Source organism: Pseudomonas sp. MEJ108, from assembly GCF_030208985.1.
In the GTDB taxonomy this organism is placed as follows: domain Bacteria; phylum Pseudomonadota; class Gammaproteobacteria; order Pseudomonadales; family Pseudomonadaceae; genus Aquipseudomonas; species Aquipseudomonas fragariae.
In genome coordinates this window covers 57,672-113,305 of the sequence record NZ_JARVSW010000025.1, presented here as the reverse complement: position 1 = coordinate 113,305, position 55,634 = coordinate 57,672, and the positions used below count along the sequence as shown (strand labels likewise).

General features: G+C 59.9%; 58 protein-coding genes and 1 pseudogene. 31 read left to right on the top strand and 28 right to left on the bottom strand.

Features of this window, described 5'->3' with window-relative positions; translation table 11 throughout:
• Positions 1-124: 124 nt before the first annotated feature.
• A complete protein-coding gene (locus QRN50_RS13525) occupies positions 125-1,021 on the bottom strand; it encodes a PA4780 family RIO1-like protein kinase (protein ID WP_003318655.1) in 897 nt (298 codons plus the stop codon).
• 244 nt (positions 1,022-1,265) lie between these two features.
• Entirely contained in the window at positions 1,266-2,069 is an 804-nt protein-coding gene (locus QRN50_RS13520; RefSeq protein WP_011266540.1) for an AraC family transcriptional regulator, read from the bottom strand.
• An 85-nt stretch (positions 2,070-2,154) separates the two neighbouring features.
• On the opposite strand from QRN50_RS13520, the gene QRN50_RS13515 reads away from it, so the two are divergent.
• Positions 2,155-3,183 (top strand): bile acid:sodium symporter family protein, encoded by a 1,029-nt coding sequence (locus tag QRN50_RS13515; RefSeq protein ID WP_011266539.1) that lies wholly within the window; start codon positions 2,155-2,157, stop codon positions 3,181-3,183.
• 7 nt (positions 3,184-3,190) lie between these two features.
• Here the strand turns inward: QRN50_RS13515 and QRN50_RS13510 are convergent, their stop codons facing one another.
• From QRN50_RS13510 to QRN50_RS13500, 3 genes are all read right to left on the bottom strand, one after another.
• Positions 3,191-4,588, bottom strand: a complete 1,398-nt coding sequence (locus QRN50_RS13510; RefSeq protein WP_096127000.1) for a DUF726 domain-containing protein — start codon at positions 4,586-4,588, stop codon at positions 3,191-3,193.
• Positions 4,589-4,620: 32 nt separating this feature from the next.
• A complete protein-coding gene (locus QRN50_RS13505) occupies positions 4,621-4,899 on the bottom strand; it encodes a hypothetical protein (RefSeq protein WP_011266537.1) in 279 nt (92 codons plus the stop codon).
• A gap of 185 nt (positions 4,900-5,084) precedes the next feature.
• Positions 5,085-6,362 carry an acetyl-CoA C-acetyltransferase gene (locus QRN50_RS13500; protein WP_024641337.1) on the bottom strand — a complete coding sequence of 426 codons (1,278 nt, stop codon included), beginning with the start codon at positions 6,360-6,362 and terminating at the stop codon, positions 5,085-5,087.
• Between the two features lie 108 nt (positions 6,363-6,470).
• On the opposite strand from QRN50_RS13500, the gene QRN50_RS13495 reads away from it, so the two are divergent.
• From QRN50_RS13495 to QRN50_RS13470, 6 genes are all read left to right on the top strand, one after another.
• Positions 6,471-7,826 carry a 3-oxoacyl-ACP reductase gene (locus tag QRN50_RS13495; RefSeq protein WP_096126999.1) on the top strand — a complete coding sequence of 452 codons (1,356 nt, stop codon included), beginning with the start codon at positions 6,471-6,473 and terminating at the stop codon, positions 7,824-7,826.
• Positions 7,827-7,856: 30 nt separating this feature from the next.
• Positions 7,857-8,714 (top strand): MaoC family dehydratase, encoded by an 858-nt coding sequence (locus QRN50_RS13490; protein ID WP_024650722.1) that lies wholly within the window; start codon positions 7,857-7,859, stop codon positions 8,712-8,714.
• A gap of 121 nt (positions 8,715-8,835) precedes the next feature.
• A complete protein-coding gene (locus QRN50_RS13485) occupies positions 8,836-9,141 on the top strand; it encodes a MazG-like family protein (RefSeq protein WP_004407969.1) in 306 nt (101 codons plus the stop codon).
• Complete coding sequence (locus QRN50_RS13480) at positions 9,138-9,887, top strand: methyltransferase domain-containing protein (RefSeq protein ID WP_004407968.1); 750 nt, start codon at positions 9,138-9,140, stop codon at positions 9,885-9,887. The genes QRN50_RS13485 and QRN50_RS13480 overlap by 4 nt, the downstream gene beginning before the upstream one ends.
• 19 nt (positions 9,888-9,906) lie before the next feature.
• Complete coding sequence (locus QRN50_RS13475) at positions 9,907-10,545, top strand: DUF4136 domain-containing protein (protein WP_096126998.1); 639 nt, start codon at positions 9,907-9,909, stop codon at positions 10,543-10,545.
• Positions 10,546-10,563: 18 nt separating this feature from the next.
• Positions 10,564-11,130, top strand: a complete 567-nt coding sequence (locus tag QRN50_RS13470) for a DUF4136 domain-containing protein (protein ID WP_096126997.1) — start codon at positions 10,564-10,566, stop codon at positions 11,128-11,130.
• A gap of 84 nt (positions 11,131-11,214) precedes the next feature.
• Here QRN50_RS13470 and QRN50_RS13465 read toward each other — a convergent pair whose 3' ends face one another.
• The 3 genes from QRN50_RS13465 to QRN50_RS13455 are packed head-to-tail and all read right to left on the bottom strand — an operon-like array spanning position 11,215 to position 12,895.
• Entirely contained in the window at positions 11,215-11,805 is a 591-nt protein-coding gene (locus tag QRN50_RS13465; RefSeq protein ID WP_004407958.1) for an LON peptidase substrate-binding domain-containing protein, read from the bottom strand.
• Positions 11,806-11,819: 14 nt separating this feature from the next.
• Entirely contained in the window at positions 11,820-12,536 is a 717-nt protein-coding gene (locus QRN50_RS13460) for an LrgB family protein (RefSeq protein ID WP_096126996.1), read from the bottom strand.
• Complete coding sequence (locus QRN50_RS13455; RefSeq protein ID WP_004407954.1) at positions 12,533-12,895, bottom strand: CidA/LrgA family protein; 363 nt, start codon at positions 12,893-12,895, stop codon at positions 12,533-12,535. Before QRN50_RS13455 ends, QRN50_RS13460 begins: the two co-directional genes overlap by 4 nt.
• A 203-nt stretch (positions 12,896-13,098) precedes the next feature.
• Between QRN50_RS13455 and QRN50_RS13450 the strand changes: the two genes are divergently transcribed.
• The 3 genes from QRN50_RS13450 (at position 13,099) to QRN50_RS13440 (ending at position 16,089) form a co-directional block, all read left to right on the top strand.
• Positions 13,099-13,554: a MaoC family dehydratase gene (locus tag QRN50_RS13450; RefSeq protein WP_011266530.1), complete on the top strand. Its 456-nt coding sequence runs from the start codon at positions 13,099-13,101 to the stop codon at positions 13,552-13,554.
• A gap of 140 nt (positions 13,555-13,694) precedes the next feature.
• Positions 13,695-15,422: a C13 family peptidase gene (locus QRN50_RS13445; RefSeq protein WP_096126995.1), complete on the top strand. Its 1,728-nt coding sequence runs from the start codon at positions 13,695-13,697 to the stop codon at positions 15,420-15,422.
• Between the two features lie 25 nt (positions 15,423-15,447).
• Positions 15,448-16,089: an NAD(P)H-binding protein gene (locus QRN50_RS13440; RefSeq protein WP_011266528.1), complete on the top strand. Its 642-nt coding sequence runs from the start codon at positions 15,448-15,450 to the stop codon at positions 16,087-16,089.
• A 260-nt stretch (positions 16,090-16,349) separates the two neighbouring features.
• Here the strand turns inward: QRN50_RS13440 and QRN50_RS13435 are convergent, their stop codons facing one another.
• From QRN50_RS13435 to mpl, 3 genes are read right to left on the bottom strand one after another with little or no spacing between them, the layout of a single operon-like run.
• Entirely contained in the window at positions 16,350-16,634 is a 285-nt protein-coding gene (locus QRN50_RS13435) for a YceK/YidQ family lipoprotein (RefSeq protein ID WP_024638259.1), read from the bottom strand.
• Complete coding sequence (gene ubiX / locus QRN50_RS13430) at positions 16,627-17,256, bottom strand: flavin prenyltransferase UbiX (RefSeq protein ID WP_003393457.1); 630 nt, start codon at positions 17,254-17,256, stop codon at positions 16,627-16,629. The genes QRN50_RS13435 and ubiX overlap by 8 nt, the downstream gene beginning before the upstream one ends.
• A complete protein-coding gene (gene mpl / locus QRN50_RS13425; protein ID WP_096126994.1) occupies positions 17,253-18,602 on the bottom strand; it encodes a UDP-N-acetylmuramate:L-alanyl-gamma-D-glutamyl-meso-diaminopimelate ligase in 1,350 nt (449 codons plus the stop codon). The genes ubiX and mpl overlap by 4 nt, the downstream gene beginning before the upstream one ends.
• 225 nt (positions 18,603-18,827) lie before the next feature.
• Here mpl and exaC point away from each other — a divergent pair, with 225 nt between their 5' ends.
• From exaC to darG, 10 genes are all read left to right on the top strand, one after another.
• Entirely contained in the window at positions 18,828-20,348 is a 1,521-nt protein-coding gene (gene exaC, locus QRN50_RS13420; protein WP_024638261.1) for an acetaldehyde dehydrogenase ExaC, read from the top strand.
• Positions 20,349-20,779: 431 nt separating this feature from the next.
• Complete coding sequence (locus QRN50_RS13415) at positions 20,780-22,174, top strand: ethanolamine ammonia-lyase subunit EutB (RefSeq protein WP_004407936.1); 1,395 nt, start codon at positions 20,780-20,782, stop codon at positions 22,172-22,174.
• A complete protein-coding gene (gene eutC / locus QRN50_RS13410; RefSeq protein ID WP_096126993.1) occupies positions 22,171-23,034 on the top strand; it encodes an ethanolamine ammonia-lyase subunit EutC in 864 nt (287 codons plus the stop codon). The genes QRN50_RS13415 and eutC overlap by 4 nt, the downstream gene beginning before the upstream one ends.
• 241 nt (positions 23,035-23,275) lie before the next feature.
• Positions 23,276-23,923 carry a DedA family protein gene (locus QRN50_RS13405; RefSeq protein WP_004407930.1) on the top strand — a complete coding sequence of 216 codons (648 nt, stop codon included), beginning with the start codon at positions 23,276-23,278 and terminating at the stop codon, positions 23,921-23,923.
• Positions 23,924-23,926: 3 nt separating this feature from the next.
• Positions 23,927-24,736, top strand: coding sequence for a M90 family metallopeptidase (locus QRN50_RS13400; RefSeq protein ID WP_058822290.1), 810 nt, complete (start codon positions 23,927-23,929; stop codon positions 24,734-24,736).
• 110 nt (positions 24,737-24,846) lie between these two features.
• Positions 24,847-25,374 carry an inorganic diphosphatase gene (gene ppa, locus QRN50_RS13395; RefSeq protein WP_003317259.1) on the top strand — a complete coding sequence of 176 codons (528 nt, stop codon included), beginning with the start codon at positions 24,847-24,849 and terminating at the stop codon, positions 25,372-25,374.
• Between the two features lie 352 nt (positions 25,375-25,726).
• Positions 25,727-26,458 (top strand): LexA family transcriptional regulator, encoded by a 732-nt coding sequence (locus QRN50_RS13390; protein WP_004409537.1) that lies wholly within the window; start codon positions 25,727-25,729, stop codon positions 26,456-26,458.
• A 293-nt stretch (positions 26,459-26,751) separates the two neighbouring features.
• Positions 26,752-27,141, top strand: coding sequence for a DarT ssDNA thymidine ADP-ribosyltransferase family protein (locus QRN50_RS13385; protein ID WP_058822291.1), 390 nt, complete (start codon positions 26,752-26,754; stop codon positions 27,139-27,141).
• Positions 27,138-27,782: a type II toxin-antitoxin system toxin DNA ADP-ribosyl transferase DarT gene (darT, locus tag QRN50_RS13380; RefSeq protein ID WP_024641059.1), complete on the top strand. Its 645-nt coding sequence runs from the start codon at positions 27,138-27,140 to the stop codon at positions 27,780-27,782. Before QRN50_RS13385 ends, darT begins: the two co-directional genes overlap by 4 nt.
• Positions 27,779-28,867, top strand: coding sequence for a type II toxin-antitoxin system antitoxin DNA ADP-ribosyl glycohydrolase DarG (gene darG / locus QRN50_RS13375; protein ID WP_024641058.1), 1,089 nt, complete (start codon positions 27,779-27,781; stop codon positions 28,865-28,867). The genes darT and darG overlap by 4 nt, the downstream gene beginning before the upstream one ends.
• Positions 28,868-29,159: 292 nt before the next feature.
• Here the strand turns inward: darG and QRN50_RS13370 are convergent, their stop codons facing one another.
• Positions 29,160-29,522 (bottom strand): hypothetical protein, encoded by a 363-nt coding sequence (locus QRN50_RS13370; RefSeq protein ID WP_024641057.1) that lies wholly within the window; start codon positions 29,520-29,522, stop codon positions 29,160-29,162.
• A 121-nt stretch (positions 29,523-29,643) separates the two neighbouring features.
• Between QRN50_RS13370 and QRN50_RS13365 the strand changes: the two genes are divergently transcribed.
• Positions 29,644-29,889, top strand: coding sequence for a helix-turn-helix domain-containing protein (locus tag QRN50_RS13365; RefSeq protein ID WP_004407900.1), 246 nt, complete (start codon positions 29,644-29,646; stop codon positions 29,887-29,889).
• A 31-nt stretch (positions 29,890-29,920) separates the two neighbouring features.
• Here the strand turns inward: QRN50_RS13365 and QRN50_RS13360 are convergent, their stop codons facing one another.
• From QRN50_RS13360 to QRN50_RS13315, 10 genes are all read right to left on the bottom strand, one after another.
• Positions 29,921-30,964 (bottom strand): WavE lipopolysaccharide synthesis family protein, encoded by a 1,044-nt coding sequence (locus QRN50_RS13360; RefSeq protein WP_096126992.1) that lies wholly within the window; start codon positions 30,962-30,964, stop codon positions 29,921-29,923.
• 54 nt (positions 30,965-31,018) lie between these two features.
• Complete coding sequence (locus tag QRN50_RS13355; protein ID WP_011266517.1) at positions 31,019-31,624, bottom strand: hypothetical protein; 606 nt, start codon at positions 31,622-31,624, stop codon at positions 31,019-31,021.
• On the bottom strand, positions 31,621-33,396 hold the full coding sequence (locus QRN50_RS13350; RefSeq protein WP_024640892.1) for a hypothetical protein: 1,776 nt from the start codon (positions 33,394-33,396) through the stop codon (positions 31,621-31,623). The genes QRN50_RS13355 and QRN50_RS13350 overlap by 4 nt, the downstream gene beginning before the upstream one ends.
• A gap of 2 nt (positions 33,397-33,398) precedes the next feature.
• On the bottom strand, positions 33,399-33,719 hold the full coding sequence (locus QRN50_RS13345; RefSeq protein ID WP_024640891.1) for a hypothetical protein: 321 nt from the start codon (positions 33,717-33,719) through the stop codon (positions 33,399-33,401).
• Complete coding sequence (locus tag QRN50_RS13340; protein ID WP_024638276.1) at positions 33,716-34,447, bottom strand: glycosyltransferase family 2 protein; 732 nt, start codon at positions 34,445-34,447, stop codon at positions 33,716-33,718. The genes QRN50_RS13345 and QRN50_RS13340 overlap by 4 nt, the downstream gene beginning before the upstream one ends.
• Positions 34,444-35,082, bottom strand: a complete 639-nt coding sequence (locus QRN50_RS13335) for an HAD family hydrolase (RefSeq protein WP_024638277.1) — start codon at positions 35,080-35,082, stop codon at positions 34,444-34,446. Before QRN50_RS13335 ends, QRN50_RS13340 begins: the two co-directional genes overlap by 4 nt.
• 7 nt (positions 35,083-35,089) lie before the next feature.
• Positions 35,090-35,704: a PI-PLC domain-containing protein gene (locus QRN50_RS13330; protein ID WP_004407884.1), complete on the bottom strand. Its 615-nt coding sequence runs from the start codon at positions 35,702-35,704 to the stop codon at positions 35,090-35,092.
• 1 nt (position 35,705) lies between these two features.
• Positions 35,706-36,467 carry a glycosyltransferase family 2 protein gene (locus QRN50_RS13325; protein ID WP_032657105.1) on the bottom strand — a complete coding sequence of 254 codons (762 nt, stop codon included), beginning with the start codon at positions 36,465-36,467 and terminating at the stop codon, positions 35,706-35,708.
• 66 nt (positions 36,468-36,533) lie between these two features.
• Positions 36,534-37,238 carry an ABC transporter ATP-binding protein gene (locus QRN50_RS13320; protein ID WP_096126991.1) on the bottom strand — a complete coding sequence of 235 codons (705 nt, stop codon included), beginning with the start codon at positions 37,236-37,238 and terminating at the stop codon, positions 36,534-36,536.
• Positions 37,235-38,011 carry an ABC transporter permease gene (locus tag QRN50_RS13315; RefSeq protein WP_024638280.1) on the bottom strand — a complete coding sequence of 259 codons (777 nt, stop codon included), beginning with the start codon at positions 38,009-38,011 and terminating at the stop codon, positions 37,235-37,237. Before QRN50_RS13315 ends, QRN50_RS13320 begins: the two co-directional genes overlap by 4 nt.
• A gap of 306 nt (positions 38,012-38,317) precedes the next feature.
• Here QRN50_RS13315 and yghU point away from each other — a divergent pair, with 306 nt between their 5' ends.
• From yghU to QRN50_RS13280, 7 genes and pseudogenes are all read left to right on the top strand, one after another.
• Positions 38,318-39,160: a glutathione-dependent disulfide-bond oxidoreductase gene (yghU, locus tag QRN50_RS13310; RefSeq protein WP_096126990.1), complete on the top strand. Its 843-nt coding sequence runs from the start codon at positions 38,318-38,320 to the stop codon at positions 39,158-39,160.
• Positions 39,075-39,503: pseudogene (locus QRN50_RS13305) on the top strand (DUF1016 N-terminal domain-containing protein); the annotation flags it as partial. The gene yghU and the pseudogene QRN50_RS13305, both read left to right, overlap by 86 nt.
• A gap of 115 nt (positions 39,504-39,618) precedes the next feature.
• A complete protein-coding gene (gene metC, locus QRN50_RS13300; RefSeq protein WP_096126989.1) occupies positions 39,619-40,803 on the top strand; it encodes a cystathionine beta-lyase in 1,185 nt (394 codons plus the stop codon).
• An 84-nt stretch (positions 40,804-40,887) separates the two neighbouring features.
• Positions 40,888-41,133, top strand: a complete 246-nt coding sequence (locus QRN50_RS13295) for an exodeoxyribonuclease VII small subunit (protein WP_002551852.1) — start codon at positions 40,888-40,890, stop codon at positions 41,131-41,133.
• A complete protein-coding gene (locus tag QRN50_RS13290) occupies positions 41,130-42,017 on the top strand; it encodes a polyprenyl synthetase family protein (RefSeq protein ID WP_096126988.1) in 888 nt (295 codons plus the stop codon). Before QRN50_RS13295 ends, QRN50_RS13290 begins: the two co-directional genes overlap by 4 nt.
• A gap of 161 nt (positions 42,018-42,178) precedes the next feature.
• Positions 42,179-44,071, top strand: a complete 1,893-nt coding sequence (gene dxs, locus QRN50_RS13285; protein ID WP_024638285.1) for a 1-deoxy-D-xylulose-5-phosphate synthase — start codon at positions 42,179-42,181, stop codon at positions 44,069-44,071.
• Positions 44,072-44,143: 72 nt separating this feature from the next.
• Positions 44,144-45,358: an AGE family epimerase/isomerase gene (locus QRN50_RS13280; protein ID WP_024638286.1), complete on the top strand. Its 1,215-nt coding sequence runs from the start codon at positions 44,144-44,146 to the stop codon at positions 45,356-45,358.
• 35 nt (positions 45,359-45,393) lie between these two features.
• On the opposite strand, the gene QRN50_RS13275 is transcribed toward QRN50_RS13280, so the two are convergent.
• The 6 genes from QRN50_RS13275 to QRN50_RS13250 form a co-directional block, all read right to left on the bottom strand.
• Positions 45,394-46,158 carry an SDR family oxidoreductase gene (locus QRN50_RS13275; RefSeq protein ID WP_004407873.1) on the bottom strand — a complete coding sequence of 255 codons (765 nt, stop codon included), beginning with the start codon at positions 46,156-46,158 and terminating at the stop codon, positions 45,394-45,396.
• Positions 46,159-46,878: 720 nt separating this feature from the next.
• Complete coding sequence (locus QRN50_RS13270) at positions 46,879-47,595, bottom strand: ABC transporter ATP-binding protein (RefSeq protein ID WP_004407872.1); 717 nt, start codon at positions 47,593-47,595, stop codon at positions 46,879-46,881.
• Positions 47,592-48,467 (bottom strand): ABC transporter ATP-binding protein, encoded by an 876-nt coding sequence (locus QRN50_RS13265; protein ID WP_096126987.1) that lies wholly within the window; start codon positions 48,465-48,467, stop codon positions 47,592-47,594. Before QRN50_RS13265 ends, QRN50_RS13270 begins: the two co-directional genes overlap by 4 nt.
• Complete coding sequence (gene livM, locus QRN50_RS13260) at positions 48,464-49,777, bottom strand: high-affinity branched-chain amino acid ABC transporter permease LivM (protein ID WP_057458435.1); 1,314 nt, start codon at positions 49,775-49,777, stop codon at positions 48,464-48,466. The genes QRN50_RS13265 and livM overlap by 4 nt, the downstream gene beginning before the upstream one ends.
• Positions 49,778-49,779: 2 nt before the next feature.
• Positions 49,780-50,694 (bottom strand): ABC transporter permease subunit, encoded by a 915-nt coding sequence (locus QRN50_RS13255; protein ID WP_096126986.1) that lies wholly within the window; start codon positions 50,692-50,694, stop codon positions 49,780-49,782.
• 161 nt (positions 50,695-50,855) lie between these two features.
• Complete coding sequence (locus QRN50_RS13250; protein WP_096126985.1) at positions 50,856-51,992, bottom strand: branched-chain amino acid ABC transporter substrate-binding protein; 1,137 nt, start codon at positions 51,990-51,992, stop codon at positions 50,856-50,858.
• Positions 51,993-52,491: 499 nt separating this feature from the next.
• Here QRN50_RS13250 and QRN50_RS13245 point away from each other — a divergent pair, with 499 nt between their 5' ends.
• The 3 genes from QRN50_RS13245 to nadE all read left to right on the top strand — a co-directional run bounded on the left by QRN50_RS13245 (position 52,492) and on the right by nadE (position 55,574).
• Complete coding sequence (locus tag QRN50_RS13245; RefSeq protein WP_004407856.1) at positions 52,492-53,397, top strand: LysR substrate-binding domain-containing protein; 906 nt, start codon at positions 52,492-52,494, stop codon at positions 53,395-53,397.
• Between the two features lie 99 nt (positions 53,398-53,496).
• Entirely contained in the window at positions 53,497-54,720 is a 1,224-nt protein-coding gene (gene pncB / locus QRN50_RS13240; protein WP_057450409.1) for a nicotinate phosphoribosyltransferase, read from the top strand.
• Between the two features lie 26 nt (positions 54,721-54,746).
• A complete protein-coding gene (gene nadE, locus QRN50_RS13235) occupies positions 54,747-55,574 on the top strand; it encodes an NAD(+) synthase (protein WP_003317217.1) in 828 nt (275 codons plus the stop codon).
• Positions 55,575-55,634: the final 60 nt, after the last annotated feature.

Genomic DNA, 55,634 nt, shown 5'->3' with positions numbered 1-55,634 from the left:
CGAAAACAGTGCGCCTGATACATCGTCTTCGCGAGCAAGCTCGCTCCCACAAGGGGCTTACTGCATCACTCGACGGAGCGCCTGCCACACGCACTCCCTGTGGGAGCTTGCTCGCGAAAGGGCCTTACTGCATCCACGGCGGCGGTGGCTCTTCGGTGGATTTGCTCGGTGGCGCGTCGTCTGCCGCGCGAGCTGCCTGGCGGCGGGCTTCGTCGAGGCGGGCGGCTTCGATTTCGCGCAGTACGCCGCCCACATCGGCTTCGTCCTCAGGCTCATCGAATTCACCGGTCAGCACCGTGGCGGGCGACAAGGTGCCTGCCTCGTAGTACGACCACATTTCCTTGGCGTACTTGGTCTTTCTGAGCTCCGGCGCGAATCTGCCGAAGTACAGCGCCATGTTGCCGACGTCGCGCTCCAGCATGCTGAACGCGTGGTTATTGCCCGCGGCATCGACCGCTTGCGGCAAGTCGATGATGACCGGGCCGGACGGCGCCAGCAGCACGTTGAACTCGGACAGGTCACCGTGCACCAGACCGGCACACAGCATCAGCACGATCTGCTCGATCAGGAATGCGTGATACTCGCGCGCCTGATCCGGCTCCAGCACGACGTCGTTCAGACGCGGCGCTGCATCGCCATACTCGTCAGCTACCAGTTCCATGAGCAGCACGCCTTCCAGGAAGTCGTACGGCTTGGGCACCCGGACACCTGCGCCGGCCAGACGAAACAGCGCAGCCACTTCGGCATTCTGCCAAGCGTCTTCGGTTTCCTTGCGCCCGAACTTCGAGCCCTTGGCCATGGCGCGGGCCTGACGGCTGTTGCGTACCTTGCGACCTTCCTGATATTCGGCCGCCTGACGGAAACTGCGTTTGTTAGCCTCCTTGTAAACCTTGGCACACCGCAGCTCATTGCCGCAACGCACCACATAAACAGCTGCCTCTTTACCACTCATGAGCGGGCGCAGCACCTCGTCGACCAGACCGTCTTCGATCAGGGGTTCAATGCGTTTAGGAGTTTTCATCAGCTTTTATTGTGGGTCCTTTGTTGCCAGATACGCGATTGTTGCCGTTATACGGCAATCCTCCGCCAGCGAGTAGGGGTAACCCCCTGTGGATTGAAAGGTTTTTTAAGAAAAAACCACGCAATCCCCCGGTTTAAAGCACCTTTCGTGCCGTACAGCCGGTGAAAGATATTCCGGGACAAAACATGTAAAAGCAGAAAAAACAGCGTTAGATGCACTCGTTAGTGCACAAGGCATCCACGCCTTACTTGAACAAGTCACCGGGGGTATGGCCGAACAACCCCTTGAACGCTGCGATGAACGCTGACGTCGAGTCATAACCGCAGGCCAGCGCGGTCCGCGTCACACTGGCGCCCTCTTCCAGTGCAGACAGCGAAGACAGCAGCCGTGCCCGCTGCCGCCAGCCACGAAAGCTCAATCCGGTTTCGCGCTGAAACAGGCGCATCAGGGTCTTCTCGGAGGTCCCGAGGCGGGCGGCCCAGTCGTGCAGGGTGATCAAGCGCCCCGGCTCTTCGATCAACTCATTGCACAGCCCCAGCAAACGCGGATGACGTGGCAACGGCAGTGAAAAACCCACTTCGGGCAGTTGCGCCAGTTGATCCAGCAGCACCTGCACCAGCCGCGCCTCATGGCTGTCCTGCTCGGGATAATCCACGGGCAACAGGCAGAAGCTCTTGATCAGCTCGCGGGCCAGTGGCGTGACTTCCAGTACCCTGCAGCGCTGCGGTGCCCACCCCGAATCTGCCGTGCGAATGTACAGGCTGCGCATTTCGGCGCGCATCGAGGTCACCACCTCATGCTCGAGCCCGGCAGGCACCCAGACGCCCCACTGCGGCGGCGCAAAGAAACTGCCCTCGGCGGTATGCACACCCAGAACCCCGCTGATCGCGTAGGAAAACTGCACCCAGTCGTGGCGATGGGGCGGCGTCCAGGAACCGGCGCTGAGACTTTCGGCACGGGCATACAGCGGGCGCGGCAGGCCGGACAAGGCCGGTATCTGCCGTTCGCCTGTGAGCTGCCGCTGATTGATCTGTCCGTTACTCGGCATCTTATGGCCTTATGTCGCAAGACGGCTATGGAGCAACAGAGTAGCCTGCACGCCTCTCTGTTTACAAAAGTTCTCCGGCCCCCGTATGCAATCACTCAAACACTTCAAGCGCGTCGCCACCGACTGGTTCCTCTGGGGCATGGTGCTGGCGACGGTACTCGCCTACTTCTTCCCGCGTTTCGGGGCTACCGGCGGCAGCATGCACGCTGAGTACGTCATCAAGGTCGGCGTGTTCGTAGTGTTCTTTCTGCATGGCGTGAACCTGTCCAGCGAGCAGATCAAGAAAGGCCTGACCAACTGGCGCCTGCACGTGATGATCCAGGTCTTCACCTTCGTGGTGTTCCCGCTGATCTGGCTGGCGTGCAACAAGCTGCTGGGCTCGCAGGTGCCAGCGCTGCTGATGCTGGGCTTCCTCTACCTGTGCGCCCTGCCCTCGACCATTTCCTCCTCTGTGGCGCTGACCGGCAGCGCAGGCGGCAATGTCCCGGCAGCGATTCTCAACGCCAGCATGTCCAGTGTCATCGGGATTTTCATCACCCCGTGGCTGGTGAGCCTGGTGGTCGGCACCGGCGCTGGCGGGATCGATCTGGGCGATACGCTGCTCGACCTGTGCGCCATGCTCCTGCTGCCACTGGTGCTTGGCCAGTTAATGCGGCCGCTGCTGGGCAAGTTCTTCGCCCGTCACAAGAAATACACCAACCTGATCGACAAGCTGGTGATTCTGCTGCTGGTGTATGCGGCGTTCTGCAACTCGATGATCTCCGGCATGTGGCAAAGCCAGGGCAACAGCGTGATCCTGACCGCGTTCATCGGCACCGCGCTGTTGCTGGCGGTGATCCTGTTGATGACCACCCGCACGGCGCGGGTGCTCAAGTTCGATCATGCCGACAAGGTCGCGGCGGTGTTCTGCGCCACCAAGAAGTCCCTTGCTGCAGGCGCGCCGATGGCTGCGCTGATTTTCGGCAGCAATCCGGGGCTTGGCCTGATTCTGTTGCCGATCATGATCTACCACCCGATGCAGCTGATCGTGTGCTCGATCATCGCCGAGAGCTACGCCAGTCGTCATCGCCAGCAGCTTTCGGCCGCCGCCCTGGAAGAAGCTCAAGCCGCGTGATTGCGGCTTACATCAGCGCGTCATCATCCAGCGTGACGCGCGCGTAGAAGACGATCGCCACGGTGGGGATCAGTGCGGAATAACCCGGCCGCAGCGCAGTGCCGAAGTGCGTCAGCAAGCGTTGCACCGGGGCCTGGCGAATTGCACCGAGCAAGCCCTTGACCGCGCCGGGCGCCTCGTCGGGCTGCGCGGTCTTGAAAAACGCCGCCACGGTCAGGCGCTCGGCCAGTGCATCGACATGCGCGGCATAGATATCCCAGCTCATCGCGCGGACACTGGCACGCGGCATCTGCACCAGCGGGTGCGCGCTGTTGAACGCATGGCGAAAGAACGTTCTGAGCAGCAGCTCTTCCACTTCGACCACCGTCGCGCACTGGTGCAGCGCATCGCCCAGACCGTATTGCCGCGCCAGCATGCCCAGCACTCGCGTATAGGGCACGCCACGACGCCGGGCGGCATTGATCAGAAAGTGCCCGGCGACCAGCTGGAATTCGCGCACGAAGGCGTAAGTGCGGTCCGCTTCAGTGGCCTTGAGGCGCGTCCAGCGACTGCTGCGCAAATGCTTGATGGCAGCCTCCAGCACGTAGTCCGGCGAACGGGCCAGAACGCTGTGCAGCCAGACGTCCTGCAGAACCGGGTCGCGAGTCATTGTCGGTAGCACCGCAACGCCGGTTTCCAGCCCTTCACAGCCACTGAAGCGAGTGGCAATCAGCACTTCCTGCAAGCGCTGCCAGTAATGTTGATGGCGATAACCCCGCATGCGCACATTCTCGAAGTGCTCGACCGGCGTACGTCCCAGGCTCTTTTCGCCCAGATTCAGCAACAGCACATGATCTTCCGTGGAGTACGCATTGATCAGCCGTCCGCTGATTTTCTGCTTGAGCCGCTCGGCCTCGGCAGCATCGATGCGTACGGCAGCGGCCATCAGCAATACGTCGCCCACCACCAGCCCGTGTTCGGGTGTCTGCTGCAGCTCCTTGAGCGCGCTGACCAGCAGCCGGCCGCCCAGTGAATGGCCGATCAGGTTGACCTGCCTGACGTCGGGATGATGTTCGAACAGGTAGCGATCCAGCTGCGCCAACAGCACCTTGCCCATGTCGCGGGCACGGTTGCGGATACGCGCAAAGTGAACGACCCGGTCCCCCGCCAGCGCCGCCGCGCCCGCGAGCGGGTGCACACGGGCAGCCGCCATCAGCAGGCCACGGGAACGGTTGTCCATCTGGGTGAAATGGCTGGATGGCCAGAACGCCAGAATGTTCACACTCTGGCGCAAGGCGCCGGGGATGCTGTTGGCCAACAGGCGTCGGTCATCCAGATCATGCCCTGACGAGTAGCCATGAATGAAGACGTTGGCGACCTCGCCCGAGGTCTTGGGCAGGGTCAGAAACTTGAAATGATTTTCCACGTTGTCCTGTCACACATGGGCGGATTGCACGCTCAATTGCTGGCGATGAAGCGCTTGGCGATCAGTACGATCAGTCGCAGGCAGAACATGATACCGGTCACCGCGATGACCCATTTGGCCACCAGCAGGAAATAAACCTCTATTTCATCGGAGACCAGCCCCACCAGCAAGCCCATCCCGCCGATCAGCAAACCGATCAGCATCAGCCCGATATAAGGCCTCAGCCAGCGAGTGCGCGCGCCTTTGTCGAACAGATAGAACACGGTGCCGATCAGAATCAGCAGTACCGATACGCCAATAATGAACCCCATGCCTTACCTCAACGTTACAGGCCAATAATGCTGATTGATCATCCCACGCACGGGTGTGACGCGGAGCGCCACGACATGCATCCCCACGCAGGAGCGTGAGGAACGATAGTCGTCAGGTAGACCGCGATAGTGCCCATGCTCTGCGTAAGTCAGTTGTGGATTATGCCCATGACCCCAGCATTTGCCTAACGCTCCAGAATCGCCGTCACGCCTTGGCCGCCTGCGGCACAGATGGAAATCAATCCACGTCCGCTGCCTGCCGCATCCAGCAGCTTGGCCAGATTGGCGACGATCCGGCCTCCGGTCGCGGCGAACGGATGGCCGGCAGCCAGTGAGCTGCCCTTGACGTTCAGTTTGCTGCGATCAATCGACCCCAGCGGCGCGTCCAGCCCCAGACGGGTCTTGCAGTAGTCGGCGTCTTCCCAGGCCTTGAGGGTGCACAGCACCTGCGCGGCGAAGGCTTCGTGGATTTCGTAGTAATCGAAGTCCTGAAGGGTCAGGCCATTGCGGGCCAGCAGACGCGGAACGGCGTAGACCGGCGCCATCAGCAGCCCTTCTGCACCGTTGACGAAATCCACCGCTGCGGCCTCGCCGTCGCGCCAGTAGGCCAGCACCGGCAGGCCCCGCTCGCGAGCCCACTCCTCGCTGGCCAGCAACACCACCGACGCGCCATCGGTCAGCGGTGTCGAATTGCCCGCCGACAAGGTGCCCTTGGCGCTGCGCTCAAACGCGGGCTTGAGGCTGGCCAGTTTTTCAAGCGTCAGGTCCGGGCGCAGGTTGTTGTCACGGATCAGCCCCAGATACGGCGTCATCAAATCATCCTGCCAGCCCTCGGCGTAGGCCGCGGCCATTTTCAGATGGCTCTCGAGCGCCAGTTGATCCTGCGGCCCGCGCTCTATGCCCCAGGTCTGCGCCATCAGCTCGCAATGCTGGCCCATCGACAAGCGCGTACGCGGCTCGCCGTTACGCGGCAGCTCCGGTTTGAGGTGGTGTGGACGCAACTGCATCAGGGCCTTGAGCTTGTCACCGGGCGTCTTGCTGCGGTTTACCTGCAGCAGGATCTTGCGCAGCCCCTCGTTGACGCCGATCGGCGCATCGGACGTGGTGTCCACGCCGCCGGCAATGCCGCACTCGATCTGCCCCAGAGCGATCTTGTTGGCCACCAGCAACGCCGCTTCCAGCCCCGTACCGCACGCTTGCTGAATGTCGTAGGCCGGGGTCTGTGCCGAGAGCCGCGAGCCGAGCACGCATTCGCGGGTCAGGTTGAAGTCTCTGGAGTGCTTGAGCACCGCGCCCGTCACCACCTCGCCCATGCGCAGCCCATGCAGATTGAAGCGCTCGATCAGCCCTTCCAGAGCAGCCGTGAGCATGTCCTGATTGCTGGCCTTGGCATAAGGGCCATTGGAGCGCGCGAACGGAATGCGGTTACCGCCGACGATGGCGACCCGACGAGGATGCGTCATGGAAAACTCCCTTTCTTCAAGCGAATGAATGAGCCGTGTCGATCGCAAGAACAAACGTCATGCCACCGTGGTCCATTCCTTTGAACCCCGACTTCAGGAGAGTGTTCCATGCCGTCAGATCGCTATATTGATTTCGCCAACTCCGACATGGGTCGGCGCCTGGTGAAGGCCGTCGGTCTGCCCGCCCCCACTCACCTGGAGCGCTGGCAGGCCGGACGTCTGCGCCCCGTCGAAGGGACCCTGCTGATCAGCGCAGGACCGATGGGGGATCAGGTCCGCCAGTTCGCCAGCCGCCTGACCGACTCGCTGTACAGTTTCGGCAGCGACATGCCCGGTGCCACGACGTGGGTGTCCAATCAGGGACCGCGCCTTAAGGCAGTGGTTTTCGACGCCAGCCAGATCCTGCGCACCGATCAGCTCAGGCAGTTGCGGGACTTCTTTCAGCCGCTGCTGCGCAATCTCGATCACTGCGCGCATGTGGTCATTCTCGGCAAGGCACCCGAGACACTCACTGATCCGCTGGCGGCCAGCACTCAACAGGCCATCGAAGGCTTCAGCCGCTCGCTGGCCAAGGAAGTGCGCAATGGCGCAACGGTCAAGTTGCTGCAGGTGGATGACGACGCGCAGGATCAACTGGAGGGCGCCCTGCGCTTCTTCCTCACGCCCAAGGCTGCGTTCATCTCCGGCCAGTTCGTCCACCTCAGTGCCTGTCCGAGCAAGGTGCAGGACTGGACCCGCCCGCTGGCCGGGCGCAAGGCAGTGGTGACGGGCGCGGCACGCGGCATCGGCGCGTCAATCGCCGAAACCCTGACCCGTGACGGAGCGCAGGTCATCCTGCTGGATGTGCCGCAAACCAGGAACGAGCTGGAAGCACTCGCCTCACGGCTTGGCGGTCAGGCCCTGGCGCTGGATATCTGCGCGGCGGATGCCCCGGCGCAGTTGCTCGAACACCTGCCCGACGGCGTCGACATACTGGTGCACAACGCCGGCATCACGCGCGACAAGACGCTGGTCAACATGCCGGAAGATTTCTGGGACTCGGTACTGGCGGTCAACCTCAGTGCGCCGCAAGTGCTGACTCAAGTACTGCTCGACGCGGGAGCCTTGAAGGATAACGCGCGGATCGTGCTCATGGCCTCGATCAGCGGTATCGCCGGTAACCGCGGGCAAACCAACTACACCACCAGCAAGGCAGGTCTGATCGGTTTTGCACGGGCCATGGCCCCCGGGCTCAAGTCACGCGGCATCAGCATCAACGCCGTCGCGCCGGGCTTCATCGAAACGAAAATGACCGCGCACATGCCGTTCACCCTGCGTGAAGCCGGGCGGCGCATGAGTTCGCTGGGTCAGGGCGGCTCGCCACAGGACGTTGCCGAAGCGGTGGCGTGGTTCAGCCAGCCGGGCAGCGGCGCGGTGAGCGGTCAGGTTCTACGTGTATGTGGTCAAAACGTGATCGGGGCTTAAGCACCCGCATCGAATTCAAGGAGATGGATGATGACGGCTCACTGGCGCTACCTCAATTCCCTGCAGCCCCTGTCCAACCTGTTCATCCAGGCAGCGCTCAGGCGCAAGGTCACCGGGATGCAGCTACCCGATCTGGGCTTGCGCAGCTGGATCGCGGTCGATACCGACAAGCTTGAAGCGTACCGCAAGGTCTGCGGATTCGAAGAGAGCAGCCTGCTGCCTCCGACCTATCCGCACGTGCTGGCGTTTCCGTTGCAAATGCAATTGATGACCTCCGAAGACTTTCCGTTTCCGCTGCTGGGGCTGATTCACCTCGCCAATCGCACCCGCACGCATCGTCCACTGGGCGGGGTGAGCCAGTTGTACATCAGTGTTCAGGCCACCGATCTGCGCCCGCACGCCAAGGGTGCGACGTTCACCCTGGTCACTCAGGCCGAAGACGGCATGGGGCTGTTGTGGGAAGAAGAAAGCACCCTGCTGTGCACCGCCGTGCACCTGGAAGACAGCCCGGTGAGCTATCCCGAAGCCGCGCCGCTGCCGCTCAGCGAGCTGCAAGGCTGGCGGGCAACGGCGCAGATAGGCCGTGAGTACGCCAAGGTGTCGGGCGACTACAACCCGATTCACCTCAGCGCCCCCAGCGCCAGGCTGTTCGGTTTCCCTCGCGCCATTGCCCACGGCATGTGGCTCAAGGCCCGTGCGCTCGCGGCGCTGGGCGAGCACTTGCCGGCCTCGAATGTCGAGATCAGCGTGCAGTTCCAGAAGCCTGTACGCCTGCCTGCCGACGTGACGCTGTCGGCCAGTGCCGCCGGCTCGCAGGGCCAGTTCCGTGTCGAAGGCCAGGAAGGCATGGTGCATATGGTCGGTAGCTGGCAGCCTGTCAGCGAGTGACGCACAGCCGGATGAACACCTCTGACGGGAGCCCTGCTCCCATCAACGGCTGAACAAACCTCAACGCCCACTTGCCTGGCGACCCGTTCCCCCTGAAGCTATGCGTCTTCAGGAGAGCATGATGAACCTCGACGAGTTGACCCAACGCCTGCACCGCATCCGCGACCAGAATGACTGGAAACAATTTCACAGCCCGAAAAACCTGGCCATGGCTGCCAGTGTGGAGATGGCCGAGCTGGTGGAAATATTCCAGTGGCTGCGCGAAGACCAGTCCCGCGAGCTGCCTGCCGACCAGTTGGAGCACGCCGGCCAGGAAGTCGGCGACATTGTCCTCTACCTGTTGCTGCTGTGCAGCGAACTGGGCCTGGACATGGACGCGGTGGTGCGTAACAAGCTGGCTGACAGCGAGCGGAGATTTGCCAAGTGAGTGATCGGCATTTCGACCAGCTGGCGACCCGTTTTGCAGAAAAGATCTATGGCGGTGCCAAGGGTGCCATTCGTCTGGCAGTACTGCAGGCCGACCTGACCGAGAACCTGCCCGCGCGACCGCTTCGTGTACTGGATATCGGCGCCGGGCTGGGCCACATGTCGTTATGGCTGGCCGAACAGGGTCATCAGGTGACCCTGGCCGAACCCGCCGAGCCGATGCTCGAAGGCGCACGCCAGCGCTTCGCCGATGCCGGACAGACGGCAACCTTCATTCAGGCCCCGTGGCAGGCGCTGCCCGAGTTACTGAGCGACACTTATGATCTGGTGCTGTGCCACGCCGTGCTGGAATGGCTGGCCGAGCCGCACAGCATCCTCCCGGTGCTGCGCCGGCTGACCAAGGACGATGGCTGGCTGTCGCTGGCGTTTTACAACCGCGATGCCTTGGTCTATCGCAACCTGTTGAAGGGCCATTTTCGCAAGATGCGCAAAAATGACATGGCCGGAGAAAAACAGAGCCTGACGCCCCAGCAACCGCTCGACCCCCGGGAACTGGCGGCGCAACTTGAAGGCCTGTGGCAAGTCGAAACGCGTAGCGGGGTGCGGGTATTTCACGATTACATGCCGGTTGAATTCCAGGCTCGGGCCGAGCTGACGGATCTGCTGGAAATGGAACTGGCGCATCGGCGTCATCCAGCCTTTGCCGGGCTGGGTCGATACCTTCACTGGATGTGCCGTCCGGTCTGACATCACTGCGGAGCCCACCATGAAACACCGTTCTGCCTTATTTGCCGTGCTGCTGGGAACCGCTCTGCTCGGGATCAGCGCCTGCCAGAGCGACAATCCGTATGTCGCCAGCTCTCTGCCCATGCCTCCCGCCCCCGCGCAGGCGGCAAGAACGCTGGACATGAGCGCCTACCCTGCGCCCCCGCGTGACTATGGGCGTTATCGCTCCTGGGGCTGGCTCAACGGTCAGTTGCCGCCCGGTACCGCATGGGTGGATTCGGCGCAGGTGGTCGAAGCCGTGAGCAACGGCCTGGACCAGCGTGGCTTGCGACCGGCTCGCGGCAATCAGCCGGCAGACCTGTACGTCGCTGCCACGACCCGGCAGGAAACCCGGCTGCGCCAGGTGCGTGAAGATTACGATCCCTACTACGGGGGCGGCATGGGCTATGGCCGCTACGATGGCTACCGGCCCGGTTATGGCGGCTACGCCAATGTGCCGGTGGTGCGCACCTATCAGGAAAAGGTCATGGTGGTGCAGATCAACCTGATTGACGCGCGCAGTGGCCAGCCGGTATGGAGCGCCAGTGCCGATGCGCGCGCCAGCAACAATCTGGCCGACCGCAGCAGTGCATTGCGGCAGGCCGTGCAACAGGCTCTGGCGGCCTACCCGCCTTCGTAACCCTTTCGGAGAACTGCCATGTTTCGCCGTATCGTTCTGCTGACCTGTGCCATGTTGCTGACGGCCTGTCAGAGCAACTCGATCAATCGCGACTTCGATGCCCAGCGGGATTTCGGCGGCTATCGCAGCTGGAGCTGGAAGGAGCCCGCCGTTCAGTATCAGCCCGACAATGATCCACGGCTCAAGAGCGACCTGACCGAGCAGCGCCTTCGCCAGTCGATCGGCGAGCAACTGGACCAGCGTGGATTACGCATGGCCGCAGCCGGCGCCCGGGCTGATTTGAAAGTGCAGGCCTGGCTGATCGTCGAAAACCGTCAGCAGACGGTCAGCACCAACTATGGCGGGGGCTGGAGCCCCTGGGGCGGTTATGGCTACTGGAACGGGCCGATGAACACCGAAACCCGCAGCGTCGACTACAAGGTCGGCACCGTGCAGATCGATATGTTCGACGGCAAGGACGGCAAGCTGGTCTGGCGTGGCAGCACCGAGCGCATCCTCAATGACAACGCCGGCAGCCCGTCCGAACGCGATCAGGCCATGCGCACCACGGTGGCGAAAATTCTGGAGCAGTATCCACCGAGCTAACCGCGACAGACGTGCCGATGCTCTGCGTCGGCATGGCGTTCCAGACGCTCTGCTACCCTGCGCAATGAACAGCGCAATCCGGGCTCAGGCCTGCAGATCGCCCTGCATTTCATCGAGCAATTCCTGAATCGCGTCGAGACGCTCTTCGGGGTCGTCGATTTCCAGCAGTTCCACTTTGTCTTTCTCGGTGAACGGCAGCAGATAGGCAAGCTGGTTGGACAAGGCGTATTGCCCACCGGCAGACACACCCATGTTCAAGGAAGCCACCATTGGATGCTCGGCCAGCGCTTCGAGCAGGGCCACAAGGTCGGCGTCTTCCTCCTGCAGCGGGCGCTCCACGGGCTCTTCAAGCCACTCGACCTCGGCCACCAGCAGTTGATCGCGCTGAACCTCAGTGGCGACAACCCGGAAGCGACGCCCCCCGACCACACGAATGCCCAGCAAGCCGTTCTCCTGCTGCTGAAAATCCATGACCAGCGCTTCGCAGCCGATCAACGAATGGCCGTCCGGCGCGGAGCCAACTTCACTTCCCTCGGTGATACACACCACACCGAACCCTTCCCCCTGCTTCATGCAGCGGCCGATCATGTCCAGGTAACGGGCTTCAAACAGCTGCAGATCAAGCACGCACCCTGGAAACAGCACAGCATTCAGCGGAAACAATGGCAGCGTCATAGAAAAGCCTCCTTTTAAATGGCCAGCGACATTGCCAGCGGCAGGAACAACGCCGTCGCAACGCCCATCAGACTCATTGCCAACGCAGCAAAAGCCCCCGTTTCTTCCCCCTCCTGCAATGCCACGGATGTGCCTACCGCATGCGCGGTAAGCCCCAGCGCCATGCCTCGGGCAGCAGGATTGTCCACCCCGATCAGTGACAGCAGACCGGGGCCGAAAATGGCACCGAATACGCCAGTAATCAACACAAAAACAGCCGCCAGGGCGGCAACCCCGCCGATCTGCTCGGCGACCAGCATGGCGATGGGCGATGTCACTGATTTGGGCGCCATGGTCATCAGAATCATGTGGTCGGCACCGAACAGCACCCCGAACCCCACGCACAAACCGGTGGCAAACACCCCGCCGATTACCAGCGTAGTCAAGACCGGCCAGAACAACTGGCGGATCCGTCGCATATTCAAATAGAGCGGGACCGCCAGCGCAACGGTTGCAGGCCCCAGCAGCGTGACCAGAATCTCGGTGCTTTTGCGGTACTCGGTGTATTCAAGGTCGCAGAACAGCACGATCCCGATCACCACCACCATCGAGACCAGCACAGGCTGCAGAAACAGCCAGCGGGTTCTTTCATAGGCGGCCATCGCCAATTGATAGGCACCCAGGGTGATCGCGATGCCGAAAAGCGGGTGATGAATCACCGACAGCCATGCACCGTGCCAGTCAAGACTCATGGCAACTCCCGGCGCTGGGCCTGACGCTTGATCAATGACTGCATCAGCCAGCCGACAAAGACCACGGAAATCATCAGCGACAGGGTCAGGGTGCCAAAGATCGCCCAGAAGTCTTCGGCAATGGCCGACGCGTACACCATCACCCCGACCGCAGGCGGCACCAGCAGCAACGGCAGATAGCGCAGCAGACTGCTGGCCGCCATGCTGATCGGCTCGCTGACTTCACCGCGCCACATCAAATACGCCATAAGCAGCACAAGGCCGATGATCGGCCCTGGCAAAATCGACAGAAACAGGTGGTTGAGCGCGGTCCCCAGCAGTTGGAACAGCACCAGCCATGTCAAACCCCTTAACAGCATGAAGACTCCAGCAGATAAACGAACCCGGCGAACGATCGGCGTCATTATAAACACGCTGCGCCAGAGGTCATGAGTGGGTATTCGCATTGCTGCAGTTGCTTGACCGGCCAGCTCCCCTCTGCTGATCTGGTGATTCGCCTGCACGCATTGGCTGCTGCGGGCAGTGGCCGTTCAGTACACCCTCATCAGACAAGGAGAGCAGTATGCCTTCTGTACCCGTCACAGAACTCAGGCAGTACATCGGCAAGGACGCAGGCTATTCAGACTGGCTGACTATCGACCAGCAGCGTATCAACCTGTTCGCCGACGCCACAGGGGATTTCCAGTTCATCCATGTCGACCCGGTCAAAGCGGCGCAGACGCCGTTCGGCGCGACCATCGCACATGGCTTCCTGTCGTTGTCGCTGATTCCCAAGCTCATGGAGGGCATCATGGTACTGCCCGAAGGCTTGAAGATGGCGGTCAATTACGGGATGGACAGTGTGCGCTTCGTTCAACCGGTGACGGTCAACTCGCGGGTGCGTCTCAAGGTCCAGCTGACCGACGTGAGCGAGAAAAAACCCGGCCAGTGGTTGCTCAAGGCAACGGCCACGCTGGAGATCGAAGGTCAGGAAAAACCCGCTTTTGTGGCCGAACCTTTAACGTTGTGTTTCGTATAAAGCGTTTAAAACATGAAACAGTCGTAACAGACTGTTTCATCCCGTTGACTCGCTGCGGCATACTCCCCTGCGGTCGTGCCCCCTAACATCTGCTCAAGCGGAGCCGGGCTCGCCCCTGAATCATTCTTCCGGGATCTCACATGCGCGCGCTCGCTCCATTGGCTTTGACACTCTTGATCGCAGGCTGCGGTGATGGCGAATCAATTTTGCCACCCGACGGTCGCCTGCCCGACGGCGGACGCTACCGGGGCGATCTGGTCAACGGCGTCCTGCAGGGCCAGGGCCGCATCGATTACCCCAACGGCAGCTGGTTCGCAGGTCAGTTCGAAAACGGCCTGCGGCAGGGTCAGGGCGAATGGCACGCCAGCAATGGCGACGTCTACAAGGGCGGCTTCGAGCAAGGTCTGTTCAATGGCCAGGGCCGACTGACCACCCGCGCTGGCGCGAGTTATGTCGGCAGCTTCAAACTTGGCATGCGTGACGGCGAAGGCACCCAGAAAGACAAGGGCGTGCTTTATCGTGGCCAGTTCAAGGCCGGTGTATACGACGGCCCCGGTCGCCTGGAACTGGAAGACGGCAGCCAGCATCAAGGCATGTTCGCCAATGGCAAGGCCAACGGCGAGGGGTCGCGCAGTGACGCCAGCGGCAACCAGTACAGTGGCAACTTCATCGACGGTCAATTGCAGGGCACCGGCAGCTTCACCAGTGCTGAAGGCGATCAATACGTCGGCAATTTCCGCAACGGCCAGCTGGACGGCAAGGGGCGCTATGAAAACAGCGACGGTGACGTCTGGAGCGGTGAGTTCAAGGAAGGCGCGCTGACCGGCAAAGGCGAGTTGATCGGTTCTGACGGCAGCCGCTATCAGGGTGATTTCGACAACTGGCGCTTCATGGGTCAGGGCCAGTTGCTACTGGCCGATGGCAGCCGCTACATCGGCCAGTTCGCCGATGACACCTACCAGGGCGACGGCGTGCTGATTTCTCCGGATGGCAAGGAGCAGCGCGGCATCTGGGCCAACGGCGAGCGAATCCGTGATGCCAAAGGCAAATTGCTCCCGGACCCACTCGAAGCCGGGCTGCTGGTCCAGGGTTCGCTGCTGGACAAGGCACTGGCAGGAGTGCCGGCGTCGACACCGGCCACCGAGCTGTACACGCTGGTCGTGGGTGGCGACGGCAAGCAGAGCGTGTTCATGCGCGAAGCGGACTACGTGAGCAATCTGCTCAAGTCGCGCTTCGGTGCCGTCGGGCAAGTCAGCCTGGTCAATCATCGCGATCACATGGATGACCGGCCGATGGCGACGCGTGAAACCATCACCCGCGCAGTGCAGACACTTGCCCAGCGCACCGGCCCGGAAGACCTGGTGTTCATTTACCTGACCAGCCACGGCACTCAGGATCATGAACTGGTGCTCGACCAGCCACGCCTGTCGCTGGCAGACCTGCCCGCCGACGCATTGGCCGCGGCCCTCGCGCCACTGAAGAACCGTGACAAGGTTGTGGTGATTTCAGCCTGTTATTCCGGCGGCTTCATTCCCGACCTGAAAGATGAACGCACGCTGATCATGACCGCCTCGCGCGCCGACCGCGTCTCGTTCGGCTGCTCGGAAGAAGCCGACTTCACTTATTTTGGCGATGCACTATTTGCCAGGGCATTGGTCGAAACCGATGACCTGCAACACGCTTTCAACGAAGCGCAGGCCTATGTTGCGCAACGTGAGACCGAAGACAACTTCGAGGCCTCCGAACCGCAGATATGGGCACCCAAAGGAGTCCTGGCGCGCTGGCAGCAGTTGCGCAAGAGCCAGGCCGAACGCGCGTTGAGCACGGCGTTGAACCGCACGGAAGCGAAGACTTCGACTAGCCGCTAGGCTTAGCAGTATCAAGGAGAACGATATGTACCTGACGCCGCAACACATCCTGCTCGCAGGAGCCACGGGCCTGACAGGCGAGCATTTGCTGGACCGGCTGCTCAGCGAGCCGACCGTCACCCGCGTGCTGGCACCGACGCGCAAGCCGCTGGCCGAACACTCGCACCTGGAAAATCCGGTCGGCGAGCTGGCGACGCTGCTGCCAACGCTGTCTGGCCGGGTAGACATCGCATTCTGCTGCCTGGGCACCACGATCAAACAGGCGGGCTCGCAGGACGCCTTCAAGGCGGTCGATCTGGACATGGTCACAGCGTTCGCCAGCCGCGCCCGCGAGCTCGGCGCTCGCCATTTGCTGGTGATCAGCGCAGTCGGCGCAGATCCGCAGTCCAGCACCTTCTACAACCGCGTCAAAGGCGAAATGGAACAGGCGCTTCGTGCGCAGGGCTGGCCGCAACTGACCATCGCCCGCCCTTCCCTGCTGGTGGGCAGCCGTCCTGAAACCCGCTGGGTCGAGCAACTGGCGGCGCCCATCGCCAAACTGATCCCTGGCAAATACGGCGCCATCGAAGCCTGCCACCTGGCCCGCGCCCTGTGGCGGCTGGCGCTGGAAGAGCAGAACGGCGAACGGATCGTCGAATCGGATGAGCTGCGCAAGCTGGGCAAGTAGGTTCGCCGAGGCTCAGCGATGACCGTCCCCACGCTCCGCGCTCATCTTTAAACACAAGTCCGATTTTGATTCTGGCCGGAGGCCGTAGGAGCGAACTTGTTCGCGAATGCGATGTTTCAGACGGTACATTTTCGGCGATCATACCGCCCCTTTCGCGAACAAGCGATGCGTCGCCCGGCTTGCTCCTACGGCCTGCGGCCAGAATCAAAAGCAGATTTGTATATAACGATCAGCTCCGCATGGGAATGATCTGCGTCACATTAAAGCCCGCCCGTAGCCTGAACCCCCAGTCCCGCGGCCGTCAGCAATGACAGTGGCAGCAGCAGGGTGTCGAGCAGCGCACTGCCCGGCAGGTCAAGGCCAGGGTAGCTGGGAGCTTGTGCGCCGAATCGGTCGGCGGCACAGCAACCACCCTGCAGCGCATACATATTCAAGCGCGTACCGGCATACACCACCGGCGCGCCCGGTTTGGCCGCATTGAGCGTGCGTGCCGTTGCGCAGCCGGTCAGCGCCAGCGCAAGCGCGACCAGCAGCAGCTTATTCATCGCTGCCAATATGGTGTTCGCCCCAGCGCGGCAGCATGTCCTGAGGAATATTCAGCAGATTGAGGATCCGCGCAACGACAAAGTCCACCAGGTCGTCGATGGTCTGCGGCTGGTGATAAAAGCCGGGAGACGCCGGCAAAATCACTGCACCCATGTTCGACAGCTTGAGCATGTGTTCCAGATGAATGCTGGAATACGGCGCTTCGCGCGGCACCAGAATCAATTGGCGCCGCTCCTTCAGCGTCACGTCAGCGGCGCGCTCGATCAGATTGTTGCAGGCCCCGGTGGCAATCGCCGACAGCGAACCGGTGGAACACGGCACCACCACCATCGCGCTCGGCGCACCCGAGCCGGAGGCCACTGGCGACATCCAGTCATCGCGCCCATAGACACGAATCTGCCCGGCAGACGCACCGGTGTACTCCGTCAGAAACGCCTGCATCATCATCGCCTTGGGCGGCAGGCGTACGTCGGTCTCGGTGGCCATCACCAGTTGCGCCGCCTTGGAGATCAGGAAGTGCACTTCCCGATCCTCACGCACCAGACAATCCAGCAGGCGCAGGCCATATGGCGCGCCGGAAGCGCCGGTCATGGCAACCGTAACGCGCTCCGGGCCGCTCATTGCAACGCCTCGGCCAGTTTGCCATGTAAGCCGCCAAAGCCGCCGTTGCTCATGATCACGATGTGCGTGCCGGGCTGCGCCTGGCTTTTGACCTGGGCGATGATTGCCTCAAGGGAATCACAGACCAACGCAGGCACAGTGCCTCCCGCGACTGTTGCCGCCAGGTCCCAGCCCAGATTGGGCGGAGCGTACCAGACCACCTGATCCGCCTGACCCACGCTTTCCCGCAGGCCGTCGCGATGCGCGCCAAGCTTCATCGAGTTGGAGCGCGGCTCGATGACCGCAATGATCGACGCATCACCGACCTTCTTGCGCAGGCCGTCCAGTGTGGTGGCGATAGCCGTGGGGTGATGGGCGAAGTCATCATAAATAGTGATGCCGCGCACGTCGGCGACCTTTTCCATGCGCCGCTTGACGCTCTTGAACGCACTGAGCGCCTGCACCCCCAGCAACGGCACGACGCCCACATGGCGAGCGGCTGCCAGTGTCGCCAGGGCGTTGGCCACGTTGTGCCGACCGGTCATGTCCCAGTCGACGGCGCCCTGAAGTTCGCCTTCGAACAGCACTTCAAAGCGCGAGCCGTCTTCGCTCAACAGCCGTGCCTGCCACTGACCGTTCTGGCCCGTGGTCTGTACCGGCGTCCAGCAGCCCATCTCGATGACCCGCGACAACGCCGGCTCGGTCGTCGGATGGATCACCAGGCCTTCGCTCGGAATGGTACGCACCAGATGGTGAAACTGACGTTCGATGGCCGGCAGGTCGGGGAAGATGTCGGCATGATCGAACTCAAGATTGTTGAGAATCGCTGTCCGCGGACGGTAGTGGACGAACTTGGAGCGTTTGTCGAAGAACGCGCTGTCGTATTCATCGGCCTCGACCACAAAGAACGGGGTCTCGCCCAGACGTGCCGACACGGCGAAGTTCTGCGGGATGCCACCGATCAGGAAGCCGGGGCTCATGCCCGCGTGTTCCAGCACCCAGGCCAGCATGCTGCTGGTGGTGGTCTTGCCGTGCGTGCCGGCCACGGCCAGTACCCAGCGGCCTTGCAGCACATGGTCCGCCAGCCACTGCGGGCCAGACACATACGGCAAACCTGTGTTGAGCACATATTCAACCGCCGGGTTGCCACGCGACAGCGCGTTGCCGACCACCACCAGGTCCGGCGCGGGGATCAGTTGCACGGGATCATAGCCTTGGGTCAGCTCGATGCCCTGCGCCTGGAGCTGGGTGCTCATCGGTGGATAGACGTTGGCGTCGGAGCCCGTGACCCGGTGGCCCAACGCTTTGGCGAGCACCGCCAGAGACCCCATGAACGTGCCGCAGATACCAAGGATATGAATATGCATGACCAACCTCTCAGAACATCTGCGCAGGTTAACGTAGGGACGGTGAAATGGCACCCTGAGTTTGTCCGTCGTCTTGCGCGTACGCCCCATTTCAATGCCCGGCAGATAAGCCTAAAGTCCTAGCCACGGCCGAATGCAAATGGCCTATTCTTGAACGCTCGTTGCCAGATACCCGAAAGCAGAATCGACACAGACTCCCTCACAACAAGAACCAGGAGACATACCATGCGTTACGCTCATCCCGGTACCGAAGGCGCCATCGTCAACTTCAAGGAACGCTACGGTAACTACATCGGCGGCGAGTTCGTCGCGCCGGTCAAAGGCCAGTACTTCACCAACACCTCGCCGGTCACCGGCAAGGCCATCGCAGAATTTCCGCGCTCCACCGCCGAAGACATCGACAAGGCACTCGACGCTGCGCACGCCGCCGCTGCAGCCTGGGGCTCGACCTCGGTACAGGCCCGCTCGCTGGTCCTGCTGAAGATTGCCGATCGCATCGAAGCCAATCTGGAAGTCCTGGCCATCACCGAAACCTGGGACAACGGCAAAGCGATCCGCGAAACCCTCAACGCCGATATCCCGCTGGCCGCCGACCATTTCCGCTACTTCGCCGGCGTGCTGCGCGCGCAGGAAGGCAGCGCCGCCGAAATCGACGGCAATACCGTGGCCTATCACATTCATGAGCCGCTGGGCGTGGTCGGGCAGATCATCCCGTGGAACTTCCCGCTCCTGATGGCGGCCTGGAAACTCGCCCCTGCGCTGGCGGCCGGTAATTGCATCGTGCTCAAACCTGCCGAGCAGACGCCGCTGGGCATCAGCGTGCTGATCGAACTGATCGGCGACCTGCTGCCTCCCGGGGTGCTGAACATCGTGCAGGGTTATGGCCGCGAGGCGGGTGAAGCGCTGGCCAGCAGCAAACGCATCGCCAAAATCGCCTTCACCGGCTCGACACCGGTCGGCTCGCACATCATGAAACTGGCGGCGGACAACATCATCCCGTCCACCGTGGAACTGGGCGGCAAGTCGCCGAACATCTTCTTCGAAGACATCATGAGTGCCGAGCCGGAGTTCATCGACAAGGCCGCTGAAGGCCTGGTCCTGGCGTTCTTCAATCAGGGCGAAGTCTGCACCTGCCCGTCCCGCGCGCTGGTGCAGGAGTCGATCTATCCACAGTTCATGGAAGCGGTGCTGCGCAAGGTCGAGAAGATCAAACGCGGCGACCCGCTGGACACCGATACCATGGTCGGCGCCCAGGCATCCGAGCAACAATTCGACAAGATTCTTTCGTACCTGGACATCGCCAAGGGCGAAGGCGCCGAACTGTTGACCGGCGGCAAAGTGGAGAAGCTGGAGGGCAACCTGTCCACCGGCTACTACATCCAGCCGACGCTGCTCAAAGGCAACAACAAGATGCGCGTGTTCCAGGAGGAGATCTTCGGTCCGGTGGTCAGCGTCACGACCTTCAAGGACGAAGCCGAAGCCGTGGCCATCGCCAACGATACCGAGTTCGGCCTGGGCGCAGGCCTGTGGACCCGCGACATCAACCGCGCCTACCGCGTGGGCCGGGCGATCAAGGCCGGACGCGTGTGGACCAACTGCTACCACCTGTACCCGGCACACGCCGCGTTCGGTGGCTACAAGAAATCCGGCGTCGGCCGCGAAACCCATAAAATCGCGCTTGAGCATTATCAGCAGACCAAAAACCTGCTGGTGAGCTACGACACCAACCCGCTGGGTTTCTTCTAGGTATTTAGGTCCGCTGCTCAGGTTGGAACACGCCCCCTGTAGGAGCGGACCGGGCGACGCTTCGCTTGTCCGCGAAGACAGTAGTTCAGACGATACCTTCCCGGAGAATGTACTGGCCCTTTCGCGAACAAGTTCGCTCCCACGGCCTTCGGCCAGAATCAAAAGCGGACTTGTGTATAGCACCGAGCCCTATTGCGCGGTAACAAGAAACACATCACGCACCAACCCTGTGCATCACGCCCCGGCTTAACGCTGCGGCGTGATGTATCCTGCCCTGGACTAATCCGCTTACGCCTGCAAACTCGCACTCCCGGTCGGGATGGAGTATTAATTGCTTACGTTGCTTCCCATAGTCGTTTGAACCGGGACGTCACCGGTTCGACCGAAAGACTACGTCCGACGCGAACAGCGCGACGTCATGGAGAATCTGTATGGCGAGCTTTTCCCATTCTGTCGGTGCGCAGACGTACCGCTTCGACAGCCTCAAAGAAGTCATGGCCAAGGCCAGTCCTGCGCGCTCCGGTGATTACCTGGCCGAAGTCGCTGCGCAGAACGACGGCGAACGGGTCGCCGCGCAAATGGCGCTGGCGAATATTCCGCTCAAGCACTTTCTTGAAGAAGCCCTGATTCCCTATGAACAGGACGAAGTCACCCGGCTGATCATTGATACCCACGACAAACTGGCGTTCGCCCCGGTCAGTCATCTGACAGTCGGCGGCTTTCGCGACTGGCTGCTCAGCGACAAGGCCGACGAAACCAGTCTCCGCGCGCTGGCCCCAGGTCTGACCCCGGAAATGGCCGCAGCCGTTTCAAAGATCATGCGCGTGCAGGATCTGGTGCTGGTGGCGCAGAAAATCCGCGTGGTCACGCGCTTCCGTAACACCATGGGCCTGCGCGGCCGGCTGTCGACACGCCTGCAACCCAATCACCCGACCGACGACCCGTCCGGCATTGCCGCCAGCGTGCTCGATGGTCTGCTGTACGGCAATGGCGATGCCATGATCGGCATCAACCCGGCCACCGACAGCACCTCGTCCATCGTCGCCCTGCTGGAAATGCTCGACGCCATCGTCCAGCGCTATGAAATACCGACCCAGTCCTGCGTACTGACCCACGTCACCACCTCCATTGAAGTGATCAACCGTGGCGTGCCGGTCGATCTGGTGTTTCAGTCGATCACCGGCACTGAGGCCGCCAACGCCAGCTTCGGCATCAGCCTCAAGCTGTTGCAGGAAGGCTATGAAGCGGGCCTGAGCCTGAACCGCGGCACCCTCGGGCAAAACCTGATGTATTTCGAGACCGGACAAGGCAGCGCGCTGTCGGCCAACGCGCATCATGGCGTCGACCAGCAGACCTGCGAGACCCGCGCCTACGCCGTCGCCCGGCATTTCAACCCGTTTCTGGTCAACACCGTGGTCGGTTTCATCGGCCCCGAGTACCTGTACAACGGCAAACAGATCATCCGCGCCGGTCTGGAGGATCACTTCTGCGGCAAGCTGCTGGGCGTGCCGATGGGCTGTGACATCTGCTACACCAACCACGCAGAGGCCGATCAGGACGACATGGACACCCTGCTGACCCTGCTGGGCGTCGCGGGGATCAACTTCATCATGGGCATCCCCGGCTCCGACGACATCATGCTCAACTACCAGACCACCTCGTTCCACGACGCGCTGTACGCCAGGCAAAGCCTGGGCCTGCGTCCTGCGCCGGAATACGAAGCCTGGCTGGAAAAAATGGGCATCTTCACCCAGGCCGACGGCCGTGTGCGCTTCGGCGACAGCCTGCCGCCAGCCTTCCGTCAGGCGCTGGCGCATCTAGCATGAGTGACGAGCCGATGAACGAACTACAAGACAGCGCCGCCCCCGCCAATCCATGGCTGGAACTGCGCCGCCTGACCCCTGCGCGTATTGCGCTGGGGCGTACCGGCACCAGCCTGCCGACCTCTGCGCAGCTGGACTTTCAAGCCGCCCATGCGCAGGCACGCGACGCGGTGCATCTGGCTTTCGACCATGCCGCGATCAGCGCACAACTGACGGAAAAGAGTCGTGAAACCCTGCTGCTGCACAGCGCCGCCGCCGACCGGGACAGCTACCTGCAGCGCCCGGACCTGGGCCGTCGCCTTAATGACGAATCAGCGCAGACGTTGCGCGACTACGCCGAAGCTCATCCGGGCGGTCTCGATCTGGCGGTAGTGGTCGCCGACGGTCTGTCCGCCCTGGCGGTGCATCGGCATGCGGTGCCTTTCCTCATTCGCCTGGAAGAACAGGCCAGCGCCGAAGGCTGGTCGCTGTCGCCAGTGATCATGGTCGAGCAGGGCCGCGTCGCCGTGGCCGATGAGGTCGGTGAACTGCTCGGTGCGAAGATGGTGGTCATTCTGATCGGCGAGCGCCCCGGTCTAAGCTCCCCCGACAGCCTGGGCCTGTACTTCACCTACGCGCCGAAGGTCGGGCTGAACGATGCGCACCGCAACTGTATTTCCAATGTTCGCCTGGAAGGCTTGAGCTACGGCATGGCCGCTCATCGGCTGCTGTACCTGATGCGCGAGGCCTGCAGGCGGCAGATTTCCGGGGTCAACCTGAAAGACGAAGCCGAACTGCAGACTCTGGAATCAGGCGGCACTGACGATCATTCAGACAAACCCATCGGCAACTTCCTGCTCGACGGCCCTGCCGCGCCACACTAGGCGCCACACTGGCTTATGCCGTTCACAGCCGCCGGGCAGATTCGCGTAACCCTCCCGGCTTGCGGCATAAGCCCGGATGAACATTGCGGCCTGCTCTTCCCTCCTCAAGGCTGTACTGCTCCCTCCCGTTCAACCCCGCCGTTTATTCCAAAACCCCTTCTGCGCATTCTGCTTCTATAATGCCGCGCAGTCGTTTCTTCCGCATGCGACCCCGGACAGGGTTCTCGCCTCAGGTGCCTTAATGGAATTCAACCCGCTCGACCTTATTCTGCATCTCGACGTTTACCTTGACCTGTTGGTGACCAACTACGGTACATGGGTCTATGCGATTCTGTTTCTGGTGATTTTCTGCGAGACCGGACTGGTGATCATGCCCTTCCTGCCGGGCGACTCGCTGCTGTTCATCGCTGGCGCCGTGGCTGCTGGCGGCGGCATGGACCCGGTCCTGCTGGCCGGGTTGCTGATGCTCGCAGCGATTCTGGGCGACAGCACCAACTACGTGATTGGCCGCACGGTCGGCGAAAAACTGTTCAGCAATTCGTCATCGCGAATCTTCCGCCGCGACTACCTGCTGCGCACCCAGAATTTCTACGCACGCCACGGCGGCAAGACCGTCACGCTGGCGCGCTTCCTGCCGATTATCCGCACCTTCGCGCCCTTCGTCGCGGGCGTCGGCAGAATGTCCTATCCGCGCTTCGTGGGCTTCAGCGTGCTGGGCTCGGTGCTGTGGGTCGGCAGCCTGGTGACACTGGGCTTCTTCTTCGGCAACGTGCCATTCATCAAGCACAACCTGACCTTTCTGGTACTGGCAATCATCCTGCTGTCGCTGGTGCCGATGGTCATTGGCGTAGTGCGCAGCCGCAGCGCGCGTCCGGTCGACGCGCGCTGAATCATGTGGTCATTCAGCCACTGGCGCAGGCAGCGCACGCTGGCCCGACACCCGGTTGCTGAAGAGCTATGGCAGAACGTCTGCGCACGTCTGCCGATCCTCGATGGCCTGAGCAACGGGCAGCACGCGCAACTGCGTGACGCCTGCGTGCTGTTTCTGCATGACAAACACCTCAGCGCGCTGCCGGGCGTTGATCTGGATGACGAACAGCGGCTGTTTCTCGCCGCCCAGGCGCAGCTGCCGCTGCTGAACCTCGGCGAACTGAACTGGTATCAGGGTTTTCACGAAATCGTGTTGTACCCCGACGACTTCGTCAGCCCGCAGCGCCATCGCGATGCCAGCGGCGTCGAACACGAGTGGGATGGCGAGCACAGCGGCGAAGCCTGGCTGCAGGGCCCGGTGATTCTGGCCTGGCCCGGCGTATTGAGCAGCGGCGGCTGGGATGGCTACAACCTGGTGATCCATGAACTGGCGCACAAGCTCGACATGCTCAACGGCGACGCCAATGGCCTGCCGCCGCTGCACAGCGACATGCAGGTGACCGAGTGGGCCCGCGTCATGCAAAGCGCGTTCGATGATCTCAACCGGCAACTGGACCACAACCCCGACGCAGAACCCGCCATCGACCCCTATGCCGCCGAAGACCCCGCCGAGTTCTTCGCCGTGACCAGCGAATACTTCTTCAGCGCGCCCGACCTGCTGCACGGCAGTTACCCGGCCGTCTACGAACAACTGAAAGCGTTCTACCGTCAGGACACCCTGGCGCGGCTCGACCTGCTGCGTCAACAGGACCCGGCATACCGGGACAGCTGACGGCCTCCAAGGCCATGCGTGGCAACCAAAACAGAATATGCCTATAATCCGGACCACTTTATGGCGGTTCGCGCCACAATCTGTCTGTTCAACCAGGGGGGCAATGCCCAATGAGCTACAGCAAGATTCCGGCTGGTAAAGACCTGCCGAACGACATCTACGTCGCCATCGAAATCCCGGCCAACCACGCGCCGATCAAATACGAAATCGACAAAGATTCCGATTGCCTGTTCGTTGACCGTTTCATGGCCACCCCGATGTTCTACCCGGCCAACTATGGTTTCATCCCCAACACCCTGGCTGACGACGGCGACCCGCTGGACGTGCTCGTGGTAACGCCATACCCGGTTACCCCTGGCTCGGTTATCCGCGCACGCCCGGTCGGCATCCTGCACATGACTGACGACGGCGGCGGCGATGCCAAAGTTATCGCAGTGCCACACGACAAGCTGTCCCAGCTGTACGTCGACGTGAAAGAGTACACCGACCTGCCGCCGCTGCTGCTCGAGCAGATCAAGCACTTCTTCGAGAACTACAAGGATCTCGAAAAAGGCAAATGGGTGAAGATCGAAGGTTGGGGCAACGCTGACGCTGCCCGTGCCGAGATCACCAAATCGGTTGCAGCGTACAAAGGCTGATCATCGATTGGCGTTTCAGGGCACGCCACACCCGTGCCCTGAAACACGCGTCCCCCTCCTCGCTGTACCTCCCCGAACACCTCGCTCGCCGAAACACAATCCATCTTTTTTGCAACTCGCACGTTTAAAAATGTGCCCGGCTTTTAGACATTCAATGAACAGTTCGTTAAGGCCCGTATAGCGGGGGTAAACGCGCACTACGTCGTTTAGCCGCAAAAGCGCTATTACGGAATCCACCTACACGACATTCATTCCATCCGTAGTCCGGATAGCCACGCCCACCCTGGGATAACGTCGACGTCAACACCTCGTTCATTTAAACGCCCCGGCGACGCCCGTAGACTTCGCCACTATGAATACATCAGGTGATCGACTCCGCATCCTCCTTCGGGAGTGCCATCTCACAGCGACTGATTTTGCCGCCAACCGCAAAATCACGCCGCAACACGTCAATAACTGGTTCAAGCGCGGCGTGCCCATGGCGCGGATTGACGAGGTGGCTGAACTGTTGACCGTCAACGCCCGCTGGCTGCGCACCGGCGAAGGCCCCAAACACCCTAACGAATGCGCCAATGAAAACACCGGCGGCGATACCCGCGTCATCATTCATCAGGCCAGAAACGTGTCGCGCGGCGATGTGGAAATCCAGATTTTCATGGAAGCCGAATCCACCCACGGCGTCGGCAAGACCGTCCTCGCCGAAGCCCCCGGACAGAAAATCCGCCTGCCCCTGCAAGTCCTGCAGAACATGGGCATCGACCCGAAAAACTGCATGTGCGTCGCCATGGTCGGCAACAGCATGGCCGATAAGATCCAGGATGGCTCGATCCTCGGCGTCGACCGCGAGCTGACCCAGGTCATCGACGGCGAAATCTACGCCCTCGAACACGGCGGCATCCTGCGCGTCCGCTACCTCTACCGCCTGCCCAACGGCGGCCTGCGCCTGCGCAGCCACAACGACGCCGAATACCCGGACGAACTGTTCAGCGCCGAAGACATCGACCGGGAGAAAATACGGATTCTGGGCTGGATATTCTGGTGGTCGACACTGAACAGCCGACGCAATGCCATGCTGCTGTTATGAGGCGTTTACGGCTGAAAGGCATTCGGGCTGGGCATGGAAGGCGAAGTTCAGTATCCTGTTCGCCATCCAGAGCACCTGACGCAGTCATGCGATGCGGTGTTTGAACAGAGCATGCGATCCGTTTGCTCTGTTGCCTATTCGCGCTTCTTCAAGAGGCGCATCTGTTGAAGGCGATTGCGGTCTATCAAAAATAGATCAGAACCGCCTACGAGAAGCCGGCCACAAGCCGGCTTTTTAATGTCTGCTGCTTTCTTCTTGCGGCTGGACAGTGGATATTCGCTATCTTAAGCAACATGAATCTCCGCCAGCACAAGGAAGCGTTCAGCGCAGCAGCGCCTGACCTTCAATTTGCCGTGATCACGATTCATCGAAACTTCGCGCTCAAAAACCGCTGGAAGATCATCCCTCAACACCCACTAGCTAATCATGCCATTCAGCTACTCGACTATGCCGAAGGCTTCGAAGCTATCAATTGGGCCGTCATGAATGTAAGGGACTATCATGATGCCGAATGTAAAAGCGTCTGCATGGCAGAGTGCCTATCGCCCAATATTGTTTCCCCTCAAGATTTCTTCAAGATTTTTGTTTCGAATGCCGAGATTGAGGCCTTCTGCGGGGCTAAAATGCGCGACGCTGGTTTTAATGTGCAGCTCGGGGTGAACAGGGGAATGTTTCTTAGATGATTTATCGCAGTCTGAATCCAGAAAAAGCTCTGATTTGGCGGATCGTCCATCGCGATAATCTGCCCTGGATTCTGGATAACGGCCTACATTGCGCCAGCTCCGACGTGCAGGCACCGTATTATGTGAACATCGGCAACACCGACCTGATCGACAAACGCCGCAACCGCGTTGTTCCCCTTGCTCCCGGGGGCGTATTGTCTGACTACGTGCCGTTCTACTTCACACCTTTCTCTGTGATGATGAAAAACATCCAGTCCGGGTGGAGCGTTCAGCAGCGTAGCAATGAAGAGATAGTGATTCTGGTCTCAAGCCTTCCCCGCGCCGAACATCTCGGTCTCGCTTTCGTCTTCACCAACGCACATGCCTATCCCGACTGGACCGACTACTACAGCGATCTGGCAGATCTTGACCGGGTCGACTGGTCTATAATCCAGCGACGCGATTTCAAGCGCGATGCTGATGATCCACGTAGGATGGAGCGTTATCAGGCCGAAGCGCTCATTCACCATCACCTACCGATCACAGGACTCCTTGGCATCATGTGCTACGACGATGCAACGAAAGAACGTATTGAGCAAGACGTTGCCGCCAGAGGTCTGACCTTGCCTGTCCACGCGCGCCCGGGATGGTATTTCCAATGATCAGATTCACCCAAGGCAATCTGCTGGAAGCAGATACCGAAGCTCTCGTGAACACGGTGAACACGGTAGGCGTGATGGGAAAAGGCATTGCACTGATGTTCAAGGAGCGCTTTACCGAAAACTACCGCCTCTATTCGGCGGCGTGCAAGGCTGGTGAGGTAGAGACCGGAAAGGTTCACGTAACGACAGTCAACGAACTGGACGGGCCGCGCTGGATAGTGAATTTTCCTACCAAGCGTCACTGGCGTTCCCCCTCGCAGATGGCATGGATAACTGAAGGCTTACGGGACCTGCGCCGCTTTTTGATCGATAACCAAGTCAAATCCGTAGCAGTTCCACCTCTCGGTGCTGGTAATGGCGGTTTGAAATGGGTAGAGGTCCGTGAGCAGATTGTTGATGTCTTGAGTAATCTGGATGTCGATGTACTTGTCTTTGAACCTACCGATCAATATCTGAATGTCGCGAAGCGCAGCGGTGTCGAGAAGCTGACGCCTGCACGCGCACTCATCGCCGAACTCGTTCGGCGCTACTGGGTTTTGGGCATGGAATGTAGCCTGCTTGAGATTCAGAAGCTCGCTTGGTTTCTGGAGCGTTCGATAGAACAATTGCCAAGCGCAAAGAACCCCTTGGATCTCAAATTTGTAGCCCACAAATATGGGCCATACGCCAATCGCCTTGAGCATCTGCTCGACAATCTCGATGGCAGCTACCTGCATTGCGATAAACGCATCAGCGACGCAGGTATTAACGACGTGATCTGGTTTGACGAGGGCCGTAAGGCTTTTCTGCAAACCTATCTGAAAACAGAGGCCAAGGAATATTCCCAGGCTCTGGAGCGCACAGCAGAGCTGATTGACGGCTTTGAGTCGCCTTTCGGCATGGAGCTGTTGGCGACGGTTGACTGGTTATTGAGTAAGTCGGGAGTTTCTCCAACGGTTCCGGCAGTGCGCGAAGCATTGAAACATTGGGATGGAGGCGCAGGTGCGGCTGCTCGGAAAAGCAGGCTGTTCGATGATCAAGCTCTCGGCATTGCGTTAAAGCGGTTGACTGCCAGCAATCTCAGTACAGAGATAGCCGCACCCTAGGTCTCATCTACTCTGTGTTTTGACTATCAAAATAGCAGTCCACTGCGAAGACAACGCTCATTTCAACTGCTAGGTTCGTGACGTTTTGCCCCAGCGTGCTGCAGCAGAGCAAAACAGTCTGCCAGGCATAGCTATCGCGTTCTACGGCGCTGTTCAGTTTGGTCATCAGCTCGCTGACCAAATCGAAGATCCGGGTAATGCGGTGCACAGAAGCGCGGGTATTTGAGATTGCTGTTTGACCAGTCCCTCAGGTTCGGGAATAACTCTTTGAGATGTCGCGTTCGGCGCTCAATCATTTTCCCTCCCCCAACCGCCTCCGTCGCGCCACCAGCGCCCTGCGCAGGGAAACATCCGCATACTCCATAAACAGCGTTGCCAATCGATTCAGCGCTGCCTCCTCCTCTTCACCGCCCACGATTGAATCGAAGCCGAGCGCACGCTTGTTCTGTTCGGGCAGTTCTTCCCAGCTGGTCATGAGATAGGCATACATTGCGCTGACGATTTGGCACTGGGTCATGACATCAGGTACTGGGGCGTATGAGGTGGCGTTAGAGCGTTGCTTTAGCGCACGACATTGTGGACATAGGTTTCGCGTAAGCGACAAGCCAAGGTAAAGACGCCTACGGCGCAGCAACTGGGCTTTTCTGATTTTCATAAGACCTCCTTGAACGTGTGCGTACATCCTTGAGGTACATATCTTAATCGAAAAACCTATTTTGGGATAATCCCAAATCGGGTTTATTTAGGTAGCCGGACTATTCAGACGGCGTGCCCAAGTGAAAACCATCCATAATGCTCGCTACCAGGCGTTGCTTGATCTTTTGCTGGAAGCGCGCAATGCAGCCGGTATGACGCAAAAAGAATTAGCCGTCAGGCTAGGGCGACCGCAGTCGTTTGTCTCGAAGACGGAGAATGCCGAGCGCAGGCTCGATGTCATCGAGTTCATGGATGTCTGTCGGGGGATCGGGACTGATCCATATGCGTTGCTCAGCAAGCTGGATGAACGCTTGCGCAACGCATGACGTGTTTTCGATACCTGCCCACGCCCAGCCCTCAAACCCGATAAGACTCCGCATGCGCGACCTTCCTCAGCGTGCGCCAGTACGAGCGAATGCGCTTGGCGAGGGTCGGCGAGGTGCTGAACAGTACGATGGTCGCAAAGGACACCCACCAGCCGGGGCGCAGGCATGTCAGCAGGTATTGATTGAGCCAGATGCGCGCGATCCTCAGCCTGTAGCCCTGCGGGTCGAGCCTCTGCAATTGCTCTATCGCAGAGGCTTTGTAGAGTGTGGTCAATACGCGGCGGCTGGTCAGAAAGCGTTCCGGGAAGTCGACGCCAGCCTCGCAGTGGTTGAGGACTCTGAAGTTGCGTCTCAAGACGTTGTCCCATAATTTCAGGTTGCTCAGCCCTACCTCGCAGGGCCGCGCAAGCCGGGCGTCGATGCCCTTCCTGTGCATGACACCCAGCATCAGTGCCTGCTCGCTCACCAGGCGCGCGGATGTGTAGCCAATGAAGTTGCCAAACGGGTTGCGAGACGGCCTGTCGTTGAACAGCGCGTCCCTTTCGAACAGGGGTTGCTCCCACATGGCGAGCATCGCGTCGCGCGTGCCGAATTGAACGAGATCCGATATGTGGAACAACATCGGCAACCGTTCAGGGTCGCGAATATAAAGCGTCGTGGTGGTGATGGGCGTGTCGAACAGTTGTGTCTCGCCCGGCTCGGTATCATCAGACTGGCCTATGACGGCCAGTGCAGCGCTGGTCAGGTTGTGATCGGCGCGCATTTTCATGACATAGGGTCTTGAAGCGCTCTGAATACCGCATAACGTCGATCGCAGCATGCGATTGATGTTGATCTGATTACCGGCGTCATCGACGAAGGCACCCGGATCATCCGACATGACGATCTGGTCCGCCTTCACACCGGACGTATCTTCATGACGCCAGGTCGAAACGATGATTTCGGCATCTGGCAGGTGCGTCCGGATCGACGCGATGCAGGCGAAGATGTTTCGTTTGGAACTCAGGTTGCGATACAGGGGGCCCTGAATAACCACGCTGATTTTTCTGGAATCGACGGCCACAAGATGAGGCATGTGTTTAACCTTGTAATGAGAAGCGCCTGCTACCGACGGCTAGCGGCAGATCGGTCAATGGGATCTTGCAACACGCCGAAAGACGCGCAGAGCAACACGCCGTATTCGACGCAGAATGCCCGCCAGCAATGGAAGACTTATCAGTACTCGCTCAAGACGAGTGACCATCAATAACCTTCTGATCTGAACGGAACGGGCTGAGGCGGTTGTGCTTGCCGGCAAATTGTTGAACGACGCATTGAGGGTTCGCGAATAAATGCCCAGATGCATGGCGGGCACCATGATCACGAGGTTTCGCTTTCGCAGCCTCGCGCTCAGATAGTTGTAACGAGCAATTTTCTGGATGAAGTCCATGCAGGTAGCCGAGTCATGCTGGCCAAAATCAATCAGCACCCAGTCGCTTTCGACTTTATCCATGTGCCGGGCAATTCTGTTCGCCACAATGCCGCTCAAACCATTGTCGTGAAGAAAATCCTCCAGGCTGAACAGGGCGTGTTCCGTCGGTAGATCGCTGACGGGCAGTTCGCTCAGGTTGTAGCGGTCATCAATCACAAGCACGGGAACGGTCTTTCTGTGCTCGTGCTGAATGTGCGCCAGCTGACAGATCAACTGATGACTGGAGGGGCTGGGGCTCAGATGAGAAACGACGAATACCTTCACTTCGCCCCCTGGATGTAGGACTTGAAAGGTGTGGAGTTGTAGACGGCCTTCACAGCAGCCCACAGGCTTTCAAAATAGAAGATTTTCCCGTTATTTCTGTACACACGAATCGCAGAAATCAGAATGCCGGGGAGCGAAAGAAGATTGTGGTGAAAGTAGTCATCCTGCTGGCGGACGAACCAGGTCTGCGTACTGCGTTGACGCAACATATTGCGTACCTCACAGCTTTGCGTGATCAGCGTCTGTTTGGCCAGCACAGGGTCTGTGAGGAAGCGATTGACCAGAAACTCCTGACGGGTTTCTGTCAATTGGTCGAACAGCATGAGCCTCTCGAAGTCGGCGAGAAATTCTCTGACTGCGTCGATATCATTTCTGAAGCTGGACTGCTGGGCCACGCGATCGATCAGTTCGACCCAGACTCGAACAGAGATGCGATCAAGACCGGTAGGAATGACAACCGCCGATGGATTGGCCAGGTATTTGTCCCCGAACTGTTGCAGTCTGGCCAATGCGGCCTCGGCAGACAGATTGAAAAGAGGTTTCTTTTGAAGCAGGGACACATAGCAAGGCCCGGACACCTCAAGGCGCCCGTTAGCCGATTCGACTGAGCCCTTGCCACCCAGCAGCGCCCGGGAGGTCACCGACTGAGTGATACCAAAAGGGTTGATCCGATTTGGAATACCTGCCCGGGATGCGCGTAGTGCATGCTCGATGTCTTCGTATTCCACCCAGTGCAGGGACTCGTCCAGCGGGCAGGCATTCCAGACATCCTTGCGACAAATGTAGAGGCTGCCTGTCGGGTAGCTGGCGTCGCTGTTGTAGCGCATCGGGCTGGCGAAACAGAACCCGGTCCGGTCGACGTCCGGGAATATTGACGGCGCAATGGACTGAGCATTACCGCTGGTGCGGTGCAGCCCCAGCAGACCCTGAGCGACCTCGTCCATGGCCATGCCGTAATCCGAGTAGCGACGCGGGTGCATGCTGATTCGGTTATCGAAGAACATGCTTTGCAAGGTCATCAACGGATAGCGCGGGCCAAAGCGGCGGACAACTTCCCCGAAGTGTTTTGGCAGAAAGACGCGGTCATGCAGGATCACCAGATTGCTGTGTCTGGCCTCCAGCGCGAGACGGTTTTTCTTCTTGCAGATCTGCACAGGCGGGGCAGTGATGTCCTCACCCACGATGCGGACTTTGTCGAAATAGGCGAAGTTACTTCCCGGCGTGCCGCACAGCAGTATCTCCTTGTGCGGGATGTCAATTTCCAGAATGCGCTTCACGACGGCATTGAGAACGGTGGCGTCGCCTGGACCGACAGGGATGCCGAAGGTCCAGCTGTCGAGATCGTCGTTAGATTCCGCAGTCAGCCTGGATACTTTCTTGTAAGTGACCGAGTTGGCCGAACGCGCAATCACCTTGAGCGATCCCGCGAAGTAATCACGATCCAGATAACACTCGATAGGCGTGTCTTCGATGACCGTTATTTTTTCGCCAACATTCAGAAAGTGCGCACCGTCCCACAGCAGCAGGGGTGCCAGCGGTGAATCACTCTGGACACCATAAAAACAGTAGCTACCCGACCCATACAGACACAACGGACGCTGTGCGGCATGCAGTTTCCTGATCACCCGCTCAGGCTTGCGAAACGGATGCGCGCGGAACGAGATGAAGCTGGAACACTCATGGGGCAGCAGTAGCCCTACCGGGAGGCTGCGCAGACTGCCAGCCGCTATGTAACCGAGGCTTGGGTGATGCTGCAGATGGGTCGTTTTCATGGTCAGACGACGTACTTGTCAGCAAGCGCACCCGGCACCTTCACGACAACGGTGGTCGCATCGGTGAGCGCTTCGAACGCCGTGATGTCGCCCGGTTCCAGAACGATGATGTCGCCGGGATGCCAGACCTGATCGCGCATGTTGACCGACCCGGCAATGAGCAAGGTTATTTCGGTGGCGACCTTGTGGTAATGAGCCGCTTCCTTTTCACCTGCCTTGTAGGTCTTGACCCCGACCTCACAGGACTCGGTACTGAAAACTGCAGGTTCGAATCCGCCCACGAACCAGCCTTTGACCATGTCTTCCAGTCTGGCCGTTTTCATCGCATTTCTCCTGCTTCGAAAGCGTGGAGCTGACTGTCGGTTTTCAGTGGCCGGTACTGATTGGGTTCGATCCGGTAGGCGCCGATCCTCTTCTGCAACAGCACCAGCTCATTGAGGGCGGGAGCTATGTAGAAATTGTCGTTGACCCTGGCGTCCTTGCGAATCATCTCCTTGGCCGCCGATACGAACAGCGAGCCGGACTTGAACCAGTACACACCTGCAATGGCGTTTGAGCTGATCGGATTTTTTTCGGCAGCTTCTATAACCCGGCAGTCGCTATCCAGGCGCGCGAATGAATAACGAGGGTGCAGAGAATTGAAGATGACCACTCCGGCATCCTCATGGCTTTGCCGAAACGTGCGCACTACATCCTGCAGCTCGATATCCAGGAAGTCGCTGACACTGAGAATCAGCAATTCGTCATCGTTGTCGATTTCTTCGCTCGCCAGAAGCGCCGTGCACGCCGCGCCCCGGGTGACGTTGTGAACCGCTAGAACACTGGCCGACGGGTGCATCTGCGGGAGCATGCTGCGAAGGTGCAGCCGGGCGATATCGTGGTTCGAGAATGTGCAGATCATCCTGCGCGGCTGAAGTACCGCACAGTTGTCTATCAGTGTATGAATCAGTGGCTTGCCGTTGTATTCGCACAGGTAGTGCGGGTACTCGCCCTCATCGTGCAGCGCCTCTGACTGCCTGCCGGTCAGAAGGATGATATTCAACGCGCTCACAGGACAGCCGCCTTGTCGAAGTTGATCTGTTCGACTTTGCCAAGAATGTTATTGAGGTTTACGTCGCAGGTTTCAGCCACGACCAGAACATGTGCGCCTGAGTCTCTGGCGGCCTTGATGCCATTCTCGTTGTCCTCGACGATGAGGCATTCTTCAGGCCGAAGACCCAGTTGGCTGATGGCCTTGGTATAAATGTCCGGCGCTGGCTTGGCATGCCTGACGTCTTCATTGGAGAGGCGCAGATCGAGGTATTGGTCGAGATCTGCCCTGTTCATCATGACCTCCACGGTGTTGCGGATGGAGTTGGACGCCACTGCCAGCTTGTAACCCAGCGTTTTCAGTGACGACAACGCGTACTGATGCACAAAGGTCGGTTTGCACTGGGCGTAAACGATCTCCATGGTGTACTGCTGCTTCATCTCGTTGATGAAGGCGTGCAAGGCAACCGGCAGGTCGCGTTCGACACTCAGCATGTCGAGTTTGCGCGAGGTGGGCAGACCGTCGTAGGCGGTGAGGTGTTCGTGGCGACTGATGTTGTAACCGAACAGGCTGAGCGCTTTGTTCAGTGCGTCGTAATGCCATTCTTTGGCGTCGATAAGGACACCGTCCATATCGAAAATCACTGCCTTGATCATGATTGCCTCACGTGAAGAAAGTGGCTGCGTCTGCGGGAAGATCAGTGCACAGCGTCAAACGGTCCTGCGACCTGAACTCGAGCAATTGCTGCCACAGGGCGTCATGACCACGCCCGTGCAATTCGGGTGACACCACACAAATTCGCTTGCCCAGGGAAAGAAGATCGCCAATGACCTGGTTGGAGAACCACTCACCCTCAAAACCGTCAAGCCAGACGCCGGCTGCCTGTTCGAGCCAGGCTGGCGACGGCTCAACATCGCTGAGACGGGTGTAAGTGGTGAGGTTGGCGTTGAGGTAACTGCGCATGTCCGGCACCGCCATATCGAAGGTGAACCAGTTGGTATGGCCGTAACGGGCGAAGGTTGCAGCGAGAGCCTGTGCCAGGCCATCCGCCTTGACGTTGATGGCCAGAGGCAGGTTGCGGCCCGCCATGATGTCGAGCAGGCCATCCAGCGTCAGCTCGCCGCCCGCGGGCATGTCGTGGGAAATGACCAGTTGGCCCGCCACATCACGGACATCGGTTTCGGTGCCGAAGCCAAGGTCGAATGATCGATGAAAAGCTTCGGGCAGATTGCGCTCCGGCTTTTGCAGCCAATAGCCGCGATGGCTGATGATCTGCATCTCAGGCCTCTTTTCCCGAGGCTGCCTGCCTGCTCAGCGGCAACGACAGGAACTGGTTGAGGTCTGCCGGGATGCCCAGGCCATACATGCCATGACCTTCTGCACCAATGCTGTAATGAATGACCTTGGCGCCCTGCCCGATGAGCTCGTTGTAAACCGGTGCGACATAGAACTCGCCATTGACGCGAAGATCTTTCGCGACCATCGCCTCGATGGCCGATATCAGTTGACCTGCGCGGCGAAAGTTATAGATGCCGACAGTGGCCTCGTCAGAGATAACCTCTTTTTCCACCACACGGTCGATCAGGCCTGCTGCACCGAAGCCCACGAAAGACCATTTCGGATCGTTGGCTTTCATGGTCATGATCAAACCCTCTGCATCGCTCTCGTTCATTGCCTGCAGATAGGCGTTTATATCCACATCGACGTACTGGTCGCTGTTGGCGATCATCACTTGCTGGCTGTCGTCGAGCAGGTGTCTTGCTGCATACACCGAGCACGCAGCGCCCCCGGTCAGGCCGCCAAGTTCGACGATCTCGCAGCCGGGCGCCCAGGCATTCAGTTTTTCCCTCAGCCCGTAACGGGCGACCTGTTCCGCCTGACAGATAAAGATGAATCTGTGCGGGCACTCCGGCGTCAGGTTGTCGATCACGACCTTGATCATCGGTACACCATGTACAGGGATCAACGGTTTGGGATCGGTGTAGCCCGCAACCGCAAAGCGACTCCCGGCCCCGGCCATCGGAACGATAATTTGCAACATGGAAATACCTTTATGAATTGAGTGATGGCCAAGTTGATTGGAAGCATGGCATCGCGAAACAATGAATCAGTAATAACCGTGTTCGGTCATCCGGCCACGCTCGAGCGTCAAGTAACGCTGGCAAAACTCTTTACCTTCTTCTACTGCGTGGGTAACAAGAATCAAGGCCATCCCGTCATCCTGCATCATGCGAATTCGTTCGTGGCATTTGCGCTTGAAGTCTTCGTCACCTACCGCAAGTACTTCGTCAGCCAGTAACGTCTGAGGCTCGACATGAACGGCGACTGAGAAACCCAGCCTCATGTACATGCCTGACGAATAGTTCTTTACCGGTGTATCGATGAAGTTTCCCAACCCGGAAAAATCGACAATCTCGTTGAAGCGCGAACGCACTTCCTTGTTACTCAATCCAAACAGACTGGCATTGAGGTAGATGTTTTCCTCGCCGGTCAGTTCAGGGTGAAAGCCCACCCCTATTTCGATTAGCGGTGCCACCCGACCCACGCTGGTCAGCCGCCCACTGGTGGGCACAAGAATGCGTGAAACCAGTTGCAACAAGGTACTTTTACCTGAACCGTTATGCCCCACCAGTGCAAGCGACTCACCTTTGTGCAAGGTGAACGATACATCGCTGACTGCCGTGAATGTTTCGGCACGTTCACGGTATTGAGCGTCAAACAGCCCGAGAAACTTCTTCTTCAAACCGCCTCTGTTGTGGCGTAGAACAAACTGTTTGGAGAGGTTTTCTGCCTTGATGACGACGCGACTCATAGATACTCCACCACGTTGTCCACCTTCCTGAACATCAACAGGCCCACAAGCAGCGACGCAGCGCCCATGAGCACGCACAGCAGCAGATCACGGGTCTCCGGAACGACTCCGGCATGCAGAATGCTGGTGAAACTATTGAAATAAAGGGCTACAGGGTTATAGGCCGCAATGCGGGCGATACCGTCGGGCAGCGATGAAGTCACCCATACGATGGGTGTGAGCCAGAACAACAAGGGTAGAAACACGTCGATGAAGTGCTTGGCATCCCGTACGGTGACCTGAATGACACTGAGTGCCAGACCAAAGCCCATGATCAATGCCATGAATGCGATCAGCACAATCGGATAAAACAACAGCGCACGTGAAAAGACACCACCGAGCATGGCAAATAGCGATGCATAGACGAGCATGCAGCCGGCCCAGAAAACTACAATTGCCAGCGCCCCGGAAATGGGTAACAACAGACGGGGGAAACGCAACTTTCGAATGAGGTTGCCGTTATTGATCAGCCACTCCCCGCTTTGCGAAACAATTTGTGCCAGAAGCATCCAGTGGACAACGCCTGTCACCAGGTGCAGCGCAAAGCGGTCCTGACTACTGGGCAGAATATAGGTGAACACGGTGTAATACGTGAGCGTTACAACCAGCGGATTACCCAACGACCAGACAAAGCCCAACGTTGCGCCCATGTAACGGATTTTTATTTCCTTGGAAACAAGATTGATGATCAGGTCACGCCACTTCATAACGCCCGGACTGTAAAAAGACGGCATACGGTATCCAGCTATTAATAGGTAAATCAGAGAGAGCGACTTTGACAACCAAGATCATAAATGGATAACCTTATGGCCTCATGCTGCGAACACATGTTCTCTTCTTTTACCCAGCTACAGCTATAGGACGCCGCCTTAGTTCCTGTAGGAATATTCTACAAGCTACCAACGGCAGCGAAATGCGCCCCTCGCCACACTCGTTCGCGATCGCAAGGCACTTCCCTGCACGCGCGTTGATCTATAACGTCAATGGTCCTTTGCAACACGACCGCCCCAGCGATCACCCTTGAACAAGCGAGGCTTCTCATGACCCAAACGTCCTACACCCCGCCGAAGGTCTGGCAGCAGGAAACAAAGGCGGGCGGCACGTTCGCCAGCATCAACCGGCCCGTCGCCGGCCCCACGCACGACAAGGAGCTGCCGGTCGGCAAGCACCCACTGCAGCTTTATTCGCTGGCCACCCCCAACGGTGTGAAGGTCACGATCATGCTCGAAGAGCTGCTGGCGCTCGGGCACAGCGGCGCGGAATACGATGCCTGGCTGATCCGCATCTCCGAGGGCGATCAGTTCTCCAGCGGCTTTGTCGAGATCAATCCCAATTCCAAGATCCCGGCATTGCTGGACCGAAGCCATGAAACACCCGTTCGGGTATTCGAGTCCGGATCCATCCTGCTGTACCTGGCAGAGAAGTTTTCCAGCTTCCTGCCCGCCGACCCGGCAGGCCGTACCGAAACGCTGAACTGGTTGTTCTGGCAGATGGGCGCTGCGCCTTATCTGGGTGGTGGTTTCGGGCATTTCTATGCCTACGCGCCCGAGAAACTCGAATACCCCATCAACCGCTTCGCGATGGAAGCCAAGCGCCAACTCGATGTGCTGAACCGTCGTCTGGGCGAGCACCGCTACTTGGCTGGCGACACCTACACGATTGCCGATATCGCGGTCTGGCCATGGTATGGCGCACTGGTGCAGAACAAGGTGTATTCGGCTGCCGAATTCCTCTCGGTACACGAATACCCGCACCTGATTCGCTGGACCGAAGAAATCGCCGCACGCCCGGCCGTCATCAGAGGCCAGAAGGTCAACCGCACCTGGGGCGAAGAAGCCGATAAGGTTCCGGAGCGGCATCAGGCGTCCGATCTGGATAAATAAGGCACACGTCAAGTCCTTCGCGGACAGAGTCTATCGCGACGATGAGGTAGTGTCAGCGGTGCTGACACAATTGCCTTGGACCCATCACCTGATCATCTTCAGTCAAAGCAAGCGCCCCGAAGAGCGTGAGTTTTATCTGCGTATGGCAATCAGGGAAAAGTGGTCCAGTCGCGAACTTGAGCGCCAATTCAAGAACGCTCTATTCGAGCGCACTGTCACCCAGCCAGCCAAAGCCTCGGCGATGCTCAAGGAAACCCGGCCGGCCGCACTGGATATATTCCGTGATGCCTACATGGTGGAGTTTCTGGAACTGCCACCGGGGCACGCCGAAGCGAAACTGCATGAGTTCTACGCGAGCGCTGTGTTGAACGATCAGTGATACCTGCCAGGCGCACGATGCATTACGCTTGCGGGTACCTGAGCCGCAGCCTGCAAGCCTTTTCCACCCGGAGCCTCCAATGCCGCAAGACAAAGACCCTCGTGCCCACACCGCCCTGTCGCAACGCGGCCGCAGCGCCGGCAGCGGGCCCGGGATTGCGGTCAACCCACCCGTCGTGCGCCTCAGTACGGTGCTGTTCGACAGTCTGGAAAGCTTGCGGCAGGCGGAAATTCGCACCACGGGGCCGGAGCGCTCGTTGACTTACGGCGCCAACGGCAACCCGACTGCGTTTGCCTTGCAGGACCTGATCTCCGAGCTCGAAGGCGCACACGGCACCTGCCTGTACCCGACCGGGCTGGCCGCAGTGGCACAGATGTTTCAATCGTTTCTGCGCCCAGGCGATCATGTCCTGATCACCGAATCGGTCTATGGCCCTGTTCGACGGCTGGCGAAAACCATGCTGACCGCCTTCGACATCCAGTTCGACTTCTACGCGGCCGACGGCAGTAACGTGGAATCGCTGATCAAGGCCAACACCCGGATGATCTATGCCGAGGTGCCCGGCTCGCTGACATTCGACATGTGTGACCTGCCCGCTCTGTCACAGCTGTGCAAAGCAAGGAATCTGCTGCTGGCTGTGGATAACTCCTGGGGCTCGGGGGTGCTGTACAAGCCGCTGGCGCTGGGCGCGGACATTTCGCTGATGGCCCTGACCAAGTACGTGGCCGGCCATTCCGACGTCATGATGGGCAGCGTCAGCACCACCGAAGCGCATTGGCATACCCTGAAAACCATGAACACCGCCGTGGGCAATACCGTCAGCCCCGACGATGCCTATCTGGTGCTGCGTGGTGCCCGCAGCCTGGCGGCGCGCATGGCCATGCATGAGCGCCATGCGCTGCAGATCGCACAATGGCTGCAGGCCCAGCCTCAGGTTGCCCGCGTGCTCTATCCCGCTTTGCCGGACGATCCAGGCCACGCGATCTGGAAGCGCGATTTCCATGGCTGCAACGGCTTGCTCAGTTTCGAATTCAACACCGCTGACCGGCAGGTGCTGGATCGCTTTACCGGCGCGTTGAAACTGTTCGGCATCGGCTATTCCTGGGGTGGCTTTGAAAGCCTGATCACGGAAGTGGAACAACACGGTCCCGAGCGCGGTGCAGGGCCGATGCTGCGGCTGCAGGTCGGCCTGGAAAGCCCGGAAGACCTGATCGCAGACCTGCGCAACGGATTCGCGGCAGAGTGCCCCCGGCAGCCGCTTTAAGAGCGCGGCTCCGTCGCCGCAATTTGCCCAGACGCCATCGCTCTGCTAGTGTCGCGCGGTTTAACCTCTACCGGAAATGCCCTCATGGCCCGCAAGAAAGCTGCACTGGATTTCGAACAGTCACTCGCTGATCTGCAAGCGCTGGTAGAGCGGCTGGAGAATGGCGAGTTGTCGCTGGAAGACTCCCTGACCGCCTTCGAGCAAGGTGTACGCCTGACCCGCGACTGCCAGAGCGCCCTCACCCAGGCCGAGCAGAAGGTTCAGGTGCTGCTGGAGCGCGATGGCGAGCTGAGCGAAGAGCCGTTCGACGATGCGGAACTCCCCGAATGATCGCGAGCTATCAAGCGCAAAGCCAGACTCGCGTCAACGCAGCACTCGACGGGCTGTTCAAGGCTCCGGGCCCTGAGCTCGAACGCCTCTACCAAGCCATGCGCTACAGCGTGATGAACGGCGGCAAGCGCGTGCGCCCGCTGCTCGCGTATGCCGCCTGCGAAGCACTGGGCGGTGTAGCCGAGGATGCCAACGGCGCCGCCTGTGCCGTTGAACTGATTCATGCCTATTCGCTGGTACATGACGATTTGCCGGCAATGGACGACGACGACCTGCGTCGCGGTCAGCCGACCACGCACAAGGCCTTCGATGAAGCCTGCGCGATCCTCGCCGGTGACGGCCTGCAAAGCCTGGCTTTCACGGCCCTGCTCGCCCCTCACCTGACGTCACGCGATGCCGAGACGCGTCTGCAGATGGTCACGGCCCTCGCGACTGCGGCCGGACCGGCGGGCATGGTGGGTGGTCAGGCTATCGATCTGGGTTCAGTGGGGCTGAAGCTCGATCGGGCCGCGCTGGAATACATGCATCGCCACAAGACCGGCGCATTGATCGAAGCCAGCGTCCGGCTTGGCGCACTGGCCAGCGGTCACGCCGATCAGCCGCGCCTCGATGCTCTGCAGGTCTACGCGCGGGCAATCGGCCTGGCGTTTCAGGTTCAGGACGACATTCTCGATGTCGAAAGCGATACCGCGACCCTCGGCAAGCGTCAGGGCGCCGACATCGCCCGCGACAAGCCGACCTACCCGGCGCTGCTGGGCCTGGAAGCGGCCAAACACTACGCACTGGAACTGCGTGATCAGGCGCTGCAAGCGCTGAGCCCGTTCGATGCCGCCGCAGAGCCGTTGCGCCAGCTGGCACGCTACATCGTCGAACGTCGCCACTGATCACTGTCACCGGACCGGAAAATCCGCTGAATCAACCACGCTTCATCGTGGTCTCAGTCATTACACATGTCAGTCGGCAGATCATCCGCCGACTCACTTCATGGGCAGCGTACGATGCATAAGGTAAACTGCCGCCTCTTTTACTTATAACGATTCGCCTGATGCCCACGACGTTCAAAGAGATCCCCCGCGAGCGCCCGGTCACGCCGTTGCTCGACCGAGCCGATACCCCGCACGGCCTGCGCCGTCTGGGCGAAGCCGAGCTGGAAACCCTGGCCGATGAACTGCGCCTGGAATTGCTGTATTCCGTTGGCCAGACCGGAGGGCATTTTGGTGCCGGCCTCGGGGTCATCGAGCTGACCATCGCGCTGCATTACGTTTTCGACACCCCGGACGACCGTCTGGTGTGGGACGTGGGTCATCAAGCCTATCCGCACAAGATCCTCACCGGCCGTCGTGCGCGCATGTCCACCCTGCGCCAGAAGGAAGGGGTTGCCGCCTTTCCGCGTCGCAGTGAAAGCGAGTACGACACCTTTGGTGTCGGACACTCCAGCACCTCGATCAGCGCCGCGCTGGGCATGGCGATTGCCTCGCGCCTGCAGGGCAGCGAGCGCAAATCGATTGCCGTGATCGGCGACGGTGCGCTGACTGCCGGTATGGCCTTCGAAGCGCTGAACCACGCGCCGGAAGTGGCCGCCGACATGCTGGTCATTCTCAACGACAACGACATGTCGATCTCGCGCAATGTCGGCGGGCTGTCGAACTACCTGGCCAAGATTCTTTCCAGCCGCACCTACAGCAGCATGCGTGAAGGCAGCAAAAAGGTGCTTTCGCGCCTGCCCGGAGCATGGGAAATCGCGCGGCGCACCGAAGAGTACGCCAAAGGCATGCTGGTCCCGGGCACGCTTTTCGAAGAGCTGGGCTGGAACTACATCGGCCCTATCGACGGCCACGACCTGCCGACCCTGATCGCCACGCTGCGCAACATGCGTGACCTGAAGGGCCCGCAGTTTCTGCATGTGGTGACCAAGAAGGGCAAGGGGTTTGCACCGGCTGAAGTCGATCCGATCGGCTATCACGCCATTACCAAGCTCGAGCCGCTGAATGCGCCTGCCGCGCAGAAAAAGATCAGCGCACCGAAATACTCCGGCGTGTTCGGCCAGTGGATCTGTGACATGGCCGACGCTGACGCACGGCTGGTCGGCATCACGCCCGCGATGAAGGAAGGTTCGGATCTGGTCGCGTTCAGCGAACGCTTCCCCGAGCGCTACTTCGATGTGGCCATCGCCGAACAACACGCAGTGACCCTGGCGGCCGGTATGGCGTGCGAAGGCAGCAAGCCGGTGGTGGCGATCTATTCGACCTTCCTGCAGCGTGGCTACGATCAGCTGATTCACGACGTCGCAGTACAGAACCTCGACGTGCTGTTCGCCATCGACCGCGCCGGACTGGTGGGCGAAGACGGCCCGACTCACGCAGGCAGCTTCGACCTCTCCTACCTGCGCTGCATCCCCGGCATGCTGGTGATGACGCCGAGCGATGAAAACGAACTGCGCAAGTTGCTCAGCACCGGTTATCTGCATACCGGCCCTGCAGCAGTGCGCTATCCACGCGGCACCGGCCCTAACGCGGTGATCGAGGCCGATCTTGAACCGCTCGAGATCGGCAAGGGCGTTGTGCGGCGTCAGGGCCAGGGCGTTGCGATACTGGCGTTCGGCGTGCAACTGGCCGAAGCGCTGGTGGTGGCCGAGAAGCTCGACGCAACGGTGATCGACATGCGTTTCGTCAAACCACTGGACGAAGCCCTGGTCAGCGAAGCTGCCGCCAATCACGAGTTGCTGGTCACACTGGAAGAAAACGCCGTCATGGGCGGTGCCGGTGCTGCGGTCAGCGAGTTTCTGGCACGCGCCAATATCCTCAAGTCGGTATTGCACCTGGGCCTGCCGGATGTCTACGTCGAGCATGCCAAGCCTGCGCAGATGCTCACCGAGTGCGGCCTGGATGCCCAAGGGATCGAAGCCGCGATCAATGAGCGACTGGCGCTGATTGGCTGACTGCCAGAGCTTCCTCACGCGCCTGGCGTGAGGAACGATCATCACCCGCCCTCGTGCAGCAATCCTGATAACATGCTGCGCACCTCGACACTGCCGCGATGCCAGCCGATGCCTCATGTGACCCGCTCCGCCTCCACGCCTGAATTGACCTCGCTGTTCGCCGCCCTGCAGCAGCACTTCATGCAGGTCGTCGTTCCGCTGTGGCAGGGGCCTGGCTGGAACGCACAACTGGCATTGCCCTACGAAGCACTCGACGCCAGTGATCAACCGTTACCGCCGCAACGCTATCGCGCCATGGCCTGTGCGCGTCAGCTGTTTCTGTTTTCCAGCCTCATCGATCACGCGCAAGTGCCGGATGCACGGGCGCGGGCCGGTGAATTGTTCCGTTCCCTGCAACAGCACTTCCACGATGCCGAGCATGGCGGCTGGTTCTACAGCATTGATCCACAAGGCAAGCCGCTGGATCGCCGCAAGGACCTCTACACCCACGCCTTCATTATCTTTGCCTGCGCCCATTACTGGGCGAACGTGCAGGACCCGCTGGCAGAGTCGGTGCTCAACGCAGCGCTCAACGTTGTGGCAGAACGCTTTGCCGACGACGACGGGCTGTACGAGGCGCAGCTCGCTGAGGACTGGTCGGTATTGGGTACCGGACCGTTGCAAAACCCCTTGATGCATCTGGCAGAGGCGTTTCTGGCTGCCCTGTCGGTGCGTGCCGACCCTGCCACGCAGGCGGCACTGGACGCACTGGTTATCCACATGCAGCGCCGTTTCGTCGATACCGCAACCGGCGTGATGCTGGAGAAGCCTCTGGGCGCTGTGGATAACTGGTACGAGCCAGGGCATCAGTTCGAATGGTTCTTTCTGCTGCAATCGTCGCCGGAACTGCACGGGCGCGAGCTGCATGAATCCATGACCCGCGCGTTCGCCTACGCTCAGGCGCAGGGCGTCGATCCACACAGCGGCGCTGTGACGGCGATGCTGGCGCTCGATGGTACGGTACGCGATGCCACCCAGCGTATCTGGGCCCAGGCGGAATACCTGCGGGCCATGGCCCTGCGCCCGGACTGCGAAGCGGCCTTGACCCAGCAGTTGTCGGCCTTCGAGCAGCGCTTTCTGCATGCCAGGGGCTGGAACGAGTGCGTCGAGCCCGATGGCAGGGTCAGCCGCAGCGACATGCCGTCGACCACGCCCTACCACCTGGCGACCTGCTACATCGGCCTGGCAGATTTCGTCGAAAATCGCTTCGTCAGTGCATTCCCGCCGCCAACACCCGCAGACAGCTGATCGGGCCGCAGCTGCGCGGCCCGATCAGCAATCAATCAACCGCGGTTGCGATCAATCGCAAAGCCGGCCCAGGTCTGGCTGACAGGCATCAGTTCCAGGCTGTTGATGTTGACGTGCGCGGGTGTGTTCATGATCCAGAAGATGGTGTCGGCGATGTCCTGAGGCTGAATCGGCTCGGCACCTGCGTAGGTGGCGTCGTACTTGGCCTGATCACCGCCGAAACGCACCAGCGAAAACTCGCTCTCGCACAGCCCCGGCTCAAGGTTGGTGACGCGCACGCCGGTGCCGATCAGGTCGTTGCGCAGGTTCAGCGAGAACTGCCCGACAAAGGCCTTGGTGCCACCGTAGACGTTGCCGCCCGGATACGGGTAGTTACCGGCGACCGAACCCAGGTTGACGATGCTCGCGCCGCGACCGTGCGCGATCAGACGCGGCAGCAGCAGACGCGTGGTGTACACCAGACCTTTGACGTTGGTGTCGATCATGGTGTCCCAGTCATCCAGATCGCACTTGGGCGCAGGATCGATTCCCAGCGCCAGACCGGCATTGTTGATCAGCCCGCGAATGCTGCCGAACTCTTCAGGCAAACCTGCGATGGCGCTCTCCATCGCCTTGCGGTCACGTACATCCAGCACCAGCGTATGCACCTTGGTCTGCTTCGACAGCTCGGCGCTCAAGGCATCCAGGCGGTCCTTGCGTCGACCGGTCAGCACCAGCGACCAGCCCGCCTCGGCGAAACGACGGGCACACGCCTCGCCAAAACCGGAAGTGGCGCCCGTGATGAATACAGTGGAAGTCATTTCATTCTCCTGACATGGCGCAAAAACAGCGCTGCCTGTTAATAAGTTTCTGGCAAGGGCAGCAGAATGCCCGTCAGCGGGACATCGATGCAACAACCGAGTGTATTTGTACAAAAAACAACCAACCCGGAGCGGGCCATGCGCTACGGGCCTCACAGGCACTTTTGCCCACCTTATCCACAGTCAGACCCACAATCTCTGGGGGCAAGTCAGGTACGCTGAACATCACGTGTTTCGGGGCCTGCAGCGTATCAGGCGAAGTTTTTTCCTTGACTTTGCCCGAGACCGCCAAGGGGTCGCCAAGCGTCAGAAAACAGTGATGGCCTGTAGCCCAGACCCCATAACGTCCGGGGCAGTCTTTCCAAGGCTTGTTAACAGACTTATCCACAGGCTGTTCGCCTGTAAAGCCTGTATGAACGACCAGCCCGGATGCTGTTGACAAATGCCCCGTCACGTCGGCCGAAAACCTCTGTACGAAATTTGATCATTCTTCTGCAGGCCTTATGCATAAAGGGCTGCAGGTAAATACTCCCAAGTTATTAACAGCCGGTTCCACAGTAAACCTGAACAAGTCAAAACGGTGACAAAACAACCCTTTGCAGCGGTTTTATGTCGCACTTATCAGACGCGCCAAAATTGTTTTCCACAATTGCAGACGACCGCGCCCCGGATGTTTGAGCATCCGGGGCGCGCGACGAAAACGGCAGGGTTTTGACGAACTCAGTGCCCGCCCAGATAAGCGTTCCTTACCTCTTCATTTACCAGCAATTCCTGCCCCGTGCCGGACAGGCGAATCTCGCCATTGACCATGACATAGGCCCGGTCGGACAGCTTGAGCGCATGGTTGGCGTTCTGCTCGACCAGAAATATCGTCATGCCCGTGGCTGCCAGTTCACGCAGGGTCGAGAAGATCTGTTTGACGATGATCGGGGCCAGACCCAGGCTTGGCTCATCGAGCAGCAGCAATTTCGGACGACTCATCAGCGCACGGGCGATGGCGAGCATTTGCTGCTCGCCTCCGGACATGGTCATGGCGCGCTGATTGCGGCGCTCCTTGAGCCTGGGGAACAGCTCGAACATGCGCTGCATGTCTTCGGCCGAATGCTTGTCGCCAATCGGAATGGTGCCCATCATCAGGTTTTCTTCGACCGACATGTCGGGAAAGACCCGCCGTCCCTCCGGCGACTGCGCAATGCCGTTGGAGGCGATGTAATGCGAGGACTTCTGGGTGATGTCGGTGCCCTGATAGATGATCTGCCCGCTGGCCGCGCGCGGCTGACCGAAGATCGACATCAGCAGCGTGGACTTGCCCGCGCCGTTGGAGCCGATCAGGCTCACCGTTTCACCCTCATTGATGTGCAGCGAGACTTTCTTCAGGGCCTGAATCGGCCCGTAAAACACATCGATCTCTTTCAGTTCGAGGATCGGCTTGCTCATACCAGCTCCTCTTCATCAGCGCCCAGATACGCAGCGATCACCTTCGGATCATTACGGATCTGTTCCGGCCCGCCCATCGCAATCACGTTGCCATGGTCGAGCACCACAATATCGTCGGAAATCCCCATGACCATGCCCATGTCGTGCTCGATCAGCACAATGGTCATGTCGTGCTCGTCACGCAGCAGGCGGATCATGCCGCTGAGTGCCTCGGTTTCCTGCGGGTTGAGACCGGCAGCCGGCTCATCCAGGCAGATCACCTGCGGCCGCGTGCACATGGCTCGCGCAATCTCCAGACGGCGCTGCTGCCCGTAGGACAACTCGCCAGCCAGACGGTTGGCGCAGTCCACCAGATCGACCACCTCCAGCCAGTAGAACGCAGTGTTCAGCGCATCCTCTTCGGCCTTGCGATAGCCCCTGGTATTCAGAATCCCGCTGATCAGGCTGCGGTTGACCCACATGTGCTGGGCGACCAGCAGGTTTTCGACGACCGACATTTCCTTGAACAGGCGAATGTTCTGGAACGTGCGCGCCAGCCCTGCCCTGTTGACCAGATGGGTGCCGCCGAACATTTTGTAGTACACCCGGCTGAGGAAGCTTTTCGGCGACACGAAGTCGGTCGCCTGGAACGGTTCGCCCAACAGCCTGATCACGTTGGTGGTCTTGCCACGGGTGTGCAGCTCGATGCGCCCGCCAGTGGCCTTGTAGAAACCGGTCAGGCAGTTGAAGACCGTGGTCTTGCCTGCACCGTTGGGGCCGATCAGGGCGAAGATCGAATTGCGCCGGACCTTGAGGCTGACGTCGCTGAGGGCCTTGATGCCGCCAAAGTGCATCATCAGGTGCTCGACGGAGAGAATCACTTCAGTGTTCATCGCGCAGCCCTCTCTGTCACCAGCGCGCCCTTGCGCGGTTTCACCCCGGTGCGGCTGATGCGAATCAGGCCGCGTGGTCGCCAGATCATCATCAGCACCATCAGAATCCCGAACAGCAGCACGCGGTATTCGGAGAAGCTGCGCAGCAGTTCAGGCGCAACGGTCAGCACGAACGCGGCGATCACCACACCGACAGTCGAGCCCATGCCGCCCAGCACCACGATCGCCAGAATCAGCGCCGACTCGAAAAAGGTGAATGAGGTCGGGTTGACGAAGCCCTGATAGCTGGCGAAAAACACTCCGGCAAGGCCTGCGGTCGACGCACCGATGGTGAACGCCGACAGCTTGACCAGCACATGATTGAGGCCCATCGAACGACAGGCGATCTCGTCTTCGCGCAAGGCTTCCCATGCACGCCCGATCGGCATGCGGGTCAGGCGATGCTTGATGAACAGCACCGCCAGCACGACCAGGAATAGCACGGTGTAGATGAAGATGAATTTCAGGTCCGGGTTGTAATCGAAGCCGAAATACTCATGGATCGGCACCCCGCCGTCCTTGGCGCGTCGGCCAAACTCCAGCCCGAGGAAGGTGGGCGCCGGCACCGGCACACCGTTCGGGCCGCCGGTGAACGACAGCCAGTTATTCAACACCAGGCGAATGATCTCGCCGAACCCGAGCGTCACAATGGCCAGATAGTCGCCATGCATGCGCAACACCGGGAAGCCGAGAATGCACCCGGCCAGCGCCGCCGCGATCGCCGCCAGCGGCAAGGCCGACCAGAAGCCCAGGCCCAGATACTGATAGCCCAGCGCCAGACCATAAGCACCGATGGCGTAAAACGCCACGTAGCCAAGGTCGAGCAACCCCGCCAGACCGACCACGATGTTCAGCCCCAGGCCCAGCAGCACGTAGATCAGACCGAGGATGACCACGGTCAGAATGTACTTGTTGGCGAAGATCGGGAACACGATGGCAATCACGATCAGCAGCGGAATGACCCAGTACAGGCTCGATCGATGATCCGGTTTGAGTACATGCACGCCGGAGTCGGAGCTTTCGAAGCTCTGGGAAACACGCAGGCCTCTGGGTGTTTGCAGAAACAGACTGATCAGAAAGCGACCGATCATGACCACGCCCACCAGCCAGGCCACGCGGGTCGGTTGCAGGTTGAAGCTGTAGCCATCGAGCACGATCCCGACAATGGGGCCGAACACGATCAGCGCCAGCAACCCGGCGACTACGGCATCGATCAGACTCTTCTTGATGTCGACAGGTTTGGAAACAGGAACAGCAACAGGAGCGGACATACTTATACCTTCGCCACGAGTGGGCGACCCAGCAGGCCTTGGGGACGGAAAATCAGGATCAGCACCAGCAGGCCGAAACTGAACACGTCTTTGTAATCGGAGTTGATCAGACCGGAGAACTGCGACTCGGCAACCCCCAGGATCAAACCGCCCAGCATGGCACCCGGCAACGAGCCGATCCCGCCCAGCACGGCGGCAGTAAACGCCTTGATGCCGATGATGAAGCCGGCATAGAAGTCGAACGTGCCGTAATTCATGGTGATCAGCACACCGGCCAGCGCCGCCATGGCCGCGCCGATGATGAACACATAGGAAATGACCCGATCGGTGTTGATGCCGAGGATCGAGGCCATCTTGCGGTCTTGCTGGGTGGCCCGGCACATGCGGCCCAGCTTGGTGTACCTGATGATGTAGGTCAGCACGCCCATGCCGACGAACGCTGCGATGAGGATGAAGATCTTGGTGTAGGTGATCTGCACGAAGCCGCTGCCGACCTCGAAGCGCCACGCGCCTTCGAGCAGCGTAGGCACGCCTTGCTGGCGCGCGCCTTGGCTGATCTGTGCGTAGTTCTGCAGGATCAGGGAAATGCCGATAGCGCTGATCAGCGGCGCCAGACGGGTCGAGTTGCGCAGAGGCTTGTACGCCACGCGCTCGATGACGAAGCCGTAAACGCCGGTGACCACAATGGTGAAAATCAGCGTACCGAGAATCAGGAACGGAAAGGATTCCACGCCGAAGAAAGACAGAACCGCGAGGCCGATAGCGGCCAGGTAGGCGGAAATCATGTACACGTCGCCGTGGGCGAAGTTAATCATGCCGATGATGCCGTAGACCATCGTATAGCCGATGGCGATGAGGCCGTAGACAGACCCGAGAGTGAGTCCGTTGACCATTTGTTGCAGGAAGATTCCATCCATCACGCACGCTCACACAAAAAGGCAGCTCAGCACCCCGCCAGTCACACCCTCGTGAGGCATGACCGACAGGTCCGAAAACGATAAAAGAGATGCAGGCTCGCTCATGGGCGAGCCCATCACCGGGTCAGCACCTGACGCGCAGGACTGACGCGAGGTCTATCTCACTTCTGTTTTTCGAGTTGCTTGTATTTGCCGGCGGCGTCCCACTGGTAAACCACATAGTCGGAGACTTTCAGGTCACCCTTGGCATCCCAGGCTTTTTCACCCATGACGGTCTTGACCGGGTTGGCCTTGAGCCACGTGGCAGCTGCGTCACCCTTGTTGGACTTGGCGCCATTGAAACCGGCCGCCAGGGCCTGTACCGAAGCGTAGGCGTAGAGGGTGTAACCTTCAGGCTCGTAACCGGCCTTGCGGAACTGATCCACCACAGCCTTGCTGTCCGGCAGTACGCGCGGGTCAGCGCCGAAGGTCATGTACACGCCATCGACGTACTGTGCGCCACCTGCAGTGGTGACCAGCTCGTCGGTCACGACGCCATCATCGGACATGAACTTGACGTCCTTGAGGCCCTGCTCGCGCATCTGCCGAACCAGCGGACCGGCTTCCGGGTGCAGACCGCCGAAGTACACGACGTCAGCGCCCACCGAACGAATCTTCGTGACCAGCGCACTGAAATCTTTCTCGCCACGGGTCAGACCCTCTTCGAGGATCGGCTTGACGCCACGCGCGGTCAGTTGCTTGGCCGTTGCGTCAGCGAGGCCCTTACCGTAAGTGTCCTTGTCGTTGATAACGGCGACTTTCTTGCCTTTGAGCACGTCGACGATGTAGTCGCCGGCAACGATACCCTGCTGGTCGTCACGGCCGCACATGCGGAACATCTCTTTCAGGCCACGCTCGGTCACGGCCGGGTTGGTCGAGCCTGGCGTAATGGCAATAACGCCAGCATCGCCGTAGATCTCCGAAGCAGGGATGGTCGACGACGAGCAGAAGTGACCGACCACGCCAATCACCTTGTCCTGATCCACCAGGCGGTTGGCAACTGCCACGGCCTGCTTGGGCTCACAAGCGTCATCGCCCGCGACCAGTACGATTTTCTCCCCGTTGACACCACCTGCCGCATTGATCGCGTCGGCTGCTGCCTGCGCGCCCTTCATGTACTGCTGACCAAACGACGCGTTCGCGCCGGTCATCGGGCCCGCTACGCCGATTTTCACGTCCGCCTGTGCAAACGAAGACACGCCCAATGCAGTAGCCACTGCGATTGCCAGAAAACCTTTCCTGTAAAACGTATGCGACATAAGTGGTGCTCCTGAGGGTATTTTTTTAGTTGGCACTTTCATGATCGAACAGATACAGAGTTGCTCAGAGCAAGGCGCGTGCCATCGCTTTTTGGTTGAGGGCGATGTCGTGTTTTTCGTGTCGTTCCATCATTCAACACCGCGCAACAGGGCACCGTGGGCACTTCGGGCGCGCAAGGTGCAACCCCGGACGAAAAAAGAGCAACCCACGCGCACTCGAGTAGCAACCAGCACATGCCGGGATGGGCAACCCACCTGTAACAGCACACGTCACCGAATTGCACACGCCCGGTGCGTGAACGCTACGAGACGCACCATTTGAGGCTAGCGGATTAAACGAGACCTGCCGCAGCCATCGTCAGATTCTGAAAAGCGCGTCACGCGACGCCAGTAATAACCTCCCCGCGTACACCCGACAAACGACCTTTAAGCGAGATATCATTCCGATTATTCATAACGCTTACGCCAGCCCCCGCGCGCCGCAGACAGAGAAGTCATCATGCTGAACAAACGTCACCTGCCCTCGATAGCCGCATTGCAATGCTTTGAGGCAGTGACCCGGCACCTGAGCTTCACGCGCGCGGCAGAAGAACTCAACCTGACCCAGAGCGCCGTCAGCAAGCAGGTCGCACAACTCGAAGAGCTGGTTCAGCACCTGCTGTTTCAGCGCGTGCGCCGCCGTCTGCAACTGACGCCAGCCGGGGCGCTGTACCTGGCTGAAGTGCGCAAGATCCTGACCCAGATCGAGATGTCTACCCACTTCCTGCGCTCCTACGGCGGAGAAACCGAGGTGTTGCGCGTCTCCACCCCGTCGACATTTGGCGCGCGCTGGCTGGTGCCGCGCCTCAAGGGCTGGCGCTTGCGTCACCCGCACATTCACCTGGACCTTATCAACGAACAGGAATCCGATGACCTGATCAAGGGCCGCTGTGACGTGTCGTTCTATTTCGGCCAGGCGGCCATGCCCGGCGCAGAAAGCGTGAAGCTGTTCGGTGAGGAACTGGTGCCGGTGTGCGCCCCCGAAAGCCTGCCGGACGAGCCTCTCGCCGACCCGACCCAACTGAGTGAACTGGTCCTGTTGCAGAATGCCTTCCGCCCCGAAGCCTGGCATGAATGGTTCGAAAGCCAGGGCTATCACACCGACCACAGCTATCACGGGCCGCGCTTTGAAACCTTCTATATGTGCATCCGCGCGGCACAGGTCGGCTGCGGTGTCGCGCTGCTGCCACGCTTTCTGGTCGAGGAGGAACTGGCCGAGGGCAAACTGGTGATTGCCTGGGATTACGCATTGCCCAGCACTAACAGCGCCTACTACCTGTCCTATCCGGAACACACCGCCGACGTGCCCAAAATCCGGGTTTTTCTACAGTGGATGCTGGAACAGTTGGATCAACCCCCCGCTTAAGGGCGACAATGCACACCCATCCGGCCGTGAGCCTTCCATGGTGACAGACAGGAAGTCACGCGCCCCACTTTATCCGGCTGCTCTGGAGAGCCTGATTCAATGAGCGAGAGCGCCTTTTCCAATCGCATCGTGCAAAGCCTGCTCGATACCGATTTCTACAAGCTGACCATGATGCAGGCCGTCCTGCACAACTACCCGAACGTGGACGTCGAGTGGGAATTCCGTTGCCGCAACGGGGAGGACCTTCGCCCCTATCTGGATGAAATCAAGCACCAGATCGAGCTGTTGTGCGAGCTGTCGCTAAGCCCCGAACATCTGGCCTTTCTGGAACGCATCACCTTCATCAAACCGGATTTTCTGCGCTTTCTCGGGCTGTTCCGCTTCAATACCCGCTACGTGAAAACCACCATCGAGAATGACGAACTGTGCATTCGCCTGCACGGGCCGTGGCTGCACGTCATCCTGTTCGAAGTGCCGCTGCTGGCCATCGTCAGCGAAGTGCGCAACCGGCATCGCTACCCGGACACCCTGCTCAGCCAGGCGCGGGATCGTCTGTATGACAAGTTCGAATGGTTGACCACGCATGCCACGACGGATGAGCTGGCCGAGCTGAAAGTGGCGGACTTCGGCACGCGCCGGCGGTTTTCCTACCGCGTGCAGGAAGAAATGCTCGGCGTCCTGAAAAACGACTTTCCAGGCCAGTTCGTCGGCACCAGCAATGTGCATCTGGCCCGCCAGCTTGACCTCAAGCCCTTGGGCACCATGGCCCACGAATGGATCATGGCCCATCAGCAGCTGGGACCGCGTCTGATCGACAGTCAGATTGCCGCGCTCGATTGCTGGGTCCGTGAATATCGCGGCCTGCTGGGGATCGCGCTGACCGACTGCATCACCACCGATGCCTTCCTGAACGACTTCGATCTGTACTTCGCCAAGCTGTTCGACGGTTTGCGCCATGATTCGGGCGACCCGGTGAAGTGGGCCGAAAAATGCATCTCGCATTACCAGAAGCTCGGTATCGACCCGATGAGCAAGACCCTGGTGTTTTCCGATGGGCTGAACCTGCCCAAGGCGCTCGATATCTTTCGCGCGTTGCGCGGACGCATCAATGTCAGCTTCGGGATCGGCACCAACCTGACGGCCGACATCCCCGGCATTGCGCCGATGAACATGGTATTGAAAATGACGGCGTGCGCCGGTCAGGCCGTGGCGAAGATCTCTGACGAGCCCGGCAAGACGCAGTGCAAGGACCCGAACTTTGTCGCTTACCTGCGGCATGTGTTCAAGGTGCCGGATTTGCCGACCCCGGAAAAACCCGCTTGAATTGTCCTATCTACGAGGAGTGAATCATGCACGCCGTACAGCGCCAGATTGCTGAACAGCTCAAGGTCCAGCCACCTTTCGCGGACCAGAACGCGCTGCAGGCCGAGGTCGCCCGCCGCGTCAACTTCATCAAGGAGTGCCTGCAGAACGCACGGCTCAAGACTCTGGTGCTCGGCATCAGCGGCGGAGTCGACTCGCTGACGGCCGGCCTGCTCGCCCAACGCGCGGTCAAGGAACTGCGTGAAAGCACGGGTGACAACGCCTATCGCTTCATCGCCGTGCGCCTGCCTTATGTGGTGCAGGCCGATGAGCACGAAGCCCAGGCCTCTGTCGACTTCATCGAGCCGGACGAGCGCCATACCATCAACATCGGCAGCAGCGTCAAGGCCCTGGCCGCTGAGGTGAAGGCCTTCGACGGGCTTCCAGCGACTTCGGTGGATTTCGTGCTCGGCAACACCAAGGCGCGCATGCGCATGGTCGCGCAGTACACCGTCGCCGGCGCTTACCATGGCCTTGTGATCGGCACCGATCACGCGGCCGAAGCGGTGATGGGCTTCTTCACCAAGTTCGGCGACGGCGCATGCGACCTGGCACCGTTGAGCGGCCTGGTGAAAAACCAGGTACGCGCCATCGCCCGCCATTTCGGCGCACCTGAATCGCTGGTCGAGAAAGTGCCGACTGCGGACCTGGAAGACCTGTCACCCGGCAAACCGGACGAAGCTTCGCACGGCGTGACCTACGCCGAGATCGACGCCTTCCTGCACGGCGAACCGGTACGCGAGGAAGCGTTCCGGATCATTTGCGAAACCTACGCCAAGACCCAGCACAAACGCGAGTTGCCGTACGCGCCGTGAGTGATCTGCGCGGCACGGATTTGTGACGCTCATTGCTGGCTATCGTGCCGACGCTCTGCG

Bases quoted from the DNA above. Each gene is read 5' to 3' on its own strand.
- ubiX (WP_003393457.1), bottom strand. From the start codon at position 17,256: ATGAGCGGCCCGGAGCGCGTTACGGTTGCCATGACCGGCGCTTCCGGC.
- QRN50_RS13525 (WP_003318655.1), bottom strand. From the start codon at position 1,021: ATGAAAACTCCTAAACGCATTGAACCCCTGATCGAAGACGGTCTGGTC.
- QRN50_RS13280 (WP_024638286.1), top strand. From the start codon at position 44,144: ATGCTGCGCACCTCGACACTGCCGCGATGCCAGCCGATGCCTCATGTG.
- QRN50_RS13400 (WP_058822290.1), top strand. From the start codon at position 23,927: ATGTGGTCATTCAGCCACTGGCGCAGGCAGCGCACGCTGGCCCGACAC.
- QRN50_RS13370 (WP_024641057.1), bottom strand. From the start codon at position 29,522: ATGAAAATCAGAAAAGCCCAGTTGCTGCGCCGTAGGCGTCTTTACCTT.
- QRN50_RS13455 (WP_004407954.1), bottom strand. From the start codon at position 12,895: ATGCTGTTAAGGGGTTTGACATGGCTGGTGCTGTTCCAACTGCTGGGG.
- QRN50_RS13515 (WP_011266539.1), top strand. From the start codon at position 2,155: ATGCAATCACTCAAACACTTCAAGCGCGTCGCCACCGACTGGTTCCTC.
- QRN50_RS13330 (WP_004407884.1), bottom strand. From the start codon at position 35,704: ATGCAGATCATCAGCCATCGCGGCTATTGGCTGCAAAAGCCGGAGCGC.
- QRN50_RS13405 (WP_004407930.1), top strand. From the start codon at position 23,276: ATGGAATTCAACCCGCTCGACCTTATTCTGCATCTCGACGTTTACCTT.
- mpl (WP_096126994.1), bottom strand. From the start codon at position 18,602: ATGCATATTCATATCCTTGGTATCTGCGGCACGTTCATGGGGTCTCTG.
- QRN50_RS13265 (WP_096126987.1), bottom strand. From the start codon at position 48,467: ATGAACACTGAAGTGATTCTCTCCGTCGAGCACCTGATGATGCACTTT.
- QRN50_RS13470 (WP_096126997.1), top strand. From the start codon at position 10,564: ATGTTTCGCCGTATCGTTCTGCTGACCTGTGCCATGTTGCTGACGGCC.
- QRN50_RS13490 (WP_024650722.1), top strand. From the start codon at position 7,857: ATGACGGCTCACTGGCGCTACCTCAATTCCCTGCAGCCCCTGTCCAAC.
- QRN50_RS13295 (WP_002551852.1), top strand. From the start codon at position 40,888: ATGGCCCGCAAGAAAGCTGCACTGGATTTCGAACAGTCACTCGCTGAT.
- ppa (WP_003317259.1), top strand. From the start codon at position 24,847: ATGAGCTACAGCAAGATTCCGGCTGGTAAAGACCTGCCGAACGACATC.
- QRN50_RS13475 (WP_096126998.1), top strand. From the start codon at position 9,907: ATGAAACACCGTTCTGCCTTATTTGCCGTGCTGCTGGGAACCGCTCTG.
- QRN50_RS13505 (WP_011266537.1), bottom strand. From the start codon at position 4,899: ATGGGGTTCATTATTGGCGTATCGGTACTGCTGATTCTGATCGGCACC.
- QRN50_RS13415 (WP_004407936.1), top strand. From the start codon at position 20,780: ATGGCGAGCTTTTCCCATTCTGTCGGTGCGCAGACGTACCGCTTCGAC.
- QRN50_RS13315 (WP_024638280.1), bottom strand. From the start codon at position 38,011: ATGCCGTCTTTTTACAGTCCGGGCGTTATGAAGTGGCGTGACCTGATC.
- dxs (WP_024638285.1), top strand. From the start codon at position 42,179: ATGCCCACGACGTTCAAAGAGATCCCCCGCGAGCGCCCGGTCACGCCG.
- darG (WP_024641058.1), top strand. From the start codon at position 27,779: ATGATCAGATTCACCCAAGGCAATCTGCTGGAAGCAGATACCGAAGCT.
- QRN50_RS13270 (WP_004407872.1), bottom strand. From the start codon at position 47,595: ATGAGCAAGCCGATCCTCGAACTGAAAGAGATCGATGTGTTTTACGGG.
- darT (WP_024641059.1), top strand. From the start codon at position 27,138: ATGATTTATCGCAGTCTGAATCCAGAAAAAGCTCTGATTTGGCGGATC.
- QRN50_RS13325 (WP_032657105.1), bottom strand. From the start codon at position 36,467: ATGTTGCAAATTATCGTTCCGATGGCCGGGGCCGGGAGTCGCTTTGCG.
- QRN50_RS13500 (WP_024641337.1), bottom strand. From the start codon at position 6,362: ATGACGCATCCTCGTCGGGTCGCCATCGTCGGCGGTAACCGCATTCCG.
- exaC (WP_024638261.1), top strand. From the start codon at position 18,828: ATGCGTTACGCTCATCCCGGTACCGAAGGCGCCATCGTCAACTTCAAG.
- QRN50_RS13350 (WP_024640892.1), bottom strand. From the start codon at position 33,396: ATGAAAACGACCCATCTGCAGCATCACCCAAGCCTCGGTTACATAGCG.
- QRN50_RS13520 (WP_011266540.1), bottom strand. From the start codon at position 2,069: ATGCCGAGTAACGGACAGATCAATCAGCGGCAGCTCACAGGCGAACGG.
- QRN50_RS13460 (WP_096126996.1), bottom strand. From the start codon at position 12,536: ATGAGTCTTGACTGGCACGGTGCATGGCTGTCGGTGATTCATCACCCG.
- QRN50_RS13445 (WP_096126995.1), top strand. From the start codon at position 13,695: ATGCGCGCGCTCGCTCCATTGGCTTTGACACTCTTGATCGCAGGCTGC.
- QRN50_RS13290 (WP_096126988.1), top strand. From the start codon at position 41,130: ATGATCGCGAGCTATCAAGCGCAAAGCCAGACTCGCGTCAACGCAGCA.
- metC (WP_096126989.1), top strand. From the start codon at position 39,619: ATGCCGCAAGACAAAGACCCTCGTGCCCACACCGCCCTGTCGCAACGC.
- QRN50_RS13345 (WP_024640891.1), bottom strand. From the start codon at position 33,719: ATGAAAACGGCCAGACTGGAAGACATGGTCAAAGGCTGGTTCGTGGGC.
- eutC (WP_096126993.1), top strand. From the start codon at position 22,171: ATGAGTGACGAGCCGATGAACGAACTACAAGACAGCGCCGCCCCCGCC.
- QRN50_RS13255 (WP_096126986.1), bottom strand. From the start codon at position 50,694: ATGGATGGAATCTTCCTGCAACAAATGGTCAACGGACTCACTCTCGGG.
- QRN50_RS13360 (WP_096126992.1), bottom strand. From the start codon at position 30,964: ATGCCTCATCTTGTGGCCGTCGATTCCAGAAAAATCAGCGTGGTTATT.
- QRN50_RS13485 (WP_004407969.1), top strand. From the start codon at position 8,836: ATGAACCTCGACGAGTTGACCCAACGCCTGCACCGCATCCGCGACCAG.
- QRN50_RS13320 (WP_096126991.1), bottom strand. From the start codon at position 37,238: ATGAGTCGCGTCGTCATCAAGGCAGAAAACCTCTCCAAACAGTTTGTT.
- yghU (WP_096126990.1), top strand. From the start codon at position 38,318: ATGACCCAAACGTCCTACACCCCGCCGAAGGTCTGGCAGCAGGAAACA.
- QRN50_RS13390 (WP_004409537.1), top strand. From the start codon at position 25,727: ATGAATACATCAGGTGATCGACTCCGCATCCTCCTTCGGGAGTGCCAT.
- QRN50_RS13450 (WP_011266530.1), top strand. From the start codon at position 13,099: ATGCCTTCTGTACCCGTCACAGAACTCAGGCAGTACATCGGCAAGGAC.
- QRN50_RS13465 (WP_004407958.1), bottom strand. From the start codon at position 11,805: ATGACGCTGCCATTGTTTCCGCTGAATGCTGTGCTGTTTCCAGGGTGC.
- QRN50_RS13440 (WP_011266528.1), top strand. From the start codon at position 15,448: ATGTACCTGACGCCGCAACACATCCTGCTCGCAGGAGCCACGGGCCTG.
- QRN50_RS13250 (WP_096126985.1), bottom strand. From the start codon at position 51,992: ATGTCGCATACGTTTTACAGGAAAGGTTTTCTGGCAATCGCAGTGGCT.
- livM (WP_057458435.1), bottom strand. From the start codon at position 49,777: ATGTCCGCTCCTGTTGCTGTTCCTGTTTCCAAACCTGTCGACATCAAG.
- nadE (WP_003317217.1), top strand. From the start codon at position 54,747: ATGCACGCCGTACAGCGCCAGATTGCTGAACAGCTCAAGGTCCAGCCA.
- QRN50_RS13275 (WP_004407873.1), bottom strand. From the start codon at position 46,158: ATGACTTCCACTGTATTCATCACGGGCGCCACTTCCGGTTTTGGCGAG.
- QRN50_RS13495 (WP_096126999.1), top strand. From the start codon at position 6,471: ATGCCGTCAGATCGCTATATTGATTTCGCCAACTCCGACATGGGTCGG.
- QRN50_RS13385 (WP_058822291.1), top strand. From the start codon at position 26,752: ATGAATCTCCGCCAGCACAAGGAAGCGTTCAGCGCAGCAGCGCCTGAC.
- QRN50_RS13435 (WP_024638259.1), bottom strand. From the start codon at position 16,634: ATGAATAAGCTGCTGCTGGTCGCGCTTGCGCTGGCGCTGACCGGCTGC.
- QRN50_RS13245 (WP_004407856.1), top strand. From the start codon at position 52,492: ATGCTGAACAAACGTCACCTGCCCTCGATAGCCGCATTGCAATGCTTT.
- pncB (WP_057450409.1), top strand. From the start codon at position 53,497: ATGAGCGAGAGCGCCTTTTCCAATCGCATCGTGCAAAGCCTGCTCGAT.
- QRN50_RS13335 (WP_024638277.1), bottom strand. From the start codon at position 35,082: ATGATCAAGGCAGTGATTTTCGATATGGACGGTGTCCTTATCGACGCC.